At 67.5% G+C, this 55,426-nt stretch carries 57 protein-coding genes (2 of these 57 only partly in view); 28 read left to right on the forward strand and 29 right to left on the reverse strand.

The features are described 5' to 3' along the window. Positions 1–585, reverse strand: the 5' portion of a protein-coding gene (locus tag AACH06_RS10815; protein WP_341425686.1) for a hypothetical protein. 159 nt of this gene lie to the left of the window's left edge; 585 of the gene's 744 nt are visible here — the first part of the coding sequence; its start codon is at positions 583–585; its stop codon lies beyond the left edge, outside the window. A 248-nt stretch (positions 586–833) separates the two neighbouring features. On the opposite strand from AACH06_RS10815, the gene AACH06_RS10820 reads away from it, so the two are divergent. Further along, the gene (locus AACH06_RS10820) at positions 834–1,442 is read left to right on the forward strand and encodes a DJ-1/PfpI family protein (protein ID WP_341425687.1); all 609 of its coding nucleotides are present in this window, start codon (positions 834–836) and stop codon (positions 1,440–1,442) included. A gap of 19 nt (positions 1,443–1,461) precedes the next feature. On the opposite strand, the gene AACH06_RS10825 is transcribed toward AACH06_RS10820, so the two are convergent. After that, positions 1,462–2,301 (reverse strand): APH(3') family aminoglycoside O-phosphotransferase, encoded by an 840-nt coding sequence (locus AACH06_RS10825; RefSeq protein ID WP_341425688.1) that lies wholly within the window; start codon positions 2,299–2,301, stop codon positions 1,462–1,464. A 224-nt stretch (positions 2,302–2,525) separates the two neighbouring features. On the opposite strand from AACH06_RS10825, the gene AACH06_RS10830 reads away from it, so the two are divergent. Next, positions 2,526–3,308, forward strand: coding sequence for a glutathione S-transferase family protein (locus AACH06_RS10830; RefSeq protein WP_341425689.1), 783 nt, complete (start codon positions 2,526–2,528; stop codon positions 3,306–3,308). A 213-nt stretch (positions 3,309–3,521) separates the two neighbouring features. Then, positions 3,522–3,692 (forward strand): hypothetical protein, encoded by a 171-nt coding sequence (locus tag AACH06_RS10835; RefSeq protein WP_341425690.1) that lies wholly within the window; start codon positions 3,522–3,524, stop codon positions 3,690–3,692. Between the two features lie 14 nt (positions 3,693–3,706). Here the strand turns inward: AACH06_RS10835 and AACH06_RS10840 are convergent, their stop codons facing one another. Continuing rightward, complete coding sequence (locus AACH06_RS10840; protein WP_341425691.1) at positions 3,707–4,609, reverse strand: LysR family transcriptional regulator; 903 nt, start codon at positions 4,607–4,609, stop codon at positions 3,707–3,709. A 122-nt stretch (positions 4,610–4,731) separates the two neighbouring features. Between AACH06_RS10840 and AACH06_RS10845 the strand changes: the two genes are divergently transcribed. Further along, positions 4,732–5,484 carry an SDR family oxidoreductase gene (locus tag AACH06_RS10845; protein WP_423222013.1) on the forward strand — a complete coding sequence of 251 codons (753 nt, stop codon included), beginning with the start codon at positions 4,732–4,734 and terminating at the stop codon, positions 5,482–5,484. A 16-nt stretch (positions 5,485–5,500) separates the two neighbouring features. Here the strand turns inward: AACH06_RS10845 and AACH06_RS10850 are convergent, their stop codons facing one another. Continuing rightward, a complete protein-coding gene (locus AACH06_RS10850) occupies positions 5,501–5,926 on the reverse strand; it encodes a Cd(II)/Pb(II)-responsive transcriptional regulator (protein WP_341425692.1) in 426 nt (141 codons plus the stop codon). A gap of 134 nt (positions 5,927–6,060) precedes the next feature. Between AACH06_RS10850 and AACH06_RS10855 the strand changes: the two genes are divergently transcribed. After that, positions 6,061–6,684 (forward strand): cation efflux transmembrane domain-containing protein, encoded by a 624-nt coding sequence (locus AACH06_RS10855; RefSeq protein WP_341425693.1) that lies wholly within the window; start codon positions 6,061–6,063, stop codon positions 6,682–6,684. Positions 6,685–6,721: 37 nt separating this feature from the next. Here AACH06_RS10855 and AACH06_RS10860 read toward each other — a convergent pair whose 3' ends face one another. The 7 genes from AACH06_RS10860 to AACH06_RS10890 form a co-directional block, all read right to left on the reverse strand. Continuing rightward, positions 6,722–7,729: a right-handed parallel beta-helix repeat-containing protein gene (locus AACH06_RS10860; RefSeq protein ID WP_341425694.1), complete on the reverse strand. Its 1,008-nt coding sequence runs from the start codon at positions 7,727–7,729 to the stop codon at positions 6,722–6,724. Between the two features lie 170 nt (positions 7,730–7,899). After that, positions 7,900–9,189 carry an ABC transporter permease gene (locus AACH06_RS10865; protein WP_341425695.1) on the reverse strand — a complete coding sequence of 430 codons (1,290 nt, stop codon included), beginning with the start codon at positions 9,187–9,189 and terminating at the stop codon, positions 7,900–7,902. Further along, entirely contained in the window at positions 9,186–9,914 is a 729-nt protein-coding gene (locus AACH06_RS10870) for an ATP-binding cassette domain-containing protein (RefSeq protein WP_341425696.1), read from the reverse strand. Before AACH06_RS10870 ends, AACH06_RS10865 begins: the two co-directional genes overlap by 4 nt. Further along, the gene (locus AACH06_RS10875; protein WP_341425697.1) at positions 9,911–10,516 is read right to left on the reverse strand and encodes a ZrgA family zinc uptake protein; all 606 of its coding nucleotides are present in this window, start codon (positions 10,514–10,516) and stop codon (positions 9,911–9,913) included. The genes AACH06_RS10870 and AACH06_RS10875 overlap by 4 nt, the downstream gene beginning before the upstream one ends. Further along, positions 10,513–11,103: a DUF3299 domain-containing protein gene (locus AACH06_RS10880; protein WP_341425698.1), complete on the reverse strand. Its 591-nt coding sequence runs from the start codon at positions 11,101–11,103 to the stop codon at positions 10,513–10,515. The genes AACH06_RS10875 and AACH06_RS10880 overlap by 4 nt, the downstream gene beginning before the upstream one ends. Before the next feature lie 112 nt (positions 11,104–11,215). Next, positions 11,216–13,276, reverse strand: coding sequence for a TonB-dependent receptor (locus AACH06_RS10885; protein WP_341425699.1), 2,061 nt, complete (start codon positions 13,274–13,276; stop codon positions 11,216–11,218). A gap of 185 nt (positions 13,277–13,461) precedes the next feature. Continuing rightward, the gene (locus AACH06_RS10890; protein ID WP_341425700.1) at positions 13,462–13,863 is read right to left on the reverse strand and encodes a hypothetical protein; all 402 of its coding nucleotides are present in this window, start codon (positions 13,861–13,863) and stop codon (positions 13,462–13,464) included. 145 nt (positions 13,864–14,008) lie between these two features. Here AACH06_RS10890 and AACH06_RS10895 point away from each other — a divergent pair, with 145 nt between their 5' ends. From AACH06_RS10895 to AACH06_RS10905, 3 genes are all read left to right on the forward strand, one after another. Continuing rightward, entirely contained in the window at positions 14,009–14,419 is a 411-nt protein-coding gene (locus AACH06_RS10895; RefSeq protein WP_341425701.1) for a hypothetical protein, read from the forward strand. 329 nt (positions 14,420–14,748) lie between these two features. After that, a complete protein-coding gene (locus AACH06_RS10900) occupies positions 14,749–15,330 on the forward strand; it encodes a LexA family protein (protein ID WP_341425702.1) in 582 nt (193 codons plus the stop codon). 226 nt (positions 15,331–15,556) lie between these two features. After that, a complete protein-coding gene (locus AACH06_RS10905; protein WP_341425703.1) occupies positions 15,557–16,180 on the forward strand; it encodes a hypothetical protein in 624 nt (207 codons plus the stop codon). 44 nt (positions 16,181–16,224) lie between these two features. On the opposite strand, the gene AACH06_RS10910 is transcribed toward AACH06_RS10905, so the two are convergent. From AACH06_RS10910 to AACH06_RS10935, 7 genes are all read right to left on the reverse strand, one after another. Next, a complete protein-coding gene (locus tag AACH06_RS10910; RefSeq protein WP_341425704.1) occupies positions 16,225–17,247 on the reverse strand; it encodes a transglutaminase family protein in 1,023 nt (340 codons plus the stop codon). Between the two features lie 35 nt (positions 17,248–17,282). Beyond that, on the reverse strand, positions 17,283–19,937 hold the full coding sequence (locus AACH06_RS10915; protein ID WP_341425705.1) for a circularly permuted type 2 ATP-grasp protein: 2,655 nt from the start codon (positions 19,935–19,937) through the stop codon (positions 17,283–17,285). A gap of 131 nt (positions 19,938–20,068) precedes the next feature. After that, on the reverse strand, positions 20,069–23,641 hold the full coding sequence (locus AACH06_RS10920) for a transglutaminase family protein (RefSeq protein ID WP_341425706.1): 3,573 nt from the start codon (positions 23,639–23,641) through the stop codon (positions 20,069–20,071). 167 nt (positions 23,642–23,808) lie between these two features. Beyond that, positions 23,809–24,765, reverse strand: a complete 957-nt coding sequence (locus AACH06_RS10925; protein WP_341425707.1) for an alpha-E domain-containing protein — start codon at positions 24,763–24,765, stop codon at positions 23,809–23,811. Further along, positions 24,765–24,911 (reverse strand): alpha-E domain-containing protein, encoded by a 147-nt coding sequence (locus AACH06_RS30170; RefSeq protein WP_423222014.1) that lies wholly within the window; start codon positions 24,909–24,911, stop codon positions 24,765–24,767. The genes AACH06_RS10925 and AACH06_RS30170 overlap by 1 nt, the downstream gene beginning before the upstream one ends. Positions 24,912–25,015: 104 nt before the next feature. Then, positions 25,016–26,551 carry a circularly permuted type 2 ATP-grasp protein gene (locus AACH06_RS10930; protein ID WP_341425708.1) on the reverse strand — a complete coding sequence of 512 codons (1,536 nt, stop codon included), beginning with the start codon at positions 26,549–26,551 and terminating at the stop codon, positions 25,016–25,018. A gap of 16 nt (positions 26,552–26,567) precedes the next feature. Then, entirely contained in the window at positions 26,568–29,042 is a 2,475-nt protein-coding gene (locus tag AACH06_RS10935; RefSeq protein WP_341425709.1) for a DNA internalization-related competence protein ComEC/Rec2, read from the reverse strand. A gap of 48 nt (positions 29,043–29,090) precedes the next feature. Between AACH06_RS10935 and AACH06_RS10940 the strand changes: the two genes are divergently transcribed. Next, on the forward strand, positions 29,091–29,552 hold the full coding sequence (locus AACH06_RS10940; protein WP_341425710.1) for a RidA family protein: 462 nt from the start codon (positions 29,091–29,093) through the stop codon (positions 29,550–29,552). Positions 29,553–29,564: 12 nt separating this feature from the next. Continuing rightward, complete coding sequence (locus AACH06_RS10945; protein WP_341425711.1) at positions 29,565–30,053, forward strand: disulfide bond formation protein B; 489 nt, start codon at positions 29,565–29,567, stop codon at positions 30,051–30,053. Between the two features lie 29 nt (positions 30,054–30,082). Here the strand turns inward: AACH06_RS10945 and AACH06_RS10950 are convergent, their stop codons facing one another. The 3 genes from AACH06_RS10950 to AACH06_RS10960 form a co-directional block, all read right to left on the reverse strand. Further along, complete coding sequence (locus AACH06_RS10950; RefSeq protein ID WP_341425712.1) at positions 30,083–30,880, reverse strand: beta/gamma crystallin-related protein; 798 nt, start codon at positions 30,878–30,880, stop codon at positions 30,083–30,085. Between the two features lie 126 nt (positions 30,881–31,006). Next, positions 31,007–31,522 carry a DUF1269 domain-containing protein gene (locus tag AACH06_RS10955; RefSeq protein ID WP_341425713.1) on the reverse strand — a complete coding sequence of 172 codons (516 nt, stop codon included), beginning with the start codon at positions 31,520–31,522 and terminating at the stop codon, positions 31,007–31,009. A gap of 79 nt (positions 31,523–31,601) precedes the next feature. Continuing rightward, the gene (locus AACH06_RS10960; protein ID WP_341425714.1) at positions 31,602–32,345 is read right to left on the reverse strand and encodes an IclR family transcriptional regulator; all 744 of its coding nucleotides are present in this window, start codon (positions 32,343–32,345) and stop codon (positions 31,602–31,604) included. Between the two features lie 62 nt (positions 32,346–32,407). Here AACH06_RS10960 and AACH06_RS10965 point away from each other — a divergent pair, with 62 nt between their 5' ends. The 6 genes from AACH06_RS10965 (at position 32,408) to AACH06_RS10990 (ending at position 37,764) form a co-directional block, all read left to right on the forward strand. Continuing rightward, positions 32,408–33,373 (forward strand): hydroxymethylglutaryl-CoA lyase, encoded by a 966-nt coding sequence (locus tag AACH06_RS10965; RefSeq protein ID WP_341425715.1) that lies wholly within the window; start codon positions 32,408–32,410, stop codon positions 33,371–33,373. Positions 33,374–33,462: 89 nt separating this feature from the next. Next, on the forward strand, positions 33,463–34,668 hold the full coding sequence (locus tag AACH06_RS10970) for a CaiB/BaiF CoA transferase family protein (protein WP_423222015.1): 1,206 nt from the start codon (positions 33,463–33,465) through the stop codon (positions 34,666–34,668). Positions 34,669–34,769: 101 nt separating this feature from the next. Beyond that, complete coding sequence (locus AACH06_RS10975) at positions 34,770–35,186, forward strand: hypothetical protein (RefSeq protein WP_341425716.1); 417 nt, start codon at positions 34,770–34,772, stop codon at positions 35,184–35,186. A 174-nt stretch (positions 35,187–35,360) separates the two neighbouring features. Next, a complete protein-coding gene (locus AACH06_RS10980) occupies positions 35,361–35,837 on the forward strand; it encodes a MarR family winged helix-turn-helix transcriptional regulator (protein WP_341425717.1) in 477 nt (158 codons plus the stop codon). 42 nt (positions 35,838–35,879) lie between these two features. Next, entirely contained in the window at positions 35,880–36,305 is a 426-nt protein-coding gene (locus tag AACH06_RS10985; RefSeq protein ID WP_341425718.1) for an organic hydroperoxide resistance protein, read from the forward strand. Positions 36,306–36,411: 106 nt separating this feature from the next. Then, the gene (locus tag AACH06_RS10990; RefSeq protein ID WP_341425719.1) at positions 36,412–37,764 is read left to right on the forward strand and encodes an esterase-like activity of phytase family protein; all 1,353 of its coding nucleotides are present in this window, start codon (positions 36,412–36,414) and stop codon (positions 37,762–37,764) included. Positions 37,765–37,858: 94 nt separating this feature from the next. Here AACH06_RS10990 and AACH06_RS10995 read toward each other — a convergent pair whose 3' ends face one another. Continuing rightward, complete coding sequence (locus tag AACH06_RS10995) at positions 37,859–38,797, reverse strand: asparaginase (RefSeq protein ID WP_341425720.1); 939 nt, start codon at positions 38,795–38,797, stop codon at positions 37,859–37,861. A gap of 103 nt (positions 38,798–38,900) precedes the next feature. Here AACH06_RS10995 and lexA point away from each other — a divergent pair, with 103 nt between their 5' ends. From lexA to AACH06_RS11035, 8 genes are all read left to right on the forward strand, one after another. Then, a complete protein-coding gene (lexA, locus tag AACH06_RS11000; RefSeq protein WP_341425721.1) occupies positions 38,901–39,578 on the forward strand; it encodes a transcriptional repressor LexA in 678 nt (225 codons plus the stop codon). Positions 39,579–39,617: 39 nt separating this feature from the next. Then, positions 39,618–39,947, forward strand: a complete 330-nt coding sequence (locus AACH06_RS11005; RefSeq protein WP_341425722.1) for a helix-hairpin-helix domain-containing protein — start codon at positions 39,618–39,620, stop codon at positions 39,945–39,947. A gap of 91 nt (positions 39,948–40,038) precedes the next feature. Beyond that, the gene (locus tag AACH06_RS11010; protein WP_341425723.1) at positions 40,039–40,500 is read left to right on the forward strand and encodes a nuclear transport factor 2 family protein; all 462 of its coding nucleotides are present in this window, start codon (positions 40,039–40,041) and stop codon (positions 40,498–40,500) included. A gap of 13 nt (positions 40,501–40,513) precedes the next feature. Next, on the forward strand, positions 40,514–40,999 hold the full coding sequence (locus AACH06_RS11015; protein WP_341425724.1) for a nuclear transport factor 2 family protein: 486 nt from the start codon (positions 40,514–40,516) through the stop codon (positions 40,997–40,999). Between the two features lie 117 nt (positions 41,000–41,116). After that, positions 41,117–41,707 (forward strand): GbsR/MarR family transcriptional regulator, encoded by a 591-nt coding sequence (locus AACH06_RS11020; RefSeq protein WP_341425725.1) that lies wholly within the window; start codon positions 41,117–41,119, stop codon positions 41,705–41,707. Positions 41,708–41,763: 56 nt separating this feature from the next. Then, positions 41,764–42,216 carry a thiol-disulfide oxidoreductase DCC family protein gene (locus AACH06_RS11025; protein WP_341425726.1) on the forward strand — a complete coding sequence of 151 codons (453 nt, stop codon included), beginning with the start codon at positions 41,764–41,766 and terminating at the stop codon, positions 42,214–42,216. A gap of 18 nt (positions 42,217–42,234) precedes the next feature. Further along, complete coding sequence (locus AACH06_RS11030; RefSeq protein WP_341425727.1) at positions 42,235–42,636, forward strand: hypothetical protein; 402 nt, start codon at positions 42,235–42,237, stop codon at positions 42,634–42,636. Continuing rightward, a complete protein-coding gene (locus AACH06_RS11035) occupies positions 42,633–43,532 on the forward strand; it encodes an NAD-dependent epimerase/dehydratase family protein (protein ID WP_341425728.1) in 900 nt (299 codons plus the stop codon). Before AACH06_RS11030 ends, AACH06_RS11035 begins: the two co-directional genes overlap by 4 nt. Before the next feature lie 61 nt (positions 43,533–43,593). On the opposite strand, the gene parC is transcribed toward AACH06_RS11035, so the two are convergent. From parC to AACH06_RS11070, 7 genes are all read right to left on the reverse strand, one after another. Further along, positions 43,594–45,924: a DNA topoisomerase IV subunit A gene (gene parC, locus AACH06_RS11040; protein WP_423222016.1), complete on the reverse strand. Its 2,331-nt coding sequence runs from the start codon at positions 45,922–45,924 to the stop codon at positions 43,594–43,596. Between the two features lie 47 nt (positions 45,925–45,971). Continuing rightward, positions 45,972–46,709 (reverse strand): lytic transglycosylase domain-containing protein, encoded by a 738-nt coding sequence (locus tag AACH06_RS11045; protein WP_341425730.1) that lies wholly within the window; start codon positions 46,707–46,709, stop codon positions 45,972–45,974. Then, on the reverse strand, positions 46,706–47,266 hold the full coding sequence (locus tag AACH06_RS11050) for a GNAT family N-acetyltransferase (RefSeq protein WP_341425731.1): 561 nt from the start codon (positions 47,264–47,266) through the stop codon (positions 46,706–46,708). Before AACH06_RS11050 ends, AACH06_RS11045 begins: the two co-directional genes overlap by 4 nt. After that, a complete protein-coding gene (locus AACH06_RS11055; RefSeq protein WP_341425732.1) occupies positions 47,263–47,895 on the reverse strand; it encodes a hypothetical protein in 633 nt (210 codons plus the stop codon). The genes AACH06_RS11050 and AACH06_RS11055 overlap by 4 nt, the downstream gene beginning before the upstream one ends. A 160-nt stretch (positions 47,896–48,055) precedes the next feature. Beyond that, on the reverse strand, positions 48,056–50,026 hold the full coding sequence (locus AACH06_RS11060; protein ID WP_341425733.1) for a DNA topoisomerase IV subunit B: 1,971 nt from the start codon (positions 50,024–50,026) through the stop codon (positions 48,056–48,058). 187 nt (positions 50,027–50,213) lie between these two features. Beyond that, entirely contained in the window at positions 50,214–51,278 is a 1,065-nt protein-coding gene (locus AACH06_RS11065; RefSeq protein WP_341425734.1) for a serine hydrolase domain-containing protein, read from the reverse strand. Beyond that, positions 51,278–52,534: a D-amino acid dehydrogenase gene (locus AACH06_RS11070; RefSeq protein ID WP_341425735.1), complete on the reverse strand. Its 1,257-nt coding sequence runs from the start codon at positions 52,532–52,534 to the stop codon at positions 51,278–51,280. Before AACH06_RS11070 ends, AACH06_RS11065 begins: the two co-directional genes overlap by 1 nt. Positions 52,535–52,627: 93 nt before the next feature. On the opposite strand from AACH06_RS11070, the gene AACH06_RS11075 reads away from it, so the two are divergent. The 4 genes from AACH06_RS11075 to dapA all read left to right on the forward strand — a co-directional run. Continuing rightward, positions 52,628–53,854, forward strand: coding sequence for an MFS transporter (locus AACH06_RS11075; RefSeq protein WP_341425736.1), 1,227 nt, complete (start codon positions 52,628–52,630; stop codon positions 53,852–53,854). A gap of 62 nt (positions 53,855–53,916) precedes the next feature. After that, on the forward strand, positions 53,917–54,057 hold the full coding sequence (locus AACH06_RS11080; RefSeq protein ID WP_341425737.1) for a hypothetical protein: 141 nt from the start codon (positions 53,917–53,919) through the stop codon (positions 54,055–54,057). Next, positions 54,057–54,623 (forward strand): class I SAM-dependent methyltransferase, encoded by a 567-nt coding sequence (locus AACH06_RS11085; RefSeq protein WP_341425738.1) that lies wholly within the window; start codon positions 54,057–54,059, stop codon positions 54,621–54,623. Before AACH06_RS11080 ends, AACH06_RS11085 begins: the two co-directional genes overlap by 1 nt. A 25-nt stretch (positions 54,624–54,648) precedes the next feature. After that, positions 54,649–55,426: the 5' portion of a 4-hydroxy-tetrahydrodipicolinate synthase gene (dapA, locus tag AACH06_RS11090; RefSeq protein ID WP_341425739.1), read on the forward strand. It continues 104 nt past the right edge of the window; only the first 778 of its 882 coding nucleotides appear in the window; the start codon lies at positions 54,649–54,651; the stop codon falls past the right edge of the window.

The raw sequence follows: 55,426 nt of genomic DNA on the forward strand, positions 1-55,426 counted from the left end.
GCGCCTTGCGTCGATCGTTTCGGTGGTCACCTCGAACAGAGCATGCCCCGCCACCTTGCGCTGAACGCCACGGTAGCGTGAATCGATGCGTTCGCAGTAGGCCTCGAAGGACCGGCGGTTGAACGCAATGCGAGTGTCCGGCTCGGGCAGTCCGGCCGCAGCACGCTTTTTCTTCGGCTTGCTGCCCCACTCCCCCGTGAGCTTTGCGAGTTGCAAAGACGACCACTGCGCCAGGCTGTTCTCCCGACGCAGCAAGATCACCTTCCAGTCCTGGTGGCTGGCAAGGTAGTCGATCACCCGAGGATCGTGGTGCAGCATCATCTTGAACCCGAACACCGGCTTGGCGTCTGCCCGCTGTGTCCACAGCGCCATCACCTCGTTGAGGTAGACCAACGGCTCGTTCGCCGCCAGGTCCAGCATTCGGCTCGAATGAATGCCCAGGCTGCGCATGGCGCCACCATTGAGGTTGAAGAGTTCCCCCAGGCACGCCACATGCGGATGGGCCTCCAGAGCGTCCACCAGGTGAGAGCTTCCTGAACGGGGGGTAGACAGGATCACGTAGCGTTGCGACGAAGGCTGGGACATCGAACACCTCTCCTGAACAGTGGGCGCGACGGCCTCATGCGTCAGCGCCGATGGTTGAAACATGAAGAGATGGTACGGAACTGATTCGTTAGCATCGATCCCTAACGAATCAACGGGATGGATGTCGCTGCCGGCGTGATTTTTCCGTCATAACGCCATCGGCAAGGTAACGACGACAACCCCCAGCGCCCCTGCGGGTAGGAAACTGGCCCTACCATGTGCCTGTTTCCACCTTTCAGCGGGCCGCCATGCACATCGCGATCCTCACGTTCGAGGGCTACAACGAACTCGACTCCCTGGTGGCGCTGGGCATCTTGCATCGCATCAAGCGGCCGGGCTGGCGGGTCAGCCTCTGTTGCCCGTCAGACGAGGTGACGTCGATGAACGGGGTGACGTTGAAGGCGCAGACTCGGCTGGAAGACCTGCCAAGCGCCGACGCCGTCATCGTGGGCAGCGGCGTCCGCACCCGCGAGGTGGTGGCCGATGCGGCGACGATGCAGTGGCTGGCGAAGGGGCTGGACCCGCAACGTCAGACGATCGGGGCGCAATGCTCAGGCACCCTCATCCTCGCCAAGCTGGGCTTGCTGGGCGCGGTGCCCGCCTGCACCGACCTGACCACCAAGCCCTGGGTGCAAGAGGCGGGGGTCGAGGTGCTGAATCAACCCTTCTATGCCCGCGGTTCGGTGGCCACGGCCGGCGGCTGCCTTGCCTCGCCGTACCTGGCAGCCTGGGTCATCGCCCGCTCCGAGGGCCTCGAGGCCGCCCAGGCCGCGCTGCACTACGTGGCACCGGTGGGTGAGAAAGAGTCCTACGTCGATCGGGCGACCGCCCTCATCCGGCCTTACCTGGCGGGCTGAAGCCCGAGCGGTAGCGCCGTCAAAAGCACTCGTCCAGGCAGAGGTGAAAGCGCATCTTGCGTTCGTCGGGCTCGTCGATGCCATAGGTGGCCATGAAGCGCTGCTGCACCTCGGGGCCGAATTCGTCGAGGCAGTTCCACAGGATGGCCAGGTCTTGGTAGCGATCGGCCACGCCCAGGCGCGACAGGTCGATCAGCCCGGTCACCCGCAGTTGGTCATCGAGCAGGATGTTGTCGAGCGAGTAGTCGCCATGGCACACGACTGGGTCAACCACCAAAGGCAGCAAGCCCGTCATCTCGTGCCACACCTGCTGGGCCGACCAACCCTGTCGCGCATCGTCGAAAGCACTCTCGTCGATGAGGCCGGCGTCCAAGCGGCGGCGGGCCTCGGCCAGGCGCCGCTCATGCCCGGCCAGGAATGGGCAGCTGGACACTGGCAGCGCATGCAGACGCCGAAGCGCATCCGCCAAGGCCGTGGCGATCTGCGCGCCCTGCGAAGGCCGGTCGGTGAGCCATTCGTGCGCCGTCCGGCCCGGCACCGCCGAGGTCAGCAACCACGCCTCGCCCGCCGAGTGCTCGGCGTGCAGCACAGCCGGCGCGGGGCCATCGTTCTCGGCCAGCCAGCGCAGGCGCTGCGCCTCGTCCGCCACAGAAACGGCGGCTTCACCCCGGCCATGCTTCAGGTAGAGGTCTCGGTGGCCTTCGGCGTGAATTCGGTACACCGAAGCCCCGGCCTGCCCCACCAGGTTGCGTGCCCAGCGCCGGCCGGCCAGCCGCGCGGCCAACGCGGCGCCCATCGCGGGCGGCACCGCCGGTTCTTCTCGGTCTTCTACGGTGCGGTCGTCGTCAGGGTGGCTCATGGTTGGTCCTCGAATGATGCGTGGGGCATGGGCAGCGCGGCGGCGGGCTGTATGGCTGCTTCGACGCCGTCGCATATCGGTGCGACGGGCCCGAATGCAAGCCTGAATGCAAGCATGGTGGCAAGCCTGCCACCTCACGACGTTCACATCCCAGGGCGCCAAGCACTTACGATCAATCCGATGCGGCCGATCGGCAGGCCGCCGGCCACGACAGGAGACAGCACGTGGGTTTTGAGTTCATCGGCATCGACGAGGCCCTTCAACGGCCGGGCCTGCGCATGGTCGTCGTGGGCGGCATCCCCAGCCCTTGGGGCGAAGCGGCGAAGGGAATCTTCCACATCAAAGGTCTGGACTGGGCTGCCGTCCGGCTCGACTACACCAGCGACGTGCTCAAGCAATGGACCGGCGGCCGACGCGACGGCCCCGTGGCCATCTACAACGACGAGGCCCCGCGCCACGCCTGGGACCAGATCCTCCTGCTGGCCGAGCGCTTGGCGCCACAGCCCGCCCTGCTTCCGGCTGAAGCCGCCGAACGCGCCTTGGTGATGGGATGGGCCCACGAAATCTGCGGCGAAGGTGGGCTGGGCTGGATGCGCCGTTTGCAGCTCGTTCACTCGGGACTGCAAAACGGTGGCGCTCTGGGCGGCTTTGCGCCCCAGGCCGCGGCCTACCTCGGCCGCAAGTACGGCTACCGGGCGAGTGAAGCGCCGCACTACGGCGAGCGAGTGGTCGCGCTGCTTCACGGCCTGGCCGAGCAGCTCAAACGCCAGCGCGCAGCCGGGCGCCCGGGCCTGATCGGCGAATCGATCACCGCGGTGGATGTCTACCTGGCCACCTTCATGGGCCTCTTTCGGCCTTTGCCGCCGGAGCATGGCGCGATGGACGAGGCCACACGCCAAGCTTTCAGCACACTGGACGAGGCCACCGCAGCCGCCTTGGCGCCAGAGTTGCTGGCCCACCGCGACGCGATGTACCGGCAGTGGCTGGGCCTGCCCTTGCGCTTGTAGTGCGTGATGGTGGGCTCCCAGTGGGCTGTAGCGCTTAAATCGGAAGCGGCTGCCGGCGCGATACGGCACGCATGCGGACGTGGCCGCGGCGATGGACGCGGGCGCTGCGCCTGGGCGGCCTCTCTCGCCGTTGCAGCACGACAGGCGGTGCACCGCGACGCCAGCTCGCTGATGCGGGGATCACAGCCCAGTTGGCGCGCTCAACTCCTCGCCTTGTCGCTTCCCCGCATGGGGCTCTTCGGCTCTCGCAGCCGGCCCGATGCCGACCGCGCCGAACTGCCCGCATGCGGTGTTGCTGTCGACGTGGTGAACGATGCCGGGCATTCGCTGGCCACAGAAAACCCCAGCGGTCACGCCCAGGCCCTGGCGCGCGCGCTGGCCTGACGGCGTTGCGCCGCTCAGCGGCGACACAACTCGCCCAAGCGTTCAACCAAAGCATCAAACACCAGCCGCGTTCGCGCTGGAACGGGCGCACGGCGTGAACGGTAGACGTAGAGCGTCCACGGGTCGGCCTGCTCTTTCTGCAAGACCCGCACGAGACGGCCGTCATCCAGGCCGGCGCGGGCCATGAAGTCGGGCACCTGGCCGAAACCCACCCCTGCCTGGACGGCCGAGAACTCGGCGTCGGCATCATCGGTGGTGAACACGGGCTTGGGTGGCGACACCTGCCTGCCCTGTCTGAAAAGCCACGGCCACGGACGGCCCGAGTTGTGGTCGATCAGCGCCGTGGTGGGCAGGGTCTGCAAAGCGTCCAGCGCGGCGGGCCGGCCCACCCGCGCGACCAGATCGGCCGCCCCCACCACCTCCAGCCGCACCGGGCCGACCGGCCGAGCCACAAAACGGCTGTCGCGCATCTGGCCGATGCGCACGCCAACGTCGATGTGCTGATCCACAACGTCCGCCAAGGCATCGGACAGACGCAGATCGAGCTGCAGCCCCGGATGGGCCGGCAGGCAGGCCGTGGCGGCGTCGAGGACATGCCGACGGCCGAGCGACACCGGTGCCGCCACCCGGACCGTGCCGGCCAGTTCCGACGCACGCTGGCGGCCCTCGCGATGGAACAGTTGGTCGACGCCCTGAACGGCATCGCGTGCGCGCTCTAGCAGCTCACGCCCGAAGTCTGACAGTTGCACCCCGCGGGTGTTGCGGTGGAACAGCGGTTCACCGAGTTCGTCTTCCAGCTCCTTGACGACGCGGGTGATGACTTGTGGCGAAACAGCCAACCGCTGCGCCGCCTCTCTGAAATTGCGGCTGTCGGCCGCCACGGTGAAGACCCGAAGCGCTTCGAGGCGATTGCTCATGGCGATTGAATTCCTCTAGACGGAATTCTGAAGGCGAGATTCATCAATTTTCCCAGAACACAAGAACACCCACACTGACACCTGTTCTCACCCAATCACCCTTTCCTGAAAGCACCACCACCATGAGCGAACTGAACGCCATCCAGAACAAGGTCGTCATCATCACCGGCGCCAGCAGTGGCCTGGGCGAAGCCACGGCACGCCACCTGGCGGCACGCGGTGCGCGGCTGGTACTGGCCGCTCGCCGCACCGAGCGGCTGCAGGCGCTGGTGGCCGACATCGAACGCGCTGGCGGCCAAGCCATTGCCGTCGCCACCGACGTGACCGATGCAGCCCAGGTACAGGCGCTGGCGCAGCAGGCGCTGGCCCGCTTCGGCCGGATCGACGTGCTGATCAACAACGCCGGCATCATGCCGCTGGCTCCGCTGGCCAAGTTGAAGGTCGACGAGTGGAGCCGAATGATCGACGTGAACATCAAGGGCGTGCTGCATGGCGTGGCTGCAGTCCTGCCCACGATGACAGAGCAGAAGAGCGGCCACATCATCAACATGGCCTCGGTGGCTGGCCTGAAGGTGTTCACGCCGATCGGCAGCGTCTACAGCGCCACCAAGTTCGCGGTGCGCGCACTCTCCGAAGGGCTGCGGGCGGAAGCGCCTCAAGGCGTTCGCACGACGATCGTGTCACCCGGCGCGGTGGAATCCGAGCTGCAGCTGGGCAGCACCGACCCCGACGCCGCCGCGGGTGTCAAGGCCTTCTACCAGGCGAATCAGATTCCCGCCGATTCAGTGGCCCGGGCGATCGCCTACGCCATCGAACAGCCCGCCGAAGTGGACGTGAACGAGATCGTGCTGCGCCCGACCGTCCAGGACTTCTGATCGCCGCACAGCGCGCCTATCGGGGATGGCAGGCGCAATCGTGCGCTGAAGGTGCGTTCATGAACGCCTGCAGGATGGCGCAGGTGCGGTCGCCATCGGTGCCTTGGCACTGGTGCCGCAGCGCCACGAGTTGCCCCTCCAGCGCCTTGAGTGCCGCTCGCTGGCGGCGCACCCGGTCGATGTGCTCGTCCAGCAGCGCATCCACCTCGTGGCAAGAAGGGCCGGGCGTCTCAGCGTACTCGAGCAGTTGCCGGATGTCCGCCAGCGGGATGTCAAGCGTCCGGCAGTGACGGATGAAGTGAAGCCTCGTCAGGTGGCGCTGCGCGTAGCGCCGATAGCCTGACGACTCCCGGTCGGGGGCTTCCATCAGGCCCTCTCGTTCGTAAAAGCGAACGGTCTGCACATCGCATCCGGCCTGGGCGGCCAACTCGCCGATCTTCATTGCATGCCCTTGGTCCAGTGAAACGGAGAGAGACTGAGAAAAAGAGCGTTCGTGAGCACCTTCCATCGGGTGCTTGACCCTGTACCAACTATAGGGTCTCCAATGGCGGCATCAACATCGCCACGTTACCTGCCATGTCCGCCTCTTGCTGCGCCCACACCCCCAATGTCACCTTCACAGACCCCCGCTTTCGCCGCGCCTTGTGGGCGGCCATGATCGTCAATGCATCGATGTTCGTCGGCGAGGTGGTGGCCAGTGCCCACTCGGGCTCGGTGTCGCTGCTGGCCGACGCGGTGGACTTTTTCGGGGACGCTGCCAACTACGCGCTGTCCCTGGCGGTGTTGGCGATGTCGGCCCACATTCGTTCGCTTGCCGCCGTCGTGAAGGCTGGTTGCATGGGGGCGTTCGGGGCATTCGTGCTTGCCCGCACGGCGTGGGCCATGCAATCGGGTACGCCGCCAGAGTCCATCACGATGGGCTCGGTGGCGGTGGCGGCACTGGCCGCGAATGCGGGCGTCGCCTGGATGCTGTATCGCTTCCGCAGTGGTGACGCGAACATGCGATCGGTGTGGATCTGCTCGCGCAATGACGCAATCGGCAACGTGGCGGTGGGCCTGGCCGCGCTGGGTGTTTTCGGAACAGGCACGGCATGGCCAGACTGGATCGTGGCCAGCCTGATGGCTACGCTGGCGATTTCAGGTGCTTGGACGGTCTGGCGGCAGGCGCACGCCGAACTGAGGCCAGCCCGCGCGCACTGACCGCCGGGAAGGAGCCAACCCTCGGCGGCCCAGACGGTCATGGGTTCACCGGCGCACCCGTGTCGTCCCAAATGTTGCCGGTCCACAAGTTGCCGCCACCTGAGCTCCAGGCCGCCACCGGGCCGAACCGGCCACACTGGCCGTAGAACAGCCGGGCGAAGCGGTTGTTGCGCACGGTGATCTGGCTCGTGGGCGGGCCCCCTGCGTTCTGGCCACCGTAGAGGCAATAGCCGCCACCGGCCATCAGGTTGTCTTCGATCAGCCGGTCTTTCTGAACGCCAAAGTCCTCGAAGAGGCTGATCGCGTCTGTCTGGTCGAACGGGTTGAACACGGTGTTGTGCCGGATCGTCAAGAACCCAGACGTGCCGTTGCTGGTGGTGCCGTTGAGGTGATCGCCGGGTATGTAGCCCAAGTCGTGGATGTAGTTGTCCGCGATCAGGCCCGCATCCATCTGCACGCCGGTCGAGACCATCGAGATGTTGTTGCGCAGCACCCGCAAGTTCACCGAATCGGCATAGATGTCCTTGATGGCCACCAGCATCCGGCCCGAGCCTATGTCGACTCCGCCAATCTCGCAGTGCTTGATCGTCACCTTCTTGGCGTGCCTCACGCCCACGCCCCAGCCTTCCCCGGCGAACCGGATGCGGCTGTTGCGGATGACGACATGGTCGGCGGTCACATCGATGCTCAACTGGGTATCGATGCCGTTGACGTCGGCTCCATCGGTATCGACCGTGATCCAGCCGCGGCTGTCGTAGTGCCAGCCGGGGCCCGAGGTGATGTCTTGCGGCACGCGCTTCAGCTTCGTGCCCACGGGCACACCGGTGTTCGTCGCATCGGGATAGCCGCAGGCTGAAGGGCGGGCTGCGCAGTTCAACGCCAAGGGAACAGCCACCGAAGGATCGACCAGGGCGGCGGCCTCGCCGGTGGTGCGGGCACGCGCGCCGTCGTCGCGGATCGGCTGGGCCCAGGCGCACAGGGCCACCCACCCGCTCATCCACCAGGCCGCGGCCCACATCACACGCTTCCACCACGGCAAGGCCATCTCATTCTCCTCGGGGTAACGACATCGACAACCGGCCCGAAAAAGGCGGCCCGCTCGCGATCGCAACGGAGGAGAAATCTATCGGCGACATGCCCCTGCTGCAAATACGAGTCGCCGTAAGACGGGTTGGGAGGGTGAGGAGGGTCCCGCACGCCGAGCCCGCTGACGCCTCAACAGCGCGGCGTCAGCCCATCGGCCAGCGACAGACGGTAGGCTCGCCAACCGGGGATCAGGCTGGCCACCCAGGCTGCACCGAGGATGGCCGCCAGCATCGCCCACTGGGTGGACGTTGGTGCTGCCATGCTGAGGCCCAGGCCATAGTGCGTCTGCAGCCAGGCGCGACCGCCCACGATGGCTGCCGCCGTGAGGGCCACGCCCAGGCCCACACCGAGAGCTGCCACACCCATGCCTTCGGCCGCGAGAATCAGCCAGATGTGGCGAGGTGCCGCGCCGAGCGCGCGCAACACGGCCAACTCGCGTCGCCGCTCGTTCAACCCGGCCAGCACCACCGCCACCAAGCCCATCAGGCTGACCACGGCCACCAAGGCAGAGACGCCGAGCAAGGCCCGCTCTCCTGCACCCACCACCTGCCACAGCTCATCCAACGCCACCCCTGGCAACACGGCCATCAACGGCTCTTCACTCATCTCGGCCACGGCTCGCTGCACGGCGAAGACCGCGACGCGGTTCTTCAGCCCCACCAGCGCGGCCGTCACCTCATGAGGATGAAGATCGGCAGCGCGCAGCTCTTGGGGCTTCGCGCCGGGTATGGGCACGCCCGCCATCCAGTCCATGTGGATGGCCTGCATGGCTTGCAGGCTGATGTGCACCGTGCGATCGACCGGAGTGCCCGTTCGACGAAGGATGCCCACCACGGTAAAAGGCTGGTCGCCGTGCTCCGCGCCGGGGATCACGCCATCGCCATGGCTCAAGACCACGGATTGCCCGAGCCGGTAGCCCAGCACTTCGGCCACATCGGCACCGAGTACGCAGCCGAATGGCTCGGCCTGCGCAGCGTCGCCATGGCCATGGCCGCCGCCAAACGGCCGCCCTTGCGACAGCACCAGCGGCTGTCGATCGCCATAGTGAAACCGGTCGAAGTACTCGGGCGTGGTGGCCAGCACCGGGTAGCCGCGGTGCGAATCGCCCAGCGATACCGGCACCACCCAGGCGACCGCGCGGTGTTGTGCGATCGCCTTCAGGCTGTCCATGCGAATGTTGTGGGTCGCGCCGCCCACACGAAAGACGGTGTACAGCAACAACTGGATCGGGCCGGTGCGCGCGCCGACGATCAGATCGGTGCCGCTGACCGACTGCGAGAAGCTCTGCCGCACATCGCCGCGCAACCGCTCGACCCCCAGCAGCAGCAGCGTCGACAAGGCCACGGACAGCACCACCAGCGACAGCGTGCCCCGGCGAGCCCAGGCACTTCGGGCGGCTAGAAACAACATCGCCTTCATGACACGGCGCCTTCGGTCGCCGGGCCTTCGACCAGGGCGCGATTGACGTGGGGCAGCGACAGGCGCCGATCGAACAAACCAGCCAGGCGCTCGTCATGGCTGACGAACACCAGCGCGCGGCCGGCCGCGCGGCATTCGCCGAGCAGCAGATCCATGAAGTCGATGCGCAGCGCCGCATCGAGCGCCGAGGTCGGCTCGTCGGCGATCACCAGGTCAGGCTGGCCGATCAATGCGCGTGCCGCCGCCACCCGCTGTTGCTGGCCCACCGAAAGTTGGGACGCCGCGCGCTGCCAGTGCCCGCGGGGCAGACCGATGTCGCGCAGCAGGCGATGCGCAGCCTCGTGCACCGAGCCACTGCGCTGCACGGCACGCTCGCGGCGCAGCGACGACAGGCGGCACGGCAACAGCACGTTGTCCAGCACACTCAGGTAAGGCAGCAGATTGAACTGCTGAAAGATGTAGCCCACATGGTCGGCACGCACGCCATCGCGCCGGGCGCCTAACCACGCTGACCAGGGCGTGCCAAGCAGACTCACGGTGCCCTCGCGTGCCAGGAGCACACCCGCGAGCAGGCCCAACAGCGTGCTCTTTCCGCACCCACTCGGGCCATGCAGAAACAGCGTGCTGCCCGCATCGAGCGACAACGCGTCGATGGCCAGGCAGTCGTGCCCCGCGCCCGGCCACGCATAGCGCAGCCCACGCAGCTCGATGACCGGGGCGCTCATCGCGACAGCTCGATCCGCCGGCTGGGGCGGCGCAAATCGTGTTGGAACTGGGCGCGCGGGGTGGCCACCTGCACCTGCAGTTGCTGCAGGGGCTGGAAGTCGAACAGATCGACATCGACGTAGGCCGGCAGGATGGCGGCAGCGCAAACGAAGTCGTAATCGGCATCGATGTCGGCGTGGCCGTCTGCGCCGTCGGCGTCGCGAACGGACGGTGCGCCCAGCTTCAACGCGGACGAGCTGATCTCCGCCTGCGCCAGCCGGCACTGTGCCGCCGGATCGACCCGAAAAACCGCCCCGCTGCGCAGGCGAGCGACGACGGCATCGGCCAGCGCGCGCTCGGCGTCGGTGCGCGGTGGCCTTTCAAATCCGAGCACACTGGCCAAGGGCGATTCAAGATGCAGGATCAGTCGGCCAGGCTCGGCCGCCACGTCCAGCCGCGCCAGGCCATGCAAATGGGCGTGAGCAGAGGGGTGGGCCGGGGACCGGCCGGCCGCTAACGCTGGGGGCGCGAGGGTGGTGGCCATCCAGGCGAGCAGCAAGCCGGCCAGAAAACGCGCCCATGGTCGCCGGCCGGGTGGTGGGCTGATCAGCGCGGCGGTCATCGCGCGGGCCCCTGGTACGGTGCGATCTGCGCCGCCTCCATCTGGTAGCCGCTGACGCCCATGACCGAATCGCCACGTTGCGCCTTCAAGGTGCCACTGACCCAGACGGCGTCCATCATCTTCAACCCCTTGGCGGGCTTCGGAACGATGACGTGGACGATCTGGTTGGCCGGTGGAGGCGGCGTGTGGATGCACGCGCCGAAGTACGGCACCAGCAGGAACTCTTTCATGCCCGCAGGGGTGTCGTCGAGCGGCACCACATAACCTGGCAACCGGACGGCCGCACCGTCCATCGCCTGGTTGAGGGGCGCGTTGTCCAGCGCCTGGCGCAGCTCGCGCATCATCTGCACCACCCTTGGGTCACTGTCGCTCAAGACGCCGAGGTTGTTGATCCGCAGGTCCTTCGCCGGGTCCCAGCCCGGGGGCATCAGCTCATCCCATTTGGCCTCGCGGTAGCTGGCCGGCTTGGCCCCGGCGTCGGCTGGGGCGACCCCCGCCGCCCAGGGGCTCGATGGGCCAACCAACCCGAGGCACGCCGCCAAGGTGACGCTGCCCCTCACCCAGCCAGAGAACGCGATTCTGTTCATCGCTCGATTCCTTGAGTTCGACGCCGCGAGGGGCGGGCCTTTCCCCGGCCCGCCCCTTGGCCCCGTTGCAGCGGCGTGCCGTTCGAGGTGGCACACACGGCCCGCTGCGCGGTCAGAACGACACCCGCAACCCGGCCATCAGCGCGCGCCCAGGCAGCGGTGACAGCGGCCGCACGGTGGCGATCGTCGAGGCGTTGTAGGCCAGCTCGTTGGTGAGGTTGTTCACCTTTGCAAAGAGCAGGCCGTCACGCTCGCCCAGCCGAATGCGGTAGCTGGCCGCGAGGTTGACGATCGTCCAGCTGGGCGTGGCGGTGTCGTCATCGGGCACGCGCGTCTGCTTCTCAGCGTGCTGCACTTCGGCGCGCGCCGACCAATCGCCCATCTGCCAGTTCAGGCCCACCGTCATGCGCACCGGCGCCAGGCGCGGCAGCGGCTCACCCGTGGCACGGTCGGTGCCGCGCACCCAATCGGCATGGCCATCGAGATCCAGCTTGGAAGCGGCGTCGAGCAGACGCACCTGGCCCTCCAGCTCCAGGCCATACAACTGCGCCGGCACGCCGCGGAAGGCATACACCGGGAAGCTCTCGTCGCCATCCACCACATCCGGCTCACCCGTGGCCTGCAGAACGATGTAGTTGCTGAAGCGGCTGTAGAAGGCGCTGATCTTGGCGCGGTCTTCACCGCGCTTCCATTGCAAGCCCAGGTCCAGGTGGCGGCCCCGCTCCTTGGCCAGATCGACGTCGCCGCGCTCGAAGGTGCCCGTGGCCGCGTGCACGCCGTTGGCATAGAGCTCGTAGCTCACCGGGGCGCGCTCGGTGAAGCTGCCGTTGGCCGACAGCTGCCACTGCGGGCTCCATTGATGCACCAGGCCCAGCGATGCATTCAGCGGCGAGAAGCTGCGTTCACGCGCCGGGCCGAACTTGGGCTCGACGGCGTCCGCCGGGTCGCCATCCGAGTCCACCTGGGCGTTTTCATACCGCAGTCCTGCGCTCAGGCGGGTCGATCGGGAAACGGCCCACTGCTCCACCGCGAACAGCGCCAGTTGCCGGCTCTGGGTTGTGGGGACGAAGCCCTCTTCGCCGAGCGCCTCGAACTTCGAGCTCTCGCCTTGCAGGCCCCAGACACCCTCCAGCTCGCCGCCGCCGAACGCTTGTTTGGCATGGATGGCCTCCAGGCGGAAGTCGGTGCCCTTGTTCTTGAAGGTGGTGCCGATTTCGCCGGTGGCCTCGACCTCCTGGTGCTGGTAGTCGGTGTAGCCCAGCTGGCCGCGCACGGTGGTGATGAAGGTGCCGAGGTCGCGCACCTCGCCGGCCAGCGCGAACTTGTCGCGTTTCATGTGGATGACGATGCCCTCCTCGGCCACCGCGCCGTAGTTGTTGCGGTAGGTGTCGACCGACGCTCCCAGGTGGCCGTGCTGCCAGACCGCCGAGCCGCCCACGGCACCGCCCTTGGCCTCGCCGGCGGAATCGCTCACGCGATCGCGGCGTTCGGTGGTGCCGTCGTCCAGCGGACGATCGAACTCCGGCACGCGCAGGTCATCGGTCTTGCGCCAGAACGCATCGGCGTGCAGCGCAAAACCGTCGCCACCGGTTTCCACCAGGCCGCTCACGCCCCGCTCGTTGGCAGCCCCGCCCAGCCTGCCCTCGACGGCGCCCTTGACGCCCTGGATCGCGTCGCTCGGGATGCGGTTGTCGATCGCGTTGACCACACCGCCCACCGCACTGCCGCCATAGAGCAAGGCGGCCGGGCCACGCAGCACCTCGATGCGTTCGACCACCAGCGGATCGATGGGCACGGCGTGGTCGAAGCTGAGGCTGGATGCGTCGAGCGACGCGCCGGCATTGCTGAGCACCCGGATGCGATCCCCATCTTGTCCGCGGATGACCGGCCTGTTGGCATTGGGGCCGAAGTAGGTGGCCGAGACGCCGGGCAAGCCATCGAGCGTCTCGCCCAGCGAGCCGCCGCGGCGCAGCGTGAGCTTGTCACCGCTGAGCGTGGAGGCAGGGGCGGTGAGGTCTTCGTTGCCCAGCGGGTTGCCGGTGACGACCACCGTCTGGCTGGCCGCGCCGGCCGTCATGCTGGCCGACTGGGCCCACATCGTGTTGGAGACCAAGGCACAGGCCGCAGCGACGGCAACCGCGCGAGGACGCACGGTGAGGAATTCGTTGTTCATGAGAAAGGAAAAGCGCACAGGCGCACCGGACCGGCGATCTCACCGATCCAGCGCAGTTCAAGGAATGCCGCTCACGCGGCGGCCATGCCCGTGCGGGCACGCGTCAGCAGGCGCATGCTCTCGGCACGGGAACAGCAAGGGCCATCGCCTGCGGCCATCCAAGCCCGCAGCGAGGTCAGACGAGGTCAGGCCTGCAGGGGAGGCGCACGTGCGCGGTAGGCATCAACCGGGGGCGCGGTTCGGCCGCCCGATGGCGCCAGGCTCGGCTCGGGGAACGACTCGCGTTCCAGCGCCTGCACGACCACCATCGCCGGCGGGGCCGGTTGTGCCAACTGTTGGAACAGCTGGCACAGCGCCGCGCCTTCAATGTGATCCGAAGCGGCTTCGACGACCGAGCGGAGCACGCCAGGCGACGACGACGACGCCGACACTGCGCCGGGCCCGTCGCTGAGCCGCCCATTGGCGTGACCGAGGTCGTGCAGCAAGGCCAGCCATTGCGTGCTGAGCAGCGCCGACAGCACCAGGGCCACCAGCCATGGTCTGTGGGTGGAGGGCGCCAGGGCGGCACCGAATCGTCGACTGCTCACGCCGCCATCATACGGCCCGAGTTTGAACCGATCGTTGCAAAGGGGCAGCGCAGACGCGCATGCGAGGCCCTGAGTCGCGCGCCCGACGCGACGCACCAGGGTCCGTCACCTGCCCCGGCGCCGACCCGCACCGTATGATCGCGCCGTGCGTGCCCAACCCGCCACCCTCACCTTGCGAAGCCGGTCCCTGCGTTGGCTGCTGAGCCTGACGCTGTGGGCCATGCTCGCCTCGCAAGGGCTGGCGTTGCTGCACGAAGTGGCACACGGCGAGGCAGAGGGCCTGGCGCCTCGCGCCGGGGGTCACGGTACGGCGGTGGCCGCTGCCGCCGACAACACCTGGGGCCGCCATGTGCTGGAGGCCAGTGCATCACACGACCCCGGCTCCGCACTGTGCCGGTTGATGCATCAACTGGCGCATGCCACGGCATCGACGGCATCGCCGGTGGCAGTTTTCGTTCCCCCGGGGACACCCACACCATCAGCCCCGCTCACCGAGGGACACGCCCTCGCCGAGCTGGCGGCCTATCAAGCCCGCGCCCCACCACTGAAGGCCTGACGACCGCGGGCGCAGCCCTGCTCGCCCTGCGCTGTGGGCCGCGTGCCGCTGAGGCGACGCGCGGACTGCGTGCCGCCCCTGCGGGCGGCCTGTCGATCGGGCATGGCGCCCTTCTCGCGCCATCGCCCTGGGTGACGACCACGATGCCATGACGGCCCGTTGCACTCGGCTCGGGGCCGCGTGCGCATCGCGAACGTCACCCGTCCTGCCCAAAGGCCCGTGATGGGTGCCCTGATGACAAAAATTGATGCATTGATCGCCCGACGGCGCGCCGAAGCGCCGGGGTGCCGCCCCCTGCCCACCCGCCCCACCCCGATGGAGGCGGCGCCATGAAGACCGATGACAGGCACCTCGCCGCGTTGCGTGCGCATTGGCGCCGGCACAAGGTGTTTCCGCCCATGGCCAAGCTGGCCCAGGTGCTGGGCCTGGCATCGGCCAGTGGTGTGCTCAAGGTGCTGCGACGGCTGACCAAAGCCGGCTATCTGGAGCAGATCGATGGACGTGTCGCGCCCACGCCGAGCTTCTTCGCGCGACCGGTGCTGTCGCACGACTCGGTCGACCGCTCGATGCAGGCCTATCGCGCCGGCACAGGCCCGACGCTGAACCTGGAAGACTATCTGCTCGAACACGCCGACCGCGCCTGCTACTGCGTGGTGCAAGGCGACGACATGCGCGACGCCGGCCTGCTGGATGGCGATGTGGTCGTCCTCGAAGCCACACGGCGGCCCAGGCCGGGGGACATCGTGGTGGCGATGGTCGATGGCCGCACCTCGGTGCGCTACCTGGCCCACGACGACATGGACGATCCACCAGCCCCCATGCCAGCGGGCGACACGATCGAGTTGCAGCGCCCGCCCCCTTTCGAGGTGCTGGGCGTGGTGGTCGGCTCGTTCAGGCGCTACCCGCACTGACAGGGCACCGCACGGGATGCCGGCGGGGCCTCGCGTGGGCCGCCACCGCTGGTTTCCCCTGCCCCCCATCGTTAGGGGGCCGTGTCCGGTTTCGTGATCCCGATGCCGTCCTTTCAAGCAGGGAGTGACGGCAGTCGCGATCGTGGACGAATCCCCGCCCAGATCGGCCCGTGTCACTCCCATGGGGACATCGCGCCACACCGGCGCTGACACAAGGGACACGACCATGAAAGCTGATCTTCGCCTCTTCGCCCTGAAGCGCATCCTGGGTTGCCTGGCCTTCGCCGGCGCCACGGTCGGGGTGGCGCACGCCACGCCGCAGCACTTCCCGGCTGTCGACCAAGTGGCCGCGCCGGGCACGCTCTACTCCATCACCTTCTACGACGACACCTCGAACACGCACAACCAATGGGCCACTCAGAACATTTGCTTTGTGCAGGGGCCCGTCCAGGGCAGCAACACGACGGGGCTTTGGTATTCGACCACCTACAACCGCTGGATCGGCCTGTGGCGGCAAGAGGGCGATCAGATCTTCATGATCGGCGACTTCTGGAAGGGCCAGGGCAAGGATGCGATGCAGGTGGAATTGGTGACCACCAAGGACGAGGGCTTCGGTCACTGGAATGAGTGGGTCGAAGACGGCGCCTATGGCAACTGGATCGCCAAGGGCAACACCCGCATCGCCAAGCTCGGCACCTGCTTGCCGCAAGGCCTGGCCGAAAAAGCCCTGGCCGACTGGGAAGAAACCAAGCAGGCCGCGATGAAGGAAGCTGAAGCCGCCCCGGTGCGCTACCGCAAGGACGGCACACTGGCACAGCCGACCGACCGCGACCAGCAACCCGTGAACTGAGGCTGATGCACCATCGCCGCCGGCCAGCGGCGATGGTGCCCAGGTCACCCCTCGGTGGCCGGCGCTGCCCCCGATGGCGAGGGAGCCCATGACGACAACGGCTCCACCGTCACGCCCACACGCGGCAGCGCGCGGCCACCGCCCCGGATCACGCCGCGCAGCGGCGCCACATCGGCATAGTCGCGCCCCCATGCGAGCGTGACGTGGCCGGTGCCGGCGGGCACGGCGTTGGTGGGGTCGAGTGCGATCCAGCCCTGGAGGGGACACCACACCTGCACCCACGCGTGGCTGGCATCGGCCCCCACCAGGCGGGCCTGCCCCGGCGGCGGCTGAGTGAGCAGATAGCCGCTGACATAGCGCGCCGACAAACCCAGCGACCGGCAGGCGCCGATCATCACGTGGGCGAAGTCCTGGCAGACCCCTCTCATCTCGGCCAGCGCCTCGGGCGCGCGGGTGGCCACATCGGTGGCATGGGGCTCGTAAGTGAAGCGCTCGTGGATCAGTTGCATCAGCGTGAGCGCACCGCCCGCCACCGACACACCCAGCGAGAAGGCTTCGCGACCCAACGCCGCGAGCGAAGGATCGCGCGGCGCATAGGCCGACGGGATGGTGAACTCCACCGCCTCCGAACGCACCGAGCCCGCGTGGTAGCGCAGTTGCTGCGCCACCTCTTCCCACGGTGGGCTGCGTGCCGGATCAGGCGGCGCCGCGGGCAGGATCCCTGCCTCGAAGCTGCTGCGCACCTGCAGCCGCTCATGCACCCGGGCGTGGCTGAACGCCACCCGCCGGTTGCCCCAGCAATCCAGGCTCGATTGCCCCATCGGCACACCCCCGTCGTCCACGGGGCGGCCTTGCAGCCATTCGTCCGGCGGCGGGTCGATGCTGAGCCGCCAGCCGCGCACCTGCTGGGCGGGCGTGTCGCGCGGTGAGAGGTGCGCCATGTGGTGCGCCAGCTCGACGGAGGCGTCGTAGTTGTAGCAAGTGTCGTGGGTGACCTTGAGCCACACGCGGTCGGCAGCGATCGGCGCGCCTCCCGGCTCGCCCGCCGACGGCAGGGCCGATGTCATCCCGGTCTCTGCCACCGGGGCCCCTTCGCCGCCGCTCATTGCCACACCGCCCGATCGACCGCACCCACATGCGAGAAGAGCCGCCGGCCCAGCGCATCGGACAGGGCCAGCGCCTGGACGCTGCAATCGCGCAGCGCCGCGACCAGTGGCCCATGCCCGCCCGCATCATCCGGGGCAGACATCAGATCCAGCGGCCAGTCTTCCGGGCGCGGCAGGGTCTGCGCCAGTTCGTGCGCCCACAACGGCTCGTGGCGGGCCAGCTTCACGAAGCGCTCGCGCATCGTGCGGGCCACCCACCCGAGTGAGCGAGGGTTGTCGGTGTCGTGCACCAGCAAGTGCAGCAACGGCGGCACTTCGCGGCGGGCCTGGAACTGCGCTCGGTAGGTGATGGTCGAGTCGAACAGGCCCAGCAGCAGCGCGAAGCCATCGTCGCGCTTGTGCAGGCCATTCTCGAAGGCCGTGGCGAGCGCGTTGGCGAGAAAGTCCAGGCGCTCGATCTGTCGGCCCACGCTCAGCAGGCGCCAGCCGTCATCGCGCGTCATGCGGTCGGTCTGCGCACCGGTGATCGCCGCCAAGTGTGTGGTGACCCGCGCGAGCACCGCCAAGGCATCGGCCAGCGGCTCGTTGGCCGGGCTTTGCATCACCTGCTCGTAGTGCTCACGGAATTGGTCGCCCACGTCGTGGATCAGCGTCCAGTGCTCTTGAGACAACCGCTCGCGCAGCGCCTGAGCGCAGCCGCGCAAGGCCTTCAGGTTGAACGCGACGCTGGTGCTGGACTCGTCGTCGCCCAGCGCATAGACCAATGATCGCTCGAAGACACGCAAGCTCTGCTCGGGCGAAGGCACACCGGGGCCGACGAGGCCGTGGCGCCGCGCGAGTGAATCCAGCACCCGCAGCACCGACGGCGACGCGCCGTGGATGAAGCTGCCGGTGAGCGATTCAAGGGTGAGCCGCGCCAGGCGCACGGTGTTCTCGGCACGTTCGGTGTAGCGGCCCAGCCAGAAGAGGTTCTCGGCCGAGCGGCTCGTCACCGTGCGATGCCAGCCGGCCAGATCGGCGGCGGTGAGCGGCTTGGGCAGCAGGCTCGTGGTGTCGATCTCGCCCTCGGTCTGGACCCAGGTGTCCGCGCTGGCGCTGCCGCGCTGCATGCTCAGCCACGGATCGTGCGCCCCGTCACGCCGATGGCTGACACGGGCCAGGCCGCCCGGCAGCACCCGCCAGCCCCCGGCCCCATCGCTGATCGCAAACAGCCGCAGCACAGCGGCACGAGGCTCCAGTGCACCATCGCGCCACACGGGCGTTTCACTCGGGCGCACCCGTGCCTGCAGCGTGTGCGCCGCCGGGTCCGCTTCGATGCGGCCTTGCAGCGTCTGGCGGGCACCCGGGGCCAGCGCCGCCGCCACCAGCGGCGCGAACCCACTGGTGGGGGTGCCACTGGCCAAACCGCTGTTCGACGGGAAGGTGGGCGCCACGACGAACTCGGCGAGCCGGGGTGCCAGCTCGGTCCACACGGCCTCTTCACCGCACCACCAGCTGGTGGTCGCCGGCAGACGCAAAGGCTCACCCAGCAGCTTCTCGCACACCGCAGGCCAGAAGGCAGCCAGCCCCGGGCTCTCGAGCCAGCCCGCGCCGGGCGCGTTGGCCACCACGACCTCGCCCGCGCGCAGCGCCTGCAGCAGCCCGGGCACGCCGAGCGCCGAATCGGGCCGCAGCTCCAGCGGATCGAGGTAGTCGTCGTCCACCCGGCGCAGCAGCACATGCACCCGCTCCAGACCGTGCAGGGTCTTGAGGTAGAGGCGGTTGTTGCGCACGGTGAGGTCGCTGCCCTCCACCAGCGTGAGCCCCAGATAGCGCGCCAGGAAGACCTGCTCGAAGTAGGTCTCGTTGTGGGGGCCGGGCGTCAGCAGCACGACGCGCGAGCGTTCGCCGGCCGGCGACAGCCTCAACAACCCCTGCAACAGCGTCTGGAAACTGGAAGCCACCCGCTGCACCCGCAGATGGCGGAAGGCCTCGGGAAACTGTTGCGCGATGATCAGCCGGTTTTCCAGCAGGTAACCCAGGCCCGAGGGCGCCTGGCAGCGCTGGCCCAGCACCCACCAGCCGCCATCCGGCCCGCGCGACAGATCGAACGCGCAGACATGCAGATGCACGCCGCCGCGCGGCCGCACGCCATGCATGGGGCGAAGGTACTGCGGATGGCCCAGCACCAGCGACGGCGGCAGCAGCCCTTCGTCCAGCAGGCGGCGCTCGCCGTACACATCGGCCAAGGTGGCGTTGAGCAACCTGGCGCGCTGGGCGACGCCGGCTTCGATCATCGGCCACTCGTCGGCCCCGATCAGCACCGGCAGCAGCTCCAGTGGCCACTGGCGGCTCGCATCCTTCGGGCCTTCGGCCGAGTAGATGTTGTAGGTGGCGCCGTCTTCCTGCACGCGGCGCTGCACGCGCTGGGCGCGGGTGCCCAGGTCTTGCCAGCCGGCCGTCCCGCTGGCGTCGAAGAAGTCGCGCCACAGCGGCGCCAGGGTGGTGCGCGGCGCACCGGGGGCATTCAGGCGGCCATGCAGCTCGTCGTAATGGCCCTCGGTGCCCTGCAGCGCCGCCGCAGCCGCCAGCAAGGCGGGCTGCGGCAGGTCGTCCGGCAGCAGGCTGCTTTGGCGCAGCGGCTCGGAAGACGGTGGCAGATTCGTTGACATGGGTATCAATGATGCCTGGGCCGCGGGTCGCAGGCATCCGGGGCGGCCCTTCGCGGGGGCGAAACCGGCCGCAGCCCCAGCGTCTCGCGCCCGTCGGTGCGGGGCCGATCAGCCAAGGCGGCGGCGGTCGATCACACTTTCCGCAAATCGAGGGTGAAGGGAAACTCCAGGCTGCGCTGCGGCGGCGGCACCTCGACCCGGCCGGCCGTGTGCCCCATCGGGAAGAAGCGCGCCAAGCGGCGGCTCTCCGCCTCATAGGCATTGACCGGGAAGGTGACGTAGTTGCGCCCCCCAGGGTGGGCCACGTGGTACTGGCAACCGGCCAGCGACCGGCTCATCCAGGTGTCGATGAGATCGATCGTCAACGGTGCGTGGGCACCGATGGTCGGGTGCAGCGCCGAGGGCAGCTCCCAGGCCCGGTAGCGCACGCCGGCCACGTACTCGCCCACCCGCCCGGTGGGTTGCAGCGGCAAGGCCACGCCGTTCACCGCCACCCGGTGCCGCGGATCGACCAGGCCACTCACATGGATCTCGATGCGCTCGAGCGACGAGTCCACGTAACGCACCGTGCCGCCGGTGGCGCCCTCCTCGCCCATGACGTGCCAAGGCTCCAAGGCATTGCGCAAAGTGAGGTGAACGCCGCGCGACGTGAGCTCACCGATCTTCGGGAAGCGGAATTCGAAGTGCGGCGCGAACCAGGCGGTGTCGAACTCGAAGCCGTTGCGGCCCATGTCTTCGAGCACGTCGTCGAAATCCATCTTGACGAAAGACGGCAGCAGGAAACGGTCGTGCAGCTCGGTGCCCCAGCGCACCAGCTCGGCCCGGTAGGGCTCGTTCCAGAACCGCGCCACCAGGGCGCGCAGCAACAGCTGCTGCACGATGCTCATGCGGGCATGCGGCGGCATCTCGAAGGCGCGCAACTCCAGCAGCCCCAGACGGCCGGTGGACGAATCGGGCGAGTAGAGCTTGTCGATGCAGAACTCGCTGCGGTGGGTGTTGCCCGTCACATCGACCAGCACATTGCGCAGCGTGCGGTCCACCAGCCACGGCGGCATGTGCTCGCCGTGCTGCTGTGCGGCCTTGTCGATCTCGCCCAGCGCGATTTCCAGCTCGCGCAGCTGATCGTTGCGGGCCTCGTCCACCCGGGGCGCCTGGCTGGTGGGGCCGATGAACAGGCCGGAGAACAGATAGCTCAGCGACGGATGGTTGTGCCAGTACGCCAGCAGCGAGGCCAGCAGATCCGGCCGCCGCAGGAACGGTGAATCGGCTGGCGTCGCGCCTCCCAGCACGAGGTGGTTGCCGCCACCGGTGCCGGTGTGGCGGCCATCGAGCATGAACTTCTCGGTGGACAGGCGCGACTGGAACGCCGCGTCGTAGAGGAACTCGGTGTGCTGGACCAGCTCACCCCAGCTGTGTGCCGGGTGGATGTTGACCTCGATCACCCCGGGGTCGGGCGTGACCTGCAGCAGCTTCAGGCGCGGGTCGCGCGGCGGCGGATAGCCCTCAAGCACGATCTGCACCTTCAGCTCGGCTGCGGTGGCCTCCACGGCGGCCAACAGCTCGAGGTAGTCCTCCAAGGCCTGCAGCGGCGGCATGAAGACATAGAGCACGCCGGTGGCTTGGCCCACCGCTTCAGCTTTGGGGCCATTGGCCCGGCGAGGGTCACGGGCTTCGACGCACAACGCCGTACGGGTGATCCAGTGCGCGCTCTGGTGACGATCCGGCACGCCTCTTGGCCCGGCGATCGCGCTCGTGCTGGCGCCGGGCCCGACGGCACCACGGCCGCTGGCTTCCGACAAGCCCAGGGCCCGGCTGCCGGCACCCGCGCCGGTGGCTGCAGCGGTGGCATCGTCAGCGGCGGCGCCCTGCCCTGCCGAGGCCTCGCTCCAACCGGTGCCCTGCAGGCCCACCACCCCTCCTTCAGCGAACCCACCGCCTTCGCGGTGAGGGGCATAGCCGCCGCCGTACTGCGCACGCAGGCTGGCGTGGCCCGGCAAGGCATCGCGGGGGGCGAAGGGGTCGTGCTCGTGCAGATAGGGGTACTCGGTTTTGCTCACCCACGGCAGCGAATCGAGCGGCAGCCGGTAGCCCATCGGCGAATCGCCGGGCACCAGGTACATGCGCTCATCGCGGAAGAACCAGGGACCGGTCTCCCATCGTGCACCGGCCAGCGCAGGCTGGCCCGACGGCGCAGACTCGGCCCGCTTGATCGGCAGCACATAGCCCACTTCGTGGTCCAGCCCCTGGTCGAACACGCGGCGCAGGCGCACGCGCTCGAGTTCGTCGTCGAGCTTGGCGTCGAAAGGGTCGACATTGACGGGCAGACGTCGCTCACGCCACAGGTAGTACCAGGTGTCTTCATAGCCGGTCTGCAGATACCGGCTGTCGAGGCCCAGTCGCTGGGTGAGCGCCGTGATGAAGCGTTTGGCGTCAGCGCTGGTGTAGGCGTGCGGGTGCCGCTCGTCGGCGAACAGCGCCGGGTCCTGCCAGCAGGGCTGCCCATCGGCCCGCCAATAGATCGAAAGGGCCCAGCGCGGCAACTGCTCACCCGGGTACCACTTGCCCTGGCCGAAGTGCAGGAAGCCGCCCTGCCCGTATTCGGCCCGCAGCCGATGGACCAGGTCTTGCGCGTACATGCGCTTGGTGGGCCCGAGCGCGTCGGTGTTCCATTCGGCGCCATCGCGATCGTCCACCGAAACGAAGGTCGGCTCGCCGCCCATCGTGAGCCGCACGTCGCCGGCGACCAGGGCGGCATCGACCTGATCGCCCAGCCGCAGCACATGGGCCCATTGGTCTTCGGTGTAGGGCTTGGTGACACGCGGCGACTCCCAGATGCGCGTCACCTGCATCTCGTGGCCGAACATGACCTCGCACTCATCCACCGCACCGCTGACGGGCGCCGCGCTCGATGGCTGCGGCGTGCAGGCCAGCGGGATGTGGCCCTCGCCGGCCAGCAGGCCGGAGGTCGGGTCCAGGCCGATCCAACCGGCGCCCGGCAGGTAGACCTCGCACCAGGCATGCAGATCCGTGAAATCGACTTCCGTGCCGCTCGGCCCATCGAGCGCTTTCACATCCGGCGCGAGCTGGATGAGGTAGCCCGACACGAAGCGCGCCGCCAGGCCCAGGTGCCGCAAGGTCTGCACCAGCAGCCAGCCGGTGTCCCGGCATGAGCCACTGGCCTTGGTGAGCGTCTCTTCCGGCGTCTGAACACCCGGTTCCATGCGGATGAGGTAGCTGATCTGCTGCTGCAGCCGCTGGTTCAGCCCGACCAGAAAGTCGATCGTGCGCGCGGGCTGGCGATCGATCGTGGCCAGGAACGCCTCAAAGGCGGGCGTCGGTGTCTCGGTGACGAGATACGGTGCCAGCTCACGCGCCAGACCCTCGTCGTAGCCGAACGGAAAGGTCTCGGCGCCGGGTTCGAGAAAGAAGTCGAACGGGTTGTAGACCGACATCTCGGCCACCAGATCGATGGTGACCTTGAACTCCGTCGTCTTCTCGGGAAAGACCAGTCGAGCCAGGTAGTTGGCGAACGGATCCTGCTGCCAGTTGATGAAGTGATCACCCGGCTCGATCTTTTGCGAGTACGACAGGATCGGTGTGCGGCAGTGCGGTGCCGGCCGCAGACGAACCACCTGCGGCGACAGGCCCACGCGGCGGTCGTACTTGTAGTGCGTGACGTGCTTCAGAGCGACGTGGATCGACACGGTCCGTCCCTTTCAGAGTCGGTGTGGGTCAAGTGCGCGGCAACCGCGCCGCATCACCCGTTGGGTGGCACGGCCGCTGCGGCCGAGCCTGGCGTGAGAGGATCGTTGGCAGACGCTCGGGCCACCCGCGCGCTGCGGCGCAGGCGGCACGACATTTGTCGCCGATGTCAGTGCGCCGCCACCAGGAAGTCGCGGCTGATGCCCATGCCCAGATCGCCGACGCGATCCAGGAACTGGGTGAGGTAGGCGTGCAGCCCGGTCGAGAGGATTTCGTCGATGCGTCCGTACTGAAGATCGGCCTGCAACCGGCCCGCGCGGCGCTGGGTGTCTGCCGACTGCTCGTTGGCCACCAGCTTCAGGTTGGTGACCACCTCGTTCATGCAAGCCGCCAGCGACCGAGGCATGTCATGGCGCAGGATCAGCAACTCGGCCACCTTCTCGGGCTGGATGACATTGCGATAGACCTTGCGGTAGACCTCGAAGCCCGAGACCGATCGCAGGATCGCCGACCAGTGATAGAAGTCGTACTCGCTGTCGCGCTCGTCGGCGGCGCCATAGAAGTCGCTCTGCACGGCGTGGAACTTCACATCCAGCAAGCGGGCGGTGTTGTCGGCCCGCTCGAGGAACGAGCCGATGCGGATGAAGTGGAAGGCCTCGTCCTGCAGCATGGTGCCCACCGTGACGCCGCGGCTCAGGTGCGAGCGGAACTTCACCCATTCGAACAGGCTCGCCGGATCGCGCGTGAGGGAGCCGTCGACCAGCATGCGGTTGAACTCGAGCCAGGTCTGGTTGGTGGTCTCCCACACTTCGGTGGTCAAGGTGCCGCGCACGGCGCGCGCGTTCTCACGCGCCGCGCGCAGGCAGCTGAGGATGGACGACGGATTGCGTTCGTCCTTCACCATGAACGACATCACCTGCCGCGGATGAATGGCGCCATAGCGCTCGGTGTAGTCGCGGGTCAACTCGCTGATGCTCAGCAAGCCCTGCCAGCCCTGCTCGGCCACGGCGGCCGATTGAGGCAGCAAGGCCGTCTGGTAGTTCACATCCAGCATCCGCGCGGTGTTTTCGGCCCGCTCCATATACCGGGCCATCCAGAACAAATGGTCTGCCGTGCGCGAAAGCATTACTCGCCCCTCCCCATGGCCGAAAACACCGCGCACGCTGGCGCGTGCCGCGTTATGTTGGCTTCGCCGCTGGCGCTGCGCGCCAGAACGGCCCGCTCCATATACCGGGCCATCCAGAACAAATGGTCTGCCGTGCGCGAAAGCATTACTCGTCCCTCCCCATGGCCGAAAACACCGCGCACGCTGGCGCGTGCCGCTTCATCCAGCACAAATGGTCTGCCGTGCGTGAAAGCATGTCTTGTCCTCCCGATCAGGCGCGTTGGCTTTGGCTTTGGCCGCCTTGGCTCTGACTCTGGCTTTGGCTCTGCCCGGTCTGGCTCTGGCTCTGGCTCTGGGTCTGCCAGCTGGGGCCGTCCTCCAGCACCCAGGTGTCCTTGGTGCCGCCACCTTGAGACGAGTTGACGACGAGCGAGCCTTCCTTCAGCGCGACACGGGTCAGGCCACCAGGCACCGTCTGCACCTCGGTGCCCGACAGCACGAAGGGACGCAGGTCGATGTGCCGCGGAGCGATGCCCGATTCGACGAAGGTGGGGCAGGTCGACAGGCTCAGGGTCGGCTGGGCAATGTAGTTGCTGGGGTTCGCGATGAGGTGCTCGCGGAACTTGGCGATCTCATCTTTGGTGGCGGCCGGGCCGACCAACATGCCGTAACCGCCAGCGCCGTGGACCTCCTTCACGACCAGGTCGGGCAGGTGGGCGAGCACGTACTGCAGGTCACCCGCTTCTCGGCACTGGTAAGTCGGCACGTTGCTGAGGATCGGCTTCTCCCCCAGGTAGAACTCGATCATCTTGGGCACGTAGGGGTAGATCGACTTGTCGTCAGCGATGCCCGTGCCGACCGCATTGCACAGCGTGACGTTGCCTGCCTTGTAGGCTTCGAGCAGGCCGGCACACCCCAGCGTGGAGTTGGGCCGGAAGACCTTCGGGTCGAGGAAATCATCGTCGATGCGGCGGTAGATCACGTCCACCCGCTTGGGCCCCTGCGTGGTGCGCATGAAGACGAAGTTGTCCTTGACGAACAGGTCCTGGCCTTCGACCAGCTCGACCCCCATCTGCTGCGCCAGGAAGGCATGCTCGAAGTAGGCCGAGTTGTACATGCCCGGGGTGAGCACCACCACCGTCGGCTCGTTCACGCCCTGTGGCGCCACGCTGCGCAGGGTTTCGAGCAGCAGATCGGGGTAGTGCGCCACCGGCGCGATCCGGTTCTCGCTGAACAGCTCGGGGAACAGCCGCATCATCATCTTGCGGTCTTCGAGCATGTAGCTCACGCCGCTGGGCACGCGCAGGTTGTCTTCCAGCACGTAGTAGCTGCCCGTCCCGTCCGCATTGGCCGCCCGCACGATGTCGATTCCGGCGATGTGCGAATAGATGTTGTTCGGCACATTCACGCCGATCATCTCGGGGCGGAACTGCGCGTTGGTCAGGATCTGGTCTTTCGGGACGATGCCGGCCTTGAGGATCTCCTGATCGTGGTAGACGTCGTGGATGAAACGGTTGAGCGCCGTCACCCGCTGGCGCAGGCCCTTTTCCATCTCGCGCCATTCGTGCGCGGGAATCACCCGCGGGATCAGGTCGAACGGAATGAGGCGCTCGGTGCCCTCGCCGTCGTCCTTGTCGCCATACACGGCGAAGGTGATGCCCACCCGACGGAAGATGACTTCGGCCTCCTCGCGCCGCTGCTTCATCATGTCGCGCGGCTGCTGCGCCAGCCAGCGGTCGTAGGTCTTGTAATGCTCGCGCACCGTGGCGCTGGTCGCATGCATCTCGTCGAAGCTCGGTCTCGTCATTCCAGCTCTCCTCGGCTCAAGGACTAGCAACAACCGCACCACCCGCGGGCAACGATGCCGGGGCCCGCCAGTGCCAGTATCGCTGGCGCACGGCCCGTGTGCATGATGCACCGTCTGGCTGCCATTGCCATGCACCGCAGTGATCCGTTCGCACCACGGAGATGCCTTCACCCGCATAACGAGCCAGGATGGCGGGGTGGGGATGGCCAAATCGGCTGCGGTAACCCACCTGCACCACCGCCTGGGCGGGCCGCACGGCGGCCAGGAAAGCCGCGGTCGACGACGTTTGGCTGCCATGGTGGGGCACGAGCAGGATGTCGCTGTGCAGCGCGCTGCCGTAGCGCTCGACCAGCGCCCGCTCCTGGTCGGCCTCGATATCGCCGGTGAGCAGAGCGCTTCGGCCAGCCGCGTCCTGCACCCTGACCACGCAGCTCATGGCATTGGGCTTGATGCCCGGCCGCCACCAACCCGCCGGGGGGTGAAGCACCTCGAACGTCACCCCATCCCAGTGCCAGGACTGACCCGCCTCGCAATCGACATGAGGCACCACCTCGCCGCCTACGCCCCGCGCCTGGCGCAAGGGGTGACCGGGCTCCAGACCCGTGCGCAGCTCAACCACCGGCACCGCCGAGACAATGGCCTGGGCGCCCCCCACATGGTCGGTATCGCGGTGGCTGATGACCAGCCGGTCGATTCGCGACTCGCCGCGGGCCCGCAGCAAGGGCAGCAGCACCCGCTGCCCGGCGTCGTTGTCCTGGCCGTAGGCCGGCCCGGTGTCGTGCAGCAGCAGGTGCTGCCGCGTGCGCACGAGGATGGCACTGCCCTGCCCCACGTCGGCCGCCACCAGCTCGAACGCCCCTTCGGCCGGCCGCTGGACAGCCGGCCAGATCAAGGGCAGCAGCAAGGGCAACCCTGCCAGCCGGGCGCGCCAAGGCAGTGGCAGCACGATGAGTGCGCCACCCCACAACCCCAGGGCCGCAGCCCAGGCCGACGCCGCGGGCGCCGACCACACGGCCCAAGGCCACCCGCTCAGCCATTCCAGTGTCGCCAACAGCGGCTGCAAGGCCCCACCAGCCGCCACCCAGAAGCCCGACCAGACCAGGCCCGCCAGGGCGAGCGGGGTCACGACCAACGTCACCCACGGCACCGCCACCAGGTTGGCAACCCACCCGATCAGCGACACCTGCTGGAACAGCAGCAAGGTCAAAGGCGCCAGCCCCAGCGTGGCCACCATCTGCTGCCGCCACGCGCCCTTGGCCATCGCCCACGCTCGCCCGCGCCAGCCCGAGTCTTCTGCCTCGCCAAGGGGCGCCGCCTGGCTGGCCATCAACATCGCCACCGCAAAGAACGACAGCCAGAACCCCGGTTGCAGCAGCGCCCAAGGATCGAGCGCGATCACCACCGCGCCGGCCAGCAGGCACACCAGCAGGGGTGGCCACCCCCCGCCCAGTTGGCGCAGCCCCACCGTCAGCGCCAACATCCACACCGTGCGCTGCGCCGGCACGCCCCAGCCCGCCACACCGGCGTAGGCCCAGGCCGCCAGCACCCCGCCGCACCGCGCGGCCAGGGGCGCCGGCCACCACAAGACGAGCCGCCCGCTCTGCCGCCAGGCCCATCCGATCAGGCCACCGGCCAGCCAGGCGAACAAGGTGATGTGCAGGCCACTGATGCTCATCAGGTGGGCCACACCGGTTTGTCGGAAGAGCGCCCAACCGGGTGTGTCGATGGCCGACTGGTCGCCGACCGTCAACGCGGCCAGCACGCCGGCCACATCGGGCCTGTCCACCTTCAGCAGCACGGCATCGCGCCAACGCTGGCGGGCGGCATCCAGTTGCTCTTCAGGCCGCCACCAGCGCGGTCGATCCATGCGCTGAGGGTCGGTGGGCGCGGCAGCCCGCACGCTGCCGGTGGCGCCTATGCCTTGCTCGAAGAGATAGAGCTCCGCATCGAAGCCGTTCGGGTTGGCGGCGCCATGCGGCTGCTTGAGCCGGACGGGCAACTCCCAACGCTCGCCCGCCTGCACGCGCGGTGCCAAGCCGGACCCATCACGTGGCCATGCGAGCCGAATTCTGGGCGGCAACTCGACACGGGCAGCCCCGGTGTCGCCCGCAGCATCGGGCTCGAACAAGAAGTGCACACCCTCGGCATCGATCTGCGGCAGGCCGACCACGCGCCCGGTGACGATGAGGTCTCGGCCCTCCAGGTCGGCCGGCAGGATCTGCGCCACGCGCTCACCGCCCCGCCACCCAGCCTGCGCGAACGCCACGGCGCCCGTGGCAACGGCCATCAGTGCCAGACAGGCGGCGCCCCGCACTCGGTGAGCAGACGAGCACCATCGGCGCGACGCCCACAGCACGATGACCAGCAACGGCAATCCGGCGAGGCCGATGGCGAGGTAAAGGCCGGCAGGCCACAAGTTGGCCTGCTGCAACTGCAAGGCACTGCCCGCCAGCCATGCCAGCGCCAGCACCGCGATCGCCTCCCCCTGCATGCCCCAGTGTAGGATGCCCGCCGAATCAATGACTTACCGGAGAAACCCATGTCTGTTGCCGCTCGTCTGCAGGCGCTTGGCATCGAGCTGCCACCCGTCGCCGTGCCCGCTGCCGCCTATGTGCCCTTCGTCCAGACCGGCTCGCTGGTCTTTCTCTCGGGCCACATCGCCAAGAAAGACGGCAAGCCCTGGGTGGGGCAACTGGGCCTGACGATGGGCACCGAAGAAGGCAAGGCCGCCGCACGCGCCGTGGCCATCGATCTGATGGGCACGCTGAAGGCCGCCGTGGGCGACCTCGATCGTGTGGCGCGCATCGTGAAGCTGATGAGCCTGGTGAACTCGGCGCCCACCTTCACAGAACAGCATCTGGTGACCAATGGGTGCTCGGAGCTGATCGGCGAGGTGTTCGGTCCGCAGGTCGGCGCCCATGCGCGCAGCGCCTTCGGCGTGGCCCAGATCCCGCTGGGCGCCTGCGTCGAGATCGAGATGATCGCTGAACTGAAGCCGTGAAGTGAGTTGACGATGGATGGTTTGCTTCGTCGCCCAGCCGTGTTGTTCGGGCTGATCGCCTTGCTGTGCTTCGGCTCGGTGGGGTTGGCGCTGGTCTCGCAGTACAAGTTCGACATGCAACCGTGCCCCTGGTGCACGCTGCAGCGTCTGATCTTTCTGGTGATCGGGGTGTTTGCGCTGCTGGGGCTGCTGATTGGCTCCAGCGGGGTGCGCCGTGTCCTGGCGCTGGGTGGCCTTTTGTTCACGTTCTGCGGGATGGCCGCGGCACTGTGGCAGCAGTTCGTGGCCGCCAAGAGCGCCAGTTGCGACCTGACGCTGGCCGATCGCATCATGCAATCACTCGGTCTGTACGACGTGGCGCCCGAGGTCTTTGCCCCGATGGCGTCCTGCGCTGAAGCCGCCGTGTCGCTGCTGGGCGTCCCCTACGCAATCTGGAGCCTGCTGGTCTTCCTGCTGTGCGCGGCAGCTTGCGTTCAGGTGATCCGCGAAGCGCGCGTTTGACGGCCGGCACGGCGGCCGGCCGCTGAGGCTCAAGCCTCGCGGGGCTCGCCGTACCGGTTGACCGTCACGCTGCGGCCGGGCGGGCTCTGCATCTGGACGTGGTGCTCCGTGCCGCGGAATACATAAATCACGTCCCAGTAGTCAGGCCGCTCATCGGCCCGAACGGTGGCACAGCGCTGGACACGCGTCGTGTTGGGGCGGCCATCGTCGACCTGGGCCCCGATGGCCGCACCCGCCACTGCGCCGCCCACCGTGGCCACGTCTCGCCCGGTGCCCGCGCCGATCTGATGGCCCAGGATGCCCCCCAGCACCGCGCCCACGACCGCGCCGCCCACGTTGGGGCCATCGGGCACCCGTTCGCGCTCGATCCAGCAGCGTTGCTCCGGGGGGCCCACCACCGCCCTGACAGCCACCACCCTGGCTTGGTAGAGGGCTTCGCCCCCGCGGCGGCGATAGTCGTGCACCACGACGGGCGGAGGCGCGTAGCGGCCATCATCAATGCGGGTGTCCCAGCTGATCGGGCGCACCGAGCTGACACTGTTGTTCAGGCCCATGGCCGACAGCGAAGGGTAGCTGCCGGGCCGCAGCACCACGCAGCGGCCGCGGTAGTTCGCGTCGTCGCAGACCTCGTAGCGCTGGCGGTCGACGATCACCGACGACGCCCGATCGTTCAACCCATAGCGCGCCAGGTTGGACACTGGGCTGTACGTGCTGAAGGCGCGCCCGTTGAACGATTCGCGCTGGTAGAAGGTCGCCTCAGCAGCGGCGTGGCCGGCGAGGATGGCTGCGGCCGTCAAGACCAACGCCGTCTTCAAAGTGGTGCTCATCGTCATCTCCAAGAAGCTGCACAGAGGGTGTGGGATCTGTGCGTATCGTGGAGACGGCTGCACCCGGCGGCTACCAGACGCTGTCGCCGCGCGCTGTAGCCGGCGTCCTACATGGAGGCGCGCGGCCTACGGGAACGCCGGCATCGTGAGATCGATGCCCTTGTGATCGGCCTCGGGATGGCGAGATTCGAGCAGACGCTGAATCTCTTGCACCCGAGAACTCGGCACATCGACCATCAGCAGAATCTTGCCGGCCTCGAGGTCGCTGCTGAAGGGCTTGAGCGCCACGCTCGGTGTGGACACGCCGATCAGCGTCGATGCCCAGGCCCCCAACACCAGCCCGCCCGCGGTGCACAGCAGCAGCGTGCCCACATCGAAGGTGTAGCCGTTGCCCAGGTCCGTCATTTTCAGGAAGACGCCGAGCGCCGCGCCGCCGAGCACCCCCAGGCCAGCGCCCAGGAAGAAAGCGTGGCGCACATCCGTCTTCTGCAGAAAGCTGGCCTCGTGCAGCTCTTCCAGCGACATGTCGCGCCGGCTGAGGAAGTGCATGTGCCGGTCCTCGATACGGGCCAGCAACAGATCGTTGGCGGTCTGGCGCGCACTGGCCACGTCAGGCAACACCACATAAAGGCGTCTACGCATACGGCCTCCTCCACCACGCCTCATACGCTGACAGCGTCTTCGCGCGGTAGCGAAGGTTTACGCCTGCCGACAATGGCTGTCAATCAGAAGCGGGGGAAGCCGGGTTGGCACCAAGGCGTTGAGACAGCTTCTGCGCCGCCCGGCGCACCGCCGGAGAGAAGCTGCTCTTCAGGCGCGCATCCGGCAGCGTCAACGTCAACGCCCCCTGCAACTCGCCGGTCGCCCCCCACACGGGCGCGGCAATGCCGGTCAGGCCCTCGATGCGGTCGCCACTGGCCACCCATACGCCATCGCGCCGGATCTGCTCGTACAGCTTGCCCCGCGCGCCGCCAGCCGCATCAAAGGCCAACAGCACCCGGCCGCCCGCGCCCCGGTCGAGCGGCAGCACATCACCGGCGCGGATATGGTCGCGCAGCACCTGAGGCGAATCCACCCGGTACAGACACAGCCGCTCTTGACCCTGGCGAACATGGAAGGCGGCACTCTCGCGTGTCTGGTCGACCAGCTCTTGCAACACCGGCATCACCTCGGCCTCGAGCGAGAACGAGGCGGCGCGGATGGATTGCAACCGCGCGACCTCGGGGCCCAGCGCATAGCACCCGTCGGCCCGGCGCCGCAGCAAGCCGGCATGCTCCAACGACGCCAGCAGGCGAAGCGCCGTGCTCTTGTACAGGCGCGTCCTGAGCGCCAACTCAGCGAGTGGCAGGCCCTCGTCGCCCTGGCGGAAGGCGGTCAACAAGCTCAAAGCCCGGTCGACGGCGGCCGCCCCGCCAGGTGCGGCGTTTTCATCGGCAGCGGCCGGTTGGGCAGGCTTGCGAGGCATGTGAGGTCCGGGTAATATTCTTTCTTTTGGAACTACGTTCTATCTTACAGAACGAGCAACAGATGTCAACGGTGAACCGCGGCACCACCCCTGAGGTGCTGATCAGCGAGGTCGGGCCACGTGACGGGCTGCAAAGCATCAGCCGCACCATGCCCACCGAGGCCAAGCTGGCCTGGATCGACGCCCTGGCCCAAGCGGGGCTGAAGGAGATCGAGGTCGGCTCTTTCGTGCCGGCCCGCCTGATGCCGCAAATGGCCGATGTGGCCGAGGTGGTGCGCCATTCGACCGCCCGCCACCCAGGCATCACCGTGATGGCCTTGGTGCCGAATGTGCGCGGAGCCGAAGCAGCTCTCGCAGCCGGCGCACGCAAGCTGACCGTGCCGGTGTCCGCGAGCGAAGCCCACTCCATGGCGAATGTGCGCAAGACGCGCGAACAGATGCTCGAAGAGGTTCGCCAGATGGCCGCGCTGTGCCGGTGTCAACCGACGCACGTGCCTTTGGAGGTGGGCGTGTCCACCGCGTTCGGCTGCACGCTGCAAGGCGCCGTTCCCGAGGACGATGTCATTCGCCTGGCCGACGCACTCGCGCACGCCGGGGTTGACGAAGTGGGCCTGTCGGACACGACCGGCATGGCCAACCCCGCCCAGGTCAGGCGCCTGTTCACCCGCCTGCGCCGCGCACTCGGCGAGCGCGCTGGCGCAGCACACCTGCACAACACCCGCGGCCTGGGGTTGGCCAACTGCCTGGCCGCCTACGAGGCCGGGGTGCGCACCTTCGATGCCAGCCAGGGCGGCCTGGGGGGCTGCCCGTATGCACCAGGCGCCTCGGGCAACGTCGTCACTGAAGACCTTGTTTTCATGTTCGAGGCCATGGGCGTGCGCACTGGCGTCGACCTGGAACCGCTCTTGGTGGCCCGGGCGGTGCTCGCGGCCGGGCTGCCAGGCGAATCCCTGTACGGTATGACACCCGAGGCCGGCTTGCCCCTGGGCTTCACCTACGCCGATGGCCGCCGCCCCAGCCCAGCCTGAATTCAGCGCCGCCCAGCCCGTGCACCAAGCGCCCCCGAGCGCAACCACGGCACACTCGCCCAAGCGCCCACCAACGAACACACCTTCGCATGAGCCCTACCACCCCACTGCCGCTGGACGGAATCCGCGTCGTCGAATTCACCCACATGGTGATGGGCCCCACCTGCGGCCTGATCCTGGGTGACCTGGGCGCGGACGTGGTCAAGGTCGAACCCCTGTCGGGCGACAACACCCGGCGGCTCCTGGGCTCGGGGGCTGGCTTCTACGGCCTGTTCAACCGCAACAAGCAAAGCCTCGCGGTGGATGTGAAAGACCCGCGCGGTCAGGAGATCGTTTTGAAGCTCGCCGCGCAGGCCGACGTCTTCAGCGAGAACTTCAAGAGCGGCACGATGGACAAGCTCGGCTTCGGCTACGAAGCGCTGACGCAGCTCAACCCGCGCCTGGTCTACGTCTCTCACAAAGGCTTTCTGCCTGGCCCCTATGACCACCGCACGGCGCTCGACGAGGTGGTGCAGATGATGGGTGGCCTCGCGTACATGACCGGGCCCGAGGGCCGCCCATTGCGCGCCGGCAGCAGCGTGAACGACATCATGGGTGGCATGTTCGGCGCCATCGGCACCCTGGCGGCGCTGCAACAGCGCCAACGCACCGGCCGCGGCCAACAGGTGCAAAGCGCGCTCTTCGAGAACAACATCTTCCTGGTGGCACAGCACATGATGCAGTTCGCCGTCACCGGGCAAGCGGCAGCGCCCATGCCCAGCCGCATCTCCGCCTGGGGCGTGTACGACGTCTTCACCGTGAAGGATGGCGAACAGATCTTCCTCGCGGCCGTGAGCGACACCCAATGGGGCCTGATGTGCGACGAGTTCGGCTTTGCCGACTTGCGCGCCGATGCTCGGCTGGGCAGCAACAACGACCGCGTCCGCGCCCGCGAGTGGCTGCTGCCCCTGTTGAAAGACCGCTTCTCGCTGCACAGCGCCGGCGAATTGGCCGCCCGCTTCGAACGTGTGGGGCTGCCCTATGCCCCCATCACGAAACCGCACGACCTGTTCGACGATCCCCATCTGCAGGCCACAGGGGGCCTCGCGCCCATGACCATTCCGGCGGACGGCAGCGGCGCCGGCCACGCCGTGCACACCCACACGGCCCTGCTGCCCCTGGCGCTTGATGGTGATCGACTGCCCGTGCGACGCAACCCACCCGCGCTGGGCGAGCACACCGACACGTTGCTGCGCGGGCTGGGCTACCTCGACGGTGAGATCAGCGCCCTTCGCGCCGCGCGAGTGGTGGCATAGGGCCTCTCAACCAGCCAATCCATCGCTGCCCGTGCCCCCCATCAGAGGGAAGCCACGGCCACCTCTGCGCTGCTATCGTCTGCCGCCAAGGAGGGGATCTCATGAAACTCGCACATCGCTGGGTGGGCGTGACGCTGTTGGCACTGTGGCCCATGGTCGGCCACTCGCAGCAGCTGTATCGCTGCGGCAATACGTTCAGCCAGACGCCCTGCGGCGCCGACACGGCCACGGTGAAGGTACCTGGGGCCGGCGTGCCGTCGTCGGGCAGCCAGCGGCCGGGTGAGGCCTGCGCCCAACAGGCCATCGCCGCGACGACGGCCCAAGGCGGCAGCGCCCGCATCGTCGGCGTCCAGACGGCGGGCACCGAAGTCATCCAGTACGCCAAGCAACCCGTCGCGGCGCACCTGTACTCGGTGCAGATTGCCCGAGTCGATTCCCAAGGCCGAGACCTGGGGCAAGTCACGGTGCAGTGCTACACGAGTGAAGATGACCAGCGGGTGCTGAAGGTCGTGCGCTGACGAACCCTTCGCCCACTGCCGGCGGACTACTGTCGCGGCCGCTCCTGCGCCGAGCGGTCCGCCCGAGTGGCCCGCCCGAGTGGCCGGAATCGCACGCTCGACCCCATACATCGGCCGGGCGCCGAAAGACCATTTCAATTGTGTGCAATTAAATTGCCCGCTAAAGTTCAGCCCATGTCGAACACGCGCACGCCCCGCTCCACGAAAGCCGCCACGGCCTCCTGGCTGGCGCTCGACATGCAGCTGTGCTTCGCGTTGTATTCCACCTCGCTGGCGATGACCAAGCTCTACAAGCCGCTGCTGGCGCCTCTGGGCCTGACCTATCCGCAATACCTGGTGATGCTGGTGCTGTGGGAACAAGATGGCCAGCCGGTGAACGCGATCGGCGAGCGGTTGACGCTGGACTCCGGCACCCTCACTCCGCTGCTCAAGCGGCTGGAAGCCGCCGGTCTGGTGCAGCGGCTGAGAGACGCCGCCGACGAGCGGCGGGTGCTGGTGCAACTCACCGCCGAAGGCCGCACGCTGAAGGGCCAGGCCGAATCCATCCCGAAGCAGGTGCTGTGCGCGATGGACTGCCAGCTCGACGAGATTTCCTCCCTCACGCGGCGCTTGAAGGCGCTGCGCGACAACATCGCCCAGGCAGCCGCCTGAGCGAAATGCTGACCCTCCCTCCACCACACCAAGGAAGACATCATGGCCCTCGAAAAGGTTCTGTACACCGCCCACGCCACCTCCACCGGTGGCCGCACCGGCACCTCGAAGTCTGACGACGGCCGCCTTTCGCTCAGCCTGAGCACGCCCAAGGAACTGGGCGGTGACGGTGGCGCGGGCACGAACCCCGAGCAACTGTTCGCTGCGGGCTATTCCGCCTGCTTCATCGGCGCCATGAAGGCCGTCGCCGGCAAGATGAAGATCGCGTTGCCGGCCGACGTGTCGATCACCGCCGACGTCGGTATCGGCCCGATTCCCAACGGCTTCGGTATCCAGGTCGCGATGAGCATCAGCATCCCCGGCATGGACAAGGCTGCTGCCGAGCAGCTGGTCGCCGCGGCCCACCAGGTGTGCCCGTATTCGAACGCCACGCGCGGCAACATCGACGTGTCGCTGACGGTGGTCTGAGCGCCCGCGGCGCGGCCTTGTCATCGCCCCGTCATCGACGGGTCATGACAGCGTCACCTCGCCTCGCGAAGCTCCTCGGGTTGTATCGACCCGAGGAGCTTTTTTCATGTCCCGTCTTGTTTTCAGCGCGCTGGCGCTGGCCTGCGCCACCGCCCTCACGCCCGTCCATGCCGCCGTCACACTGATCGCCAAGGGCAGCCTGGCCGGCGATGGCAGCGACCTGTCGGGACTGACCTATGCCCTCGAGAACGGTGCTCCGGCGAACATGCTGGGCGGTCTGGGGTCGGGCCTGGCCTGGGCCGGCGGCCAAACGTTTGTCGCGGTCCCCGATCGCGGGCCGAACGCCACGGCGTGGAACACCAACGTCGACAACACCACCAGCTGGGTGCCACGCCTGCAAACGCTGACGCTGTCTCTCACACCGGTGGCCGACGGCAACCTGCCCTTCACCTTGACGCCCGCACTGATCGGCACCACCACGCTGTTCTCTCGCGACGCCTTGGTCTACGGGCCGGTCGTTCCGCCAGTGAACCAGAAGAACCGGCACTACTTCAGCGGCCGCTCCGACAACTTCGACGGCGACACCGGCTCGCTCAGCCCGATGGACGCCCGCTTCGACCCCGAGGCCGTGCGCGTGTCGCGCAGCGGAAAGCGCGTCTACATCTCCGACGAGTACGGCCCCTACGTCTACGAATTCAACCGCGAAACGGGCAAACGCACCCGCGTGTTCAGCCTGCCGGAATCAACCTTCGCAGTCGCGGCCAAGTCAGCGATCGGCGCCACCGAGATCAGTGGCAACACGCGTGGCCGCGTGGCCAACAAGGGCATGGAAGGCTTGGCGATCACACCGGACGGCAAGACGCTGTTCGGCTTCATGCAAAGCCCGCTGATCCAGGACGGTGGTGACGGTGGCCGTGCCAACCGGATCGTGAAGATCGACATCGAAACCGGTGCCGTCAACCAGTACGCCTACGACAACTTCATTCCGTCGCTGAACAAGGCCTACAACAGCAGCGAAATCCTGGCGCTGAACAGCCACGAGTTCCTGGTGCTCGAGCGTGATGGCAAGGGCCTGGGCGACAACTCGGCCGCGGTGGTGAAGCAGGTCTGGAAGGTGGATCTGGCGCAGGCTGAAGACGTGAGCGCCCTCGAAGGCGCGAACGACCTGCTGGCCAAGGCGCCCGCGAAGACCTTGTTCCTCGACATCCGCGCCGCGCTGAACGCGGCGGGCCTGGCAGACACCGCGATCCCCGCCAAGCTCGAAGGCATGGCATTTGGCGAGGACGTGGTGATCGATGGCGCCGTCAAGCACACGCTCTACATCGCCAACGACAACGACTTCCTCTCGGTGGCGCCGGGCGGCCTGCCCAACCCGAACCAGTTCTTCGTCTTCGCCTTCGACGACGCGGACCTGAACGGCTCGGCCTACGAGCCGCAAAAGTTCAAGCCTGCGCTCTGAGAGCTTGAGAGCCCACGCCCAACTCTCGGGGTACAGCAGCACTGGCAACGCCCGTGCGGCGTGCGAGGCCGATCGGGCGCGGTGTGCTGCCGCTTCAAACGGCAGCCATCAGGCCCAGCAGCATCTCGATGCGCGCCTTCGAGGCGGACAACTCACCCGCTGAGGGCAATGCACCATCCGGCGCGCCGACGATCGCGCCGCCAGGGCAGCGCGTGGCGCGCCACACGGGCAGCCCGCGCGCTTGGGCGCGCTGGGCAGCCGCCAACAGCGACGCATGCACCGTGCCATTGCCGGTGCCTTCGATGACCAGGCCCTGAACGCCTGTCGCGACGATCGCGTCGACCACCGCGCCGTCCACCCCTGCATGGCTGGCCACCACGGCCACGCTCGGCCAGCCGGCCACCGGGCCCAAGACGCGTGCCACGCCCACCGCCTCACAAGACGGCCAGGCCCGCAACACCCGCAGGCGCCCCTCCTGGATCAAGGCGACCGGCCCGGCTTCGCCCGACTCGAACGCGTCCAGCATGAAAGGCTGGTGTTTGCGCACTTCGACCGGCCCGTGCACCCGGCCGTTCAGCACAGCGGTGACGCCGCTGGCCTGGGGCGAAGCGGCCACCGTCACCGCATCCAGCAGGTTCTGCGGGCCGTCGGCCTGCAACGAGGTGGCGGGTCGCATCGCGGCCGTGAGCACCACCGGCTTCGTCGGCGAGAGCACGCGGTGCAGGAAATACGCCGTTTCTTCGAGCGTGTCGGTGCCGTGCGTGATCACGAGGCCGGCCACCTCGGGCCGCGCCAGGTGGTGGGCCACGCGCTGCGCCAGGGCCTGCCAGATCTCGTGGCTCATGTCCTTGCTGTCGACCTGCGCCACCTGTTCCGATTCGAGCCGACGCGGCCCCAGGGCGGGCACCGCAGCGACCAGCTCCTTCACCCCCACTTGCCCGGCCACGTAGCCCACGTCGTCGCCCGAACCCGCGATGGTGCCGCCGGTCGCGAGGATCACCACCAAGCGCTCTTCGAGTGAATTGCTTTGCATTTCTTGCATGTCTGGATAAAAATACAGATACTGGATGCAACCTCAGCCGTCACGCTGGCCTGCTAGCACCCCTGCTCAGCACCCGCCGACGGCCTCAGCCGCCATGATCGACAGCCCGAAGCTCACCGCCCGCCAGCAGCAGATTCTCGACTTGGTGCAAACCACCATCGAGCGCACCGGCTCTCCGCCGACGCGTGCCGAAATCGCTGCCGAACTGGGCTTTCGCTCGCCCAACGCCGCCGAAGAGCACTTGCAGGCGCTGGCTCGCAAAGGCGTCATCGAGCTGGTGGGCGGCACCTCACGAGGCATCCGTCTTCAGTCCAGCACGTTGCGCGCCCTGAACGAGGCTCGCGGAAAGCAATTCTCGCTGCCCTTGCCCAGCCTGGCGCAGCTCACCTTGCCCCTGGTCGGCCGAGTGGCCGCCGGCAACCCCATCCTGGCTCAGGAGAACATCGAGCAGTCCTACGTGCTTGAGGCCAGCCTGTTTCCACGCCGCCCCGACTACCTGCTGAAGGTGAAGGGCATGAGCATGCGAGACGCCGGCATCATGGACGGCGATCTGCTCGCCGTGCTGAAGACCGCCGAGGCGCGCAACGGCCAGATCGTGGTCGCACGTCTGGACGATGAGGTCACCGTGAAGCGCCTGCACCGCACCAAGCAAACGATTGAGCTGCTGCCCGAGAACCCTGACTTCGAGCCCATCGTGATCGCGCCGGGCCAAGTCGAGTTCGCCATCGAGGGCATTGCTGTCGGGCTGGTGCGGCAGAACATGCTGTTCTGATCGCCTTTCGCTGGTCGCCTTTCGCTGGTCTTGCTCGACATGGGCCGCACGCTGTCTCCCATCCGCCCGATCAAGGCGCCCAAGGCTGCTTCGGCGGCTGATTGCCACACGCTGGAACAGTTGCCGAACGTGGGGCCGGCGATGGCCGGTGATCTGCGCCTGCTGGGTTTCCAGCATCCGGCCGACCTGCGCGGGCAAGATGCCTTCACCCTGTATCGCCAGCTCGAACGAGCCACCGGCCAACGCCAAGACCCTTGCGTGCTGGATACCTTCATGGCCATCGTCGATTTCATGAACGGTGCCACCCCCAAGCCTTGGTGGGCCTACACCGCCGAGCGCAAGCAGTTGCACGGGCAGGCACTGGGCTGATCGCCGCTGTTGACGCTTTCGGTTTCGGCGGGCCAGGGTTGCCCACCCTCGCTCTATAGTTCGCGCCTTGTCACCCACCCGGTGCGCATTCATGTCGCCTCGCCTTTCGCCCTTGGCACGCCTCGTCCGCCGCACTGCAGGCGCGGCGTTCGCCGTGCTCAGCCTGTGGCCAGCGTGGTCTGCCGCAGCGACCACCGAAGAGACGCTGACCGCCATCGAAGACCAACGCGTCGAAGCCGTACGCATTCAGGATTTCGGGACGCTGGGCCGCATCTACGCCCCGGAGTTCCTGGCAGTCTCGCCACAGGGTGAGGTGATAGACCGATCACAACTGTTCCAGGCCCTGGCCAAGGGCCAATCGGCACAGCGATTCAGCACCGACGACATCCGCGTGCTGGATCTGGGCGCGACCGCCGTGGTCTTTGGCCGCCAGACAGCTCGGGCACCAACGGGCCAGGTGACCGAGGTCTCGCGATTCGCCCATGTGTACATCCAACGTGACGGGCAGTGGTGGTGTGTGTCGGCCCAATCCACCCGAATGCCCGAACCATGATCATCGGTACCTCATGAACCGTCTGCTCCCCTTCCTCGCACGCGCGGCAATCCGTTGTGCTCGCGTCGGCGTCGCCGGCCTTCTGGCGGCCAGCTTGCCGTGGGCCCACGCTGCCGCACCGACACCCGAGGACATGGCGCAACTGACGCGCCAATCAAACGAGTGGGATGCGGCCATCGTCCGGCAGGATCGCGTGGCGATCGAGGCCAACATGGCCGAGGATTTCCGTCAGATCGACGGCGATGCCGACATCGAAGACAAGGCGTCGTTCGTCGACGGCCTGATGTCACCCAAGCTGAAGATCGACCCCTACACCGTCGATGAATTCGAGGTGCGCCAGTACGGCGACACCGCGTTGCTGACCGGCCGCACCAAGATCACTGGCCATTGGGACGGCAAGCCTTTCAGCACCCACTACCGATACACCGACATCTACACCCGACAGCAGGGTGTCTGGAAGATCGTGCAGGTGCAGATCACCCGCCTCGCCAAACCCTGACCGGCGGCCAGCGTCGCCGTGGGCAGGCAGCGGGCGCGGCGTGGCACCACGCCGCTCTCTTGGCTCGACACCAATTTCTCTCTTGACAGAAATTACAGAAGCGGTACGCTGGGCGCCATGGAACTCAGCGAAACCGGCCGCCGCTTCATCGTCCACTGGGGAGAGATGGGCTCGGCCTGGGGTGTCAACCGCACGGTGGCCCAGATTCATGCCTTGCTCTTCTTCCACGGCAAGCCCTTGCATGCGGAAGAGATCAGCGACACGCTCGGGGCCGCTCGGTCGAACGTGAGCACCAGCCTGAAAGAGCTGCAGAACTGGAAACTGATCCGGGTGACGCACCTTCTGGGCGACCGGCGCGACTACTTCGAGACCTCGCACGACGTGTGGGAGCTCTTTCGCACCATCGTCCGCGAGCGCAAGGAGCGAGAGTTCGACCCAACCACGCGCATGCTGGCTCAACTGGTGGCGCAACCATCTTTCCAACAAGAGCCGCCCGACGTGCAGGACCGCCTGCGCGAAACCCTGCGCTTCATGGAGTCGCTCGGAGCCTGGTCGGACGAGATGCTCCGCCTCACCCCGGCCACCCTCGAAAAGGTGATGGGCCTGGGTGCCAAGGTGCAGAAATTCTTGCGTGGCTCCGACAGCGCGCAGCCCACCACCGAGGCCGATGCGGCGGCGCCCGCTCCGCTGCCCGCACCACCGTTCTGAGCCCCTTTTTTTGACTCAAAGTTTCTGTGTTTGCCGAAATTTCAGAAGGAGAGAACATGGACCACGCCAGCCCTTATCCGATGACGATCTACTACGACGCTTCGTGTGCGCTGTGCAACGCCGAGATGACCAACCTCATGCTCCGCAACACCGAAGGCCTGCTGCGTTTTGTCGACGTGTCGGCACCTGGTTTCGACGCGCCGCCGCCTGGCACCACCGTGTCGACGCTGATGGAGTTGATCCACGCACAGACCGCAGACGCGCGCCTGCTGAACGGGGTGGAGGTGTTTCGCCTCGCCTACCGCGCGGTGGGCCTGGGCTGGTTGTGGGCCCCCACGAATTGGCCGGTGCTTCGCCCACTGGCGGACAAGCTGTATCCGGTGGTCGCCCGAAACCGGCACCGCATTCCGCGCGCCCTGAGTCACCTGTTGTTTGAAACTACCGCGCGCCGCGCGGCCCAACGTGCTTCGGCCCAACGCTGCCAAGCCGATGGAACCTGCCAACGGTAGCGCGCCAAGGAGCCTCTCATGAACACACTCTTGATCTTTGCCTCGTCGCTCACCCTCGCGGTGTGCCTGCCGATCGTCGCCGTTCGCTATCTGGAGCCGATCCTCGCCAAGGTCTTGCGCGGCCTGTGCGATGCGGATGGCGGCGCCGAGTTCTGGATAAGGTCGGCCTACCTGCTGGCGGTGACCGGCACGGTGGTGCTGCAGTTGACCTTCGGCCGGTTCGAAGACGGCGCCGACCCCGTCGACGTGCTGCGCCGCACCTTGTGGCTGGTGCTCGCCGGCATCTTCGTCACTGTGGCTTTCATCGCCAGCCGGGTCTGGCACCAGGTCTCGCAGATGATGCGCATCGATGTGCGCCTGCCGATGGCGCCCGCCGAGCGGGCCCGGGCCACCGCCGCAGAAGCAGCGAGCGCATCATGAAGGTCCTCGTCTGCGGCCACCGCGGCTTCATCGGGGCGCACATCGCCCGGGCGTTGCGACAGGCCGGGCATGAGGTGGCGGGCACCACGTCCACCCAGCCCGGCTCGGGTGAACACCTCGTGGACTTCTCGCGCGACACCACCCCCGGGGCCTGGCTGCCTCGCCTGGATGGGGTGGATGCGGTGGTCAATGCCGTGGGCGTGCTGCGCGACAGCGCCCGACGGCCGATGTCGGCCGTGCACCTGCTGACCCCCATGGCCTTGTTCACGGCCTGTGCACAGGCCGGGGTGCGGCGGGTGATTCAGATCTCCGCGCTGGGCATCGACCACGGCACCACGCCCTATGCGCGTACCAAGTGCGCCGCCGATCGTCACCTCATCGAGCGCACGCAAGCCGGGCAGTTGGATGGCCTGGTGCTTCGTCCCAGCGTGGTCTACGGGCCGGGCGGTGCCAGTGCCACCTTGTTCGACCGCCTGTCCCTGCTGCCCTGGTTGCCGCTGCCGAAGGCGGCACTGACGTCACGCATCCAGCCCGTGCATGTGGAGGATTTGGCCGCGGCCGTGGTGGCGGCGCTGTCCAGCAGCGCCGTGCCGAAGGGCGTGCTGCCGGTGGTCGGGCCGCAGGTGTCCAGCCTGTCGGCCTTCATCCAGCGCCTGCGGGCCGCCCGCGGCCACGCGCCGGCTCGTGTGATGGCGCTGCCCGAGCGCCTGACGATCGCCAGCGCCGCCTGGGGCGACCGCTTTCCGATCACGCCCTGGGGCCAGCAAACGTTGGCATTGCTGGGCACGGACAACACCGCCGACGCGACGCCGCTGCGCGATCTGCTGGGCCGCGAACCACGCGACCCGGCGAGCGAACCCGCGCCTTTGGCCACGCTCCGCACCCGCACCGCCTGACGGGGCCCAGGCTCGCCCCGCCCAGTGGCGCGCGGGCGATCCCCTCGCGCCCCTTCGTGCATCAACCCGCCAACACGCGCAGCGGTTTGACGATGCCCTCGACCTTGTGGCCCTTGCGTGCCCGCTTGCCCACGTAGGCGGCCAGCGCAGCGCCCTTGATCACTTCATCCTTCGGCTTGCCGCCGCGGCCCGTGCCCAGCACCCGCAGTGATTCGCTGAAGGTCGTCACCGAGAGCAGGGGGTCTTTCGCGTCCACATCCATCAGCGTGAGGCCTCGGCCGCCCTTCGATTGCAGCTTGAGCTCGCTCAAGGGGTAGACCAGCAAACGGCCGCTCAGCGACAGGCAGGCCACTTGGCCGTGGGTGACGGCCACGGCGGCGGGGGGCAGCACGTGCTCCTTGTCCTCCAGCGTGAGAAAGCTCTTGCCGCCGCGTTGCCGTGTGGCCAGATCACCGCATCGGGCGAGCAGGCCAAAGCCACCCGTGTTCGACAGCATCAGCGTCGTCTCGGCCGATCCGGCGAAGTAGTGCGCCGGCTGCGAACCGGCCTCCAGCTCGATCAACGCGGTGATGGGCTGGCCATCGCCGCGGCCGCCGGGCAGGCCCGCCACCGCCACGTTGTAGACACGGCCGTTGCTGCCGAACACGTAGAGCGTGTCCACCGACCGGCACGGGAACGCCCCGTAGAGCGAATCGCCAGCCTTGAAGCTCTGCGTCGTCGCATCGATCTCGTGGCCCTTGAGCGCACGCACCCAGCCCTTCAGGCTCACGATCACCGTCACCGGCTCGTCGATGATCTTCACCTCGGCGACCGCGCGCCTTTCCTCCTGGATCAAGGTGCGACGCTCGTCGCCATACTGCTTGGCGTCGGCCTCGATCTCCTTGATCATCGTTCGGCGCAGGGCAGAAGGGCTGGAGAGGATCTCTTCCAGCTTGGCGCGCTCTTCACGAAGCGACTTCAGCTCTTGCTCGATCTTGATCGCTTCGAGACGCGCCAGCTGCCGCAGGCGGATTTCCAAAATGTCCTCGGCCTGCCGATCGCTGAGCTTGAAGCGTTCGATCAACGCGGCCTTGGGCTCATCCGAATTGCGGATGATGTGGATGACCTCGTCGATGTTCAGCAGCACCAACTGCCGGCCCTCGAGCACATGGATCCGATCGAGCACCTTCTGCAAGCGGTGCTGTGTGCGGCGCTGGATCGTCGCCTGGCGGAAGGCGATCCACTCCGTCAGCATCTGGCGCAGGCTCTTCTGCGTCGGCCGTCCGTCGATGCCCACCATCGTCAGGTTCACCGTCACGCTCGATTCGAGGCTGGTGTGCGCCAGCAGCGTGTTGATCAGGTCCTGCTGCTCGACAGTGCGGCTCTTGGGCTCAAAGACCAGGCGGACCGGCGCGTCCTTGCTCGACTCGTCTCGCATCGCGTCCAGCACGGCCAGCACCGCCGCCTTGAGCTGCGTCTGTTCTGCGGTCAGCGCCTTCTTGCCCGCCTTGACCTTCGGATTGATCAGCTCCTCGATCTCTTCTTGCACCTTCTGCGCGCTGCTGCCTGGTGGCAACTCGGTGACCACCAACTGCCACTGGCCGCGCGCCAGGTCTTCGATCTTCCAGCAGGCGCGCACCTTCAACGAGCCACGGCCGGTGGCATAGGCCGCGCGGATGTCGGCCGGGCTCGAGATGATCTGCCCGCCACCGGGGAAATCCGGCCCCGGCAAAAGCGCATACAGCTCGTCGTCGCTCAGGCCGTCGTTGCGGATCAGGGCCACCGCTGCCGCGGCCACCTCACCCAGGTTGTGGCTGGGAATCTCGGTGGCCAGGCCCACCGCAATGCCTGATGCGCCATTGAGCAGCGAAAACGGCAGCCGTGAGGGCAGCAGCTTGGGCTCTTCTTCGCTGCCGTCGTAGTTCGGCATGAAGTCGACCGTGCCCTCGTCGATTTCGTCGAGCAGCAGACGGGCGATCGGGGCCAGGCGGGCTTCGGTGTATCGCATCGCCGCGGCGTTGTCGCCATCGCGGCTGCCGAAGTTGCCCTGCCCGTCAATCAACGGGTAGCGCAGGCTGAAGTTTTGCGCCATGCGCACCAAGGCGTCGTAGGCCGCCTGGTCACCGTGGGGGTGGTACTTGCCGAGCACGTCGCCCACCACCTTGGCGCACTTCACCGGTTTGGGGCCGCTGGCCGTGGTGAAGCCCAGACCCAGGCGGTCCATCGCATAAAGGATGCGGCGCTGCACCGGCTTGGAGCCATCGCACACATCGGGCAAGGCGCGGCCCTTGACCACGCTGAGCGCGTACTCCAGGTAGGCCCGCTCGGCGTAGTGCGCCAGCGTGATCGCATCGCCGTGGCCACCGTCGCCACCATCGGGCGTGAAGGTCAGAGGGGTTTGTTCCATCGTCATGATTGGTCAGGATTCATACGGCCACGCGGATCGCGCGCGGCCAGTGTTCAAGGCGTGCCAGCCTTGGTGTCGGCCACCGGGCCGGCCACGCGCAACTCGCGCGCGCGCCCAAGCTGGCGCTGCTGCAACAACGCCCAGTAGAGCTCGAGCACCATGTGCACGTGCGAGCGGGTTTCTTCGATCTCGGGCAAGGCGCCGTTGCTTCGCCGCACGCGGCCCTCGCCTGCGTTCCAGGCGGCGAGCGCAAGGTGGATGCCGCCGAAGCGGCGGGTCAGGTCGGCCAACATGCGCGCACCGATGAGGATGTTGCTGCGCGCATCACGCAGGTGTTCATCGATCGGCCGCGCGGTCGTTTCCTCGCGGGTGAGATAGCGCTGGGCCGTCGCCGGCGTGATCTGCATGAGGCCCACCGCACCGCGCGGCGAGACGCTGTCGCCCTTGTAGCCGGATTCCACAGTGATCAACGCCTTCAGCAGCTCGGCGTCGATGCCGGTGGCCTGCTCGGCCTCGCGCAGCCAGGGCTGCACCGCCTTGACCTCCGGAGCGAACTCCAGCCAGGTGAGCAGCCGGTTTCGGCTCATCGTCTTGCCGGGCACCCGGTCGTTGGCATCGGCCTCGCCGCCCTTGAGCAGCAGCGAGTAGCGCGAATCGACCGCATGGTCAGCCACGTGCGCCACGCCCGCGCCATCGACAAAGCCCCACACCTCGCCAGTGCCCGCCTGTGCCGAAGCCGTCGCCAGGCCGATGCCGAGCGACGCCCCCCAGCGCAGCAGCCACCGGATCACGCCAGGCTCCCCAGGGGCGCTTCGAGGCCCATGGCCCGCCGGGCTTGGTACTCACGGTCGAGCAGGCTCATCACGACCAAGGTGTCGTAGCCATCGGCACCGTCGATGGTGACGCGCACGCTCTCGCGCAGCCGGCCTTCGACGACGAAGCCCTCGCTCTCGTACAGCGCCAATGCCCGGGTGTTGAGCGACTTCACATCGAGCCAGAAGCGGTGCGCGCCCAGATCGCCGAAGGCCATGGCCTTGAGTCGACGCACACACGCGCGACCCAGGCCTTGGCCCTTGGCCTGCAACACGATGCGCTTGAGCTCCACGCTGCGGTGCGGGTTGCGGCAGCCTTGCAAGATCACGAAGCCGAGCCGCTCGTGGCTGTCCCCCGCCTCGACGATGAAATGGCGAAAGTCCGGGAACCGGATCGCCCCTTCATGCTGGGTGCGATCCCACGGTGTGATGAACGGCAGGTTCTGCTGGTCGCGCTCGATCTCGACCACCGCGTCGAGGTCCGATGCCATCGTCGGCCGCAACAGGACCACCGAGCTGCCGGCAGCAGAGCTCATCGCAAGAATGCCCAGGTGAGTGCGGCCACAGCCAGCTGCGCCACGAAGAGGATGCCGAAGAACGTCCAGCTCGGCTCGAACTGCTCGCGCATCTGTTGCACGGCCCAGTCCTTCAGCGCGTCCACACGCAAGGCGCCATCGACCACTGCGCCGGTCGGCAACGAGCCACTGCTGAGCTTGTCGTCGACCTTGCCGACGTAGTGGGTGCCGATGCGACGCAGCGGCCGCGGCATCGACGAGCCCTCGTGCCCCAGGTAGCCCTTGAAAGCCGACGTGAGCTTGCCGGGCGCACCCAGCACGCTCGCGATCGACCCCGGCTTGCGCGACTCGCAGGCCTGGACGAACCGGCCCAGCGTCTGGTCGAACAGCAGCCCACCGTGCGCACGCGTCAAGTTGGACAGCACCCGCGCGATGCCGCGCTGGTGCCCGGCCAGGCCGTAGAGCACCAGGAACAGCACGAAGCCCACCGTGGCCAGCGCGCCCGCCGCCCGGCTGGATGGAACGATCGACAACAGCCCGACCAGGACGGCGAGGCTCAGCACGAAACCGCCAACGATGCCTTTGGCCACTTCGGCGATGTACTGCACGCCGTTGCTGAGCAGTGGTTTGATGACGTCCTTGGCACTCATGCGATGTGTCGATTGAATGTTGAAGCCGACCTGGAACAGGAACAGGCGCACATAGCGCCGCCGCTCACCCAGCGGCGTACGCGGATCCGGCTCTGCCGGTCCGCTGCGCGAGCCCCACCGGGGGCCCTGCAAGGCATCCCGCCGGAGCGGGCGTGGGGGCTCATATGTCGATCTCGACCTTGTCGCCGTGCAGCTCCATCAGCTCACGCCGGGCCTGGGCTTCGCCCTTGCCCATCAGCTTGGTCAGCGAGTCGGTGGTGGCCGTGGCATCGAGCACGCCGAAGCCCACGCGCAGCAGGCGCCGGGTATCGGGATTCAAGGTGGTGTCCCACAGCTGCTCGGCGTTCATTTCGCCCAGGCCTTTGAATCGGCCGATGCTCCAGGAGCCTTCCCGCGCGCCTTCCTTGCGCAGCTTGTCGAGCGCGGCTTCGAGCTCGCCGTCGTCGAGCACGTAGATCTTGGTCGCCGGCTTCTTGCCTCGGGCCGGCGCGTCCAGGCGGTACAGCGGCGGCTTGGCCACGTGGATGTGCCCGGCCTCGATCAGCTTGGGAAAGTGGCGGTAGAACAGCGTGAGCAACAGCACCTGGATGTGCGAGCCGTCGACATCCGCATCAGACAGGATGCAGATCTTGCCGTAGCGCAGCCCTGAGAGATCGGGCGAGTCGTTCGGGCCATGCGGATCGACGCCGATGGCCACCGAGATGTCGTGGATCTCGTTGTTCTTGAACAGCAGGTCGCGCTCGACCTCCCAGGCGTTGAGCACCTTGCCGCGCAGCGGCAGGATGGCCTGGGTTTCCTTGTCGCGGCCCATCTTGGCCGAGCCGCCTGCCGAGTCGCCCTCGACGAGGAAGAGCTCGTTCATGCCCAGATCGCGGCTTTCGCAATCCGTCAGCTTGCCGGGCAACACCGCCACGCCCGAGCCCTTGCGCTTTTCGACCTTCTGGCTGGCGCGCTGGCGGGTCTGCGCCTGCTTGATCACCAGCTCGGCCAGCTTCTTGCCCCAATCGACATGCTGGCTGAGCCACAGCTCGAGCGCCGGCTTGACATAGGCCGACACCAGGCGCAGCGCGTCGCGGCTGTTCAGGCGTTCCTTGGTCTGGCCCTGGAATTGAGGGTCGAGCACCTTGGCGCTCAACACGAAGCTGGCGCGTGAAAACACGTCTTCCGGCATCAGCTTCACGCCCTTGGGCAGCAGCGAATGCAGCTCGATGAAACCCTTGATGGCGCCGAACAGACCGTCTTTCAGGCCGGCCTCGTGCGTGCCCCCGGCCACCGTCGGGATCAGGTTGACGTAGCTCTCGCGCAGCAGGTTGCCTTCTTCGGTGAAGGCCACACACCAGGCAGCGCCCTCGCCTTCGGCGAAGTTTTCGGTCTCGCCCTTGTCGGCGTAGTGCTCGCCTTCGAAGAGCGGAATCATCGGATCGGCGGCCAGCGACTGTTGCAGGTAGTCGCGCAGCCCGCCCTTGTAGAGCCAGGTGACGGTGTCGCCGGTCTTCTCTGTCGTGAGGGTCACCGTCACACCCGGCATCAGCACAGCCTTGCTGCGCAGCAGGTGCGCCAACTCGTGCCTAGGCAGCTCAGCGCTTTCGAAATACTTGGGATCGGGCCACACCCGAACCGAGGTGCCCTGCTTGCGCTCGCCCGACTGGGCCTTGCGGGTGACCAAGGGTTCGATCACATCACCGCCCGAGAAGGCCAGTGCCGCATGCTGGCCCTCGCGCCACACAGCCACTTGCAGGCGCTTGGCCAGCGCGTTGGTGACGCTCACGCCCACGCCATGCAGCCCGCCCGAGAAGCTGTACGCCCCGCCAGAGCCTTTGTCGAACTTGCCGCCAGCGTGCAGCCGGGTGTAGACGATCTCGACGACCGGCACCTTCTCTTCCGGATGCAGGCCAAACGGAATGCCGCGGCCGTCGTCGTCGACGCTGACGGAGCCATCGGTATGCAGGGTGACGGCGATGCGCTTGCCAAAACCGGCCAACGCTTCGTCGGCCGCGTTGTCGATCACTTCTTGCACGATGTGCAAGGGGTTGTCGGTGCGGGTGTACATGCCGGGCCGCTGCTTGACGGGCTCCAAGCCCTTCAGCACGCGGATCGACGCCTCACCGTAATTCACGGGTGTCTGAGCCATAGGGGCGCGATTTTAGGGAGACGGCTTCCCGCCCCGCTGAGAAAAGCCAGGGAAAACCCGAAAGTCTGTTACCGATCGCCGGCCAGACCGCGCGTTCTGACCGAATTTGAGTGCGGGCGCCGCCGGCAGCGGGCGACCCATGCCCCTTCCCTCGCAGCCCGCTCAGGACGAGGCCCCACCGAGCCCATCATGGCCCGCGCGCACCGTGTACCTGGCGAATCACCTGATACAGGTCGCCCTCATTGAATTTGTAAGGCCCATCGGTATTGACCCGGTGCACCATCACCAGCTTCCGTTCCGGATAGACGGCCAGCAGGTGGACATCCACGCCGGTGTGAAAGAAGGCCGGCTTCTCGCCAGCCCGGGCCGGCACCACCACATCCCACAGCATGCCGTAGGCCAGCCCATACTCCGCCTGAACGACAGACCGTGGCTGGGTACTGCGGCGAATCCAGTCGGCCGATACGAGTTGCCGCCCTTTCCAGGCACCCTCGGCGAGCATGAGCTGACCGTACAGCGCGAGGTCGTGCGCCGACAGCCGGAAGTGGTAGGCCGGAAAGCGGGACTGGCTGCGTTCGAACTGGTAGAAGCCATCGTCCTCGGCCGTGGGGACGTCGGCGGGCCCCTCCAGCGCGCCGATCCGGTGATGGTAGTCGAGCATGCCGAGCGGCTGGGCGATGGCTTCGTTGAACACGTCGTACAGGCGCCTGCCGGCCCACTGCTCGAACACGGCGCCAGCGACGTTGAAGTCCCAATTGTTGTAGTAGAAGAAGGTGCCGGCGGGGTGGCTGCCGCGCTCTGGCCGGCGCTGCGACATGCCTTCTGATTCGGCCGCCGACGGGTGGTAGACGCCGGAACGCGACTGCAGCACATCCTGCACGGTGGCCAATTTCTCAGCCGGACTCAGCCGCAGCGGTTCGTCGTCAACGCCCAGTTGGTCCAGCGTCTGCGACAGATCGAGATCGCGGCTGAGCGCCAGGTGGCCGTACAAACCACTCAGCAACGCCTTGCGGATCGAATGCACCAGCAGTTTGCGGTGGATATCACCCCACTCGAAAAACACCTTGCCGTCGTGCAGCAACAGCAGCGAATCCGAGCCCGAGGCCTGGAGAAACGCCTTCAATCCCTGCAGCTTCTCGGACGAATAGCCTGCGTCTTCGGGAGAGATCCTCTCGAAGGCATCGGCTCGGGCGATGACCGGCGCCAGGATCAGTGCGAGGGCCCACCGCCGGGCCACCGGCCCCCAGCGCATCAGCGGTACCGAGACAAAGTCAGCCCATCGAGCGAGATCTCGGGCTGGCGCCCTGAGATCAGGTCGGCGATCACCCGCCCGGTGCCCGCCGCCATCGTCCAACCCAGCGTGCCGTGACCCGTGGCCAGCAGCAGATTGGGCACCGACGTAGGGCCCACCAGCGGGGTGCCGTCCGGCGTCATCGGCCGCAGGCCGCACCAGAAGCTGGCCTTGGACACATCGCCCCCCGTTGGGAACAGATCGGTCACGACATGGGTGAGCGTCTCACGCCGCGGCTCGCGCAGGGCCAGGCTGTAGCCCGCGATTTCGGCCGTGCCCCCCACGCGGATGCGGTCGCCCAGCCGCGTCACCGCCACCTTGTGGGTCTCGTCCATCACCGTCGATTCGGGCGCCCCGGCCGGGTCGGTGATGGGCACGGTGATCGAATAGCCCTTGATCGGGTAGACCGGCAAGCGCAACCCCAATGGGCGCACCATCTGCGGCGTGAAGCTGCCGAGTGCCGCCACGTAGCGGTCGGCCACCAGCGTGCCGGCGCTGGTGCGCACCCCCGTGACCTGGCGGCCATCGTGCTCGATGCCGTCGATGCGGGTGCCGAAGTGAAAACGCACCCCCAACGCCTTGGCCATGTCGGCCAGCCTGGTGGTGAAGAGCTGGCAGTCGCCGGTCTCATCGCCCGGCAGGCGCAAGGCGCCGACGAACTTGTCCCGCGTCAGGCGCAAGGCCGGCTCGACCTTCACGAACCCGGCCGGGTCGAGCACCTCGTACGGCACACCGTATTGCTTCAGCACCTCGATGTCCTTGGCAGTGCCGTCGACCTGCTTCTGTGTCCTGAACAGCTGCAGCGTGCCCATGGCACGGTCGTCGTAGGCGATGCCGGTTTCGGCGCGCAGGGCCTTGAGGCAGTCCCGGCTGTACTCGGCAATCGGCACCATGCGGCTCTTGTTCAATGCATAGGCCTTCTCGGTGCAATTGGCGAGCATGCGCAGGCCCCAGCGCCACATGGCCGGATCCAGCAAGGGCCAGATCACCAGCGGACTGTGCTTCATCAGCATCCACTGGATGGCCTTCACCGGCACGCCCGGCCCGGCCCAAGGCGATGAATAGCCCGGCGAGACCTCGCCCGCATTCGCGAAACTGGTCTCCAGCGCCGGCCCGGGCTGGCGGTCAACCACCGTCACCTGGTGGCCCGCCTTGGCGGCGTAGTAGGCGATGCTCGTTCCGATCACGCCGCTGCCCAGCACCAACACACTTGCCATCGAAGCTCTCCTCCTGGTCGAACGTCCCACCGGCTTCCTGCGGGTTCGGCCTTGGGCCCCACGGGGCCAAGCCGCTTCCGCTAAATTGCGGCGATGACCGCGCAGCCTACTACTGAAAAGCTGTCGATGACGCAGGTGCTGGTCTGCGGCGCCGCCATCGTCACCCTGTCCATGGGCATCCGTCACGGCTTCGGGCTGTGGCTGCAGCCCATCACGATGGACCGCGGCTGGACGCGCGAGACCTTTGCGTTTGCCATCGCCATCCAGAACATTGCCTGGGGCGTGGCCGGCCCGTTCGCCGGCGTGCTGGCCGACCGGTGGGGCGCATTTCGGGTGTTGATCATCGGCGCCGCGCTCTATGCGCTGGGCCTGGTGGGCATGGCCCTGGCCACTTCGGGGCTCGGGTTCACTGGATCCACCGGCCTGCTGCTGGGCATGGCGCAGTCAGGCACCACCTACGCCGTGGTCTACGGCGTGATCGGGCGGCACGTCGCCGCCGAGAGACGCTCCTGGGCCATGGGGGTGACGGCGGCCGCCGGCTCGTTCGGGCAGTTCCTGATGGTGCCGCTGGAAAACTGGCTGATCTCCAGCTGGGGCTGGCAGAACGCACTGTTCATCCTGGGCTGCATGGCACTGGCGATCGCACCGCTGGCGTTCGGCCTGCGCGAGCCGCGGCGCACCGGCGCGGCCAACATCGTGCAGCAAACCATCGGCGCCGCGCTGAAAGAGGCCATGGCCTACCCCAGCTTCCGGTGGCTGATGGCGGGCTACTTCGTGTGCGGCTTCCAGGTGGTGTTCATCGGTGTGCACATGCCGAGTTACCTCAAAGACAAGCACCTGCCCGCCGACGTGGCCACCACCGCCCTCGCGCTGATCGGGCTGTTCAACGTCTTCGGCACCTACATTGCGGGCGTACTCGGGCAACGCCTGGCCAAGCGGCACATCCTGTCGGCGATCTATCTGCTGCGGTCGGTGGCCATCGTCATCTTCCTGCTGGTACCCCTGACGCCCGCCAGCGTCTACGTGTTTTCAGCGGTCATGGGCTTTTTGTGGCTCTCCACCGTACCGCCCACCAATGCGGTGGTCGCGCAGATCTTCGGTGTGCAGTACATGTCGATGCTGGGCGGGCTGGTTTTCTTCAGCCACCAGGTCGGCTCGTTCATGGGGGTGTGGCTGGGCGGCCGTCTGTACGACAGCACCGGCAGCTACGACATCGTCTGGTACATCGCCATCGCGCTCGGCGTGTTCGCGGCCCTTGCCAATCAGCCCGTGCGCGAGACGCCTATCATCCGAACGGCGCCCCGCCCGACCACGGCATGAGCGCCGCATGCCCGTCGCGCCATTGACGCACTGCTGACGCACCCCTGACTCACCCCCGCCGTATGCCCCCTTCCTCGCGCCAACTCTGGCTGCGCCGCGCTGCCTTGGCGGGCGCAGCCGCTGCACTGGCGCTGGTCTTCGTGGCCTACCGCAGCCCTGAATTGATGCTGGACGTGGCCGACCGCGTCTGGGCCTGCTTCTGATGCACGACACCTCACCGCCCAGCGATTGGCTGGTGCGATGGGCGCATGTGTTGCCGCCAGCGGCCCGCGTGCTGGACTTGGCCTGCGGCCGCGGGCGCCATACGAAGTGGCTGGCTGCCCGCGGCTGCCGGCTCACCGCGGTGGACCGGGATGCTGCCGCCGCCGAACCCCTGGCCCACGTCGCCGAAGTCGTGATCGCTGACATCGAAGGCGGCCCCTGGCCACTGCCGGGGCGCCGCTTCGACGCGGTGATCGTCACCAACTACCTGTGGCGCCCCCTTTGGCGCGAGATTGGCGAGGCGGTGGCGCCCGGCGGCTGGCTTCTTTACGAAACTTTTTCTGCCGGACACGAACGCATCGGCCGCCCTTCGCGACCGGATTTCGTCTTGCAGCCCGGCGAGTTGCTTCGCGTCAGCCAGACGCTGGGCCTGGACGTTGTGGCCTATGAAAGCGGCCAGTTGAGCGAGCCTGTACGCATCGTCCAGCGCGTGATCGCCCGCCGGCCTGCCCCAGCGCCCGAGGCCGGCGCGCCACCCCTGTTCGGGAGCCCTCCGGCAGGTGGCTAAAATCGGCCGGTTGCAAGGAACCCTGATGAAACCGATTGTTGGCAGCATCGTCGCGTTGGTGACGCCGATGCATGAGGACGGCAGCATTGACTACGATGGTCTGCGCGCCCTGATCGACTGGCACATCGCCGAAGGCACCGACTGCATCGGCGTCGTGGGCACCACCGGCGAGTCAGCCACCGTTTCGGTGGAAGAGCATTGCGAGATCATCCGCGTTGCGGTCGAGCACGCAGCCGGTCGCGTGCCCATCATGGCCGGCGCCGGGGCGAATTCCACCGCCGAGGCGATCCACCTGACCCGCTTCGCCAAGGAAGCCGGCGCGGATTGCACGCTCCAGGTCGTGCCCTACTACAACAAGCCCTCGCAAGAGGGCATCTACCGCCACTTCAAGGCCATCGCCGAAGCGGTAGACATCCCGATGGTGCTCTACAACGTGCCCGGCCGCACCGTGGCCGATATGCAGCACGACACGGTGATCCGGCTCACACAAGTGCCCGGCATCATCGGCATCAAGGAAGCCACCGGCAACATCGAACGCGCCGCCTGGTTGATCAAGCACGTGCCTGCGGGCTTCTCGGTGTACTCGGGCGACGATGGCACCGCTGTGACGCTGATGCTGTTGGGTGGCCACGGCAATGTGAGCGTCACCGCCAATGTGGCCCCGCGGCAGATGCACGAGATGTGCATGGCCGCCATCCAGGGCGATGTGAAGCGCGCCCGAGAGATCCACATGAGCCTGCTGTCGCTGCACCGCCAGTTGTTCTGCGAGCCGAGCCCGGCGCCGGCCAAGTGGGCCCTGTCGC

Origin of the sequence: Ideonella lacteola, from assembly GCF_038066555.1 — a bacterium.
In the GTDB taxonomy this organism is placed as follows: Bacteria; Pseudomonadota; Gammaproteobacteria; order Burkholderiales; family Burkholderiaceae_C; genus Ideonella; species Ideonella lacteola.

Coding starts and splice junctions, on each gene's coding strand:
- AACH06_RS10820 (WP_341425687.1), top strand. CDS start 834: ATGCACATCGCGATCCTCACGTTCGAGGGCTACAACGAACTCGACTCC.
- AACH06_RS10825 (WP_341425688.1), bottom strand. CDS start 2,301: ATGAGCCACCCTGACGACGACCGCACCGTAGAAGACCGAGAAGAACCG.
- AACH06_RS10840 (WP_341425691.1), bottom strand. CDS start 4,609: ATGAGCAATCGCCTCGAAGCGCTTCGGGTCTTCACCGTGGCGGCCGAC.
- AACH06_RS10845 (WP_423222013.1), top strand. CDS start 4,732: ATGAGCGAACTGAACGCCATCCAGAACAAGGTCGTCATCATCACCGGC.
- AACH06_RS10850 (WP_341425692.1), bottom strand. CDS start 5,926: ATGAAGATCGGCGAGTTGGCCGCCCAGGCCGGATGCGATGTGCAGACC.
- AACH06_RS10855 (WP_341425693.1), top strand. CDS start 6,061: ATGTCCGCCTCTTGCTGCGCCCACACCCCCAATGTCACCTTCACAGAC.
- AACH06_RS10860 (WP_341425694.1), bottom strand. CDS start 7,729: ATGGCCTTGCCGTGGTGGAAGCGTGTGATGTGGGCCGCGGCCTGGTGG.
- AACH06_RS10865 (WP_341425695.1), bottom strand. CDS start 9,189: ATGAAGGCGATGTTGTTTCTAGCCGCCCGAAGTGCCTGGGCTCGCCGG.
- AACH06_RS10870 (WP_341425696.1), bottom strand. CDS start 9,914: ATGAGCGCCCCGGTCATCGAGCTGCGTGGGCTGCGCTATGCGTGGCCG.
- AACH06_RS10875 (WP_341425697.1), bottom strand. CDS start 10,516: ATGACCGCCGCGCTGATCAGCCCACCACCCGGCCGGCGACCATGGGCG.
- AACH06_RS10880 (WP_341425698.1), bottom strand. CDS start 11,103: ATGAACAGAATCGCGTTCTCTGGCTGGGTGAGGGGCAGCGTCACCTTG.
- AACH06_RS10885 (WP_341425699.1), bottom strand. CDS start 13,276: ATGAACAACGAATTCCTCACCGTGCGTCCTCGCGCGGTTGCCGTCGCT.
- AACH06_RS10900 (WP_341425702.1), top strand. CDS start 14,749: ATGAAGACCGATGACAGGCACCTCGCCGCGTTGCGTGCGCATTGGCGC.
- AACH06_RS10905 (WP_341425703.1), top strand. CDS start 15,557: ATGAAAGCTGATCTTCGCCTCTTCGCCCTGAAGCGCATCCTGGGTTGC.
- AACH06_RS10910 (WP_341425704.1), bottom strand. CDS start 17,247: ATGACATCGGCCCTGCCGTCGGCGGGCGAGCCGGGAGGCGCGCCGATC.
- AACH06_RS10915 (WP_341425705.1), bottom strand. CDS start 19,937: ATGTCAACGAATCTGCCACCGTCTTCCGAGCCGCTGCGCCAAAGCAGC.
- AACH06_RS10925 (WP_341425707.1), bottom strand. CDS start 24,765: ATGCTTTCGCGCACGGCAGACCATTTGTTCTGGATGGCCCGGTATATG.
- AACH06_RS30170 (WP_423222014.1), bottom strand. CDS start 24,911: ATGCTTTCGCGCACGGCAGACCATTTGTTCTGGATGGCCCGGTATATG.
- AACH06_RS10930 (WP_341425708.1), bottom strand. CDS start 26,551: ATGACGAGACCGAGCTTCGACGAGATGCATGCGACCAGCGCCACGGTG.
- AACH06_RS10935 (WP_341425709.1), bottom strand. CDS start 29,042: ATGCAGGGGGAGGCGATCGCGGTGCTGGCGCTGGCATGGCTGGCGGGC.
- AACH06_RS10940 (WP_341425710.1), top strand. CDS start 29,091: ATGTCTGTTGCCGCTCGTCTGCAGGCGCTTGGCATCGAGCTGCCACCC.
- AACH06_RS10945 (WP_341425711.1), top strand. CDS start 29,565: ATGGATGGTTTGCTTCGTCGCCCAGCCGTGTTGTTCGGGCTGATCGCC.
- AACH06_RS10950 (WP_341425712.1), bottom strand. CDS start 30,880: ATGAGCACCACTTTGAAGACGGCGTTGGTCTTGACGGCCGCAGCCATC.
- AACH06_RS10955 (WP_341425713.1), bottom strand. CDS start 31,522: ATGCGTAGACGCCTTTATGTGGTGTTGCCTGACGTGGCCAGTGCGCGC.
- AACH06_RS10960 (WP_341425714.1), bottom strand. CDS start 32,345: ATGCCTCGCAAGCCTGCCCAACCGGCCGCTGCCGATGAAAACGCCGCA.
- AACH06_RS10965 (WP_341425715.1), top strand. CDS start 32,408: ATGTCAACGGTGAACCGCGGCACCACCCCTGAGGTGCTGATCAGCGAG.
- AACH06_RS10970 (WP_423222015.1), top strand. CDS start 33,463: ATGAGCCCTACCACCCCACTGCCGCTGGACGGAATCCGCGTCGTCGAA.
- AACH06_RS10975 (WP_341425716.1), top strand. CDS start 34,770: ATGAAACTCGCACATCGCTGGGTGGGCGTGACGCTGTTGGCACTGTGG.
- AACH06_RS10980 (WP_341425717.1), top strand. CDS start 35,361: ATGTCGAACACGCGCACGCCCCGCTCCACGAAAGCCGCCACGGCCTCC.
- AACH06_RS10985 (WP_341425718.1), top strand. CDS start 35,880: ATGGCCCTCGAAAAGGTTCTGTACACCGCCCACGCCACCTCCACCGGT.
- AACH06_RS10990 (WP_341425719.1), top strand. CDS start 36,412: ATGTCCCGTCTTGTTTTCAGCGCGCTGGCGCTGGCCTGCGCCACCGCC.
- AACH06_RS10995 (WP_341425720.1), bottom strand. CDS start 38,797: ATGCAAAGCAATTCACTCGAAGAGCGCTTGGTGGTGATCCTCGCGACC.
- lexA (WP_341425721.1), top strand. CDS start 38,901: ATGATCGACAGCCCGAAGCTCACCGCCCGCCAGCAGCAGATTCTCGAC.
- AACH06_RS11005 (WP_341425722.1), top strand. CDS start 39,618: ATGGGCCGCACGCTGTCTCCCATCCGCCCGATCAAGGCGCCCAAGGCT.
- AACH06_RS11010 (WP_341425723.1), top strand. CDS start 40,039: ATGTCGCCTCGCCTTTCGCCCTTGGCACGCCTCGTCCGCCGCACTGCA.
- AACH06_RS11015 (WP_341425724.1), top strand. CDS start 40,514: ATGAACCGTCTGCTCCCCTTCCTCGCACGCGCGGCAATCCGTTGTGCT.
- AACH06_RS11020 (WP_341425725.1), top strand. CDS start 41,117: ATGGAACTCAGCGAAACCGGCCGCCGCTTCATCGTCCACTGGGGAGAG.
- AACH06_RS11025 (WP_341425726.1), top strand. CDS start 41,764: ATGGACCACGCCAGCCCTTATCCGATGACGATCTACTACGACGCTTCG.
- AACH06_RS11030 (WP_341425727.1), top strand. CDS start 42,235: ATGAACACACTCTTGATCTTTGCCTCGTCGCTCACCCTCGCGGTGTGC.
- AACH06_RS11035 (WP_341425728.1), top strand. CDS start 42,633: ATGAAGGTCCTCGTCTGCGGCCACCGCGGCTTCATCGGGGCGCACATC.
- parC (WP_423222016.1), bottom strand. CDS start 45,924: ATGACGATGGAACAAACCCCTCTGACCTTCACGCCCGATGGTGGCGAC.
- AACH06_RS11050 (WP_341425731.1), bottom strand. CDS start 47,266: ATGAGCTCTGCTGCCGGCAGCTCGGTGGTCCTGTTGCGGCCGACGATG.
- AACH06_RS11055 (WP_341425732.1), bottom strand. CDS start 47,895: ATGAGTGCCAAGGACGTCATCAAACCACTGCTCAGCAACGGCGTGCAG.
- AACH06_RS11060 (WP_341425733.1), bottom strand. CDS start 50,026: ATGGCTCAGACACCCGTGAATTACGGTGAGGCGTCGATCCGCGTGCTG.
- AACH06_RS11065 (WP_341425734.1), bottom strand. CDS start 51,278: ATGCGCTGGGGGCCGGTGGCCCGGCGGTGGGCCCTCGCACTGATCCTG.
- AACH06_RS11070 (WP_341425735.1), bottom strand. CDS start 52,534: ATGGCAAGTGTGTTGGTGCTGGGCAGCGGCGTGATCGGAACGAGCATC.
- AACH06_RS11075 (WP_341425736.1), top strand. CDS start 52,628: ATGACCGCGCAGCCTACTACTGAAAAGCTGTCGATGACGCAGGTGCTG.
- AACH06_RS11080 (WP_341425737.1), top strand. CDS start 53,917: ATGCCCCCTTCCTCGCGCCAACTCTGGCTGCGCCGCGCTGCCTTGGCG.
- AACH06_RS11085 (WP_341425738.1), top strand. CDS start 54,057: ATGCACGACACCTCACCGCCCAGCGATTGGCTGGTGCGATGGGCGCAT.